Source organism: Pseudogemmobacter bohemicus, from assembly GCF_003290025.1.
In the GTDB taxonomy this organism is placed as follows: domain Bacteria; phylum Pseudomonadota; class Alphaproteobacteria; order Rhodobacterales; family Rhodobacteraceae; genus Pseudogemmobacter; species Pseudogemmobacter bohemicus.
In genome coordinates, this window is the sequence record NZ_QNHG01000004.1 from 49,687 (window position 1) to 90,991 (window position 41,305).

At 60.5% G+C, this 41,305-nt stretch carries 36 protein-coding genes, 1 tRNA gene and 1 pseudogene; 12 read left to right on the top strand and 26 right to left on the bottom strand.

Going from position 1 to position 41,305, the window contains the following annotated elements; translation table 11 throughout:
• The first annotated feature begins 40 nt into the window (after nt 1-40).
• Complete coding sequence (locus DRF71_RS19355; protein WP_112312216.1) at nt 41-439, top strand: hypothetical protein; 399 nt, start codon at nt 41-43, stop codon at nt 437-439.
• A gap of 122 nt (nt 440-561) precedes the next feature.
• On the opposite strand, the gene DRF71_RS19360 is transcribed toward DRF71_RS19355, so the two are convergent.
• Entirely contained in the window at nt 562-885 is a 324-nt protein-coding gene (locus DRF71_RS19360) for a 2Fe-2S iron-sulfur cluster-binding protein (RefSeq protein ID WP_112312691.1), read from the bottom strand.
• A gap of 472 nt (nt 886-1,357) precedes the next feature.
• Here DRF71_RS19360 and DRF71_RS19370 point away from each other — a divergent pair, with 472 nt between their 5' ends.
• Nucleotides 1,358-1,873, top strand: a complete 516-nt coding sequence (locus DRF71_RS19370) for a peptidoglycan-binding domain-containing protein (protein ID WP_232831599.1) — start codon at nt 1,358-1,360, stop codon at nt 1,871-1,873.
• A gap of 110 nt (nt 1,874-1,983) precedes the next feature.
• Here the strand turns inward: DRF71_RS19370 and DRF71_RS19375 are convergent, their stop codons facing one another.
• Entirely contained in the window at nt 1,984-3,390 is a 1,407-nt protein-coding gene (locus DRF71_RS19375) for a Do family serine endopeptidase (RefSeq protein ID WP_112312219.1), read from the bottom strand.
• Nucleotides 3,391-3,622: 232 nt separating this feature from the next.
• Between DRF71_RS19375 and DRF71_RS19380 the strand changes: the two genes are divergently transcribed.
• Complete coding sequence (locus tag DRF71_RS19380; protein ID WP_112312220.1) at nt 3,623-4,060, top strand: hypothetical protein; 438 nt, start codon at nt 3,623-3,625, stop codon at nt 4,058-4,060.
• Between the two features lie 112 nt (nt 4,061-4,172).
• Here DRF71_RS19380 and hflC read toward each other — a convergent pair whose 3' ends face one another.
• The 5 genes from hflC to DRF71_RS19405 form a co-directional block, all read right to left on the bottom strand.
• Nucleotides 4,173-5,144, bottom strand: a complete 972-nt coding sequence (gene hflC, locus DRF71_RS19385) for a protease modulator HflC (protein ID WP_408634553.1) — start codon at nt 5,142-5,144, stop codon at nt 4,173-4,175.
• Entirely contained in the window at nt 5,144-6,367 is a 1,224-nt protein-coding gene (gene hflK / locus DRF71_RS19390) for an FtsH protease activity modulator HflK (protein ID WP_112312222.1), read from the bottom strand. The genes hflC and hflK overlap by 1 nt, the downstream gene beginning before the upstream one ends.
• Nucleotides 6,368-6,483: 116 nt before the next feature.
• Complete coding sequence (locus tag DRF71_RS19395) at nt 6,484-7,920, bottom strand: FAD-dependent oxidoreductase (RefSeq protein WP_198672287.1); 1,437 nt, start codon at nt 7,918-7,920, stop codon at nt 6,484-6,486.
• Nucleotides 7,920-8,705, bottom strand: coding sequence for a ribose-5-phosphate isomerase RpiA (gene rpiA, locus DRF71_RS19400; RefSeq protein WP_112312224.1), 786 nt, complete (start codon nt 8,703-8,705; stop codon nt 7,920-7,922). Before rpiA ends, DRF71_RS19395 begins: the two co-directional genes overlap by 1 nt.
• 229 nt (nt 8,706-8,934) lie before the next feature.
• The gene (locus DRF71_RS19405) at nt 8,935-10,314 is read right to left on the bottom strand and encodes an L-serine ammonia-lyase (protein WP_112312225.1); all 1,380 of its coding nucleotides are present in this window, start codon (nt 10,312-10,314) and stop codon (nt 8,935-8,937) included.
• Between the two features lie 221 nt (nt 10,315-10,535).
• Here DRF71_RS19405 and DRF71_RS19410 point away from each other — a divergent pair, with 221 nt between their 5' ends.
• From DRF71_RS19410 to DRF71_RS19420, 3 genes are read left to right on the top strand one after another with little or no spacing between them, the layout of a single operon-like run.
• On the top strand, nt 10,536-11,828 hold the full coding sequence (locus DRF71_RS19410) for an adenylosuccinate synthase (RefSeq protein WP_112312226.1): 1,293 nt from the start codon (nt 10,536-10,538) through the stop codon (nt 11,826-11,828).
• Between the two features lie 4 nt (nt 11,829-11,832).
• Nucleotides 11,833-12,087 (top strand): DUF2842 domain-containing protein, encoded by a 255-nt coding sequence (locus tag DRF71_RS19415; protein WP_112312227.1) that lies wholly within the window; start codon nt 11,833-11,835, stop codon nt 12,085-12,087.
• Nucleotide 12,088: 1 nt separating this feature from the next.
• On the top strand, nt 12,089-12,373 hold the full coding sequence (locus tag DRF71_RS19420) for a putative quinol monooxygenase (protein WP_112312228.1): 285 nt from the start codon (nt 12,089-12,091) through the stop codon (nt 12,371-12,373).
• 66 nt (nt 12,374-12,439) lie between these two features.
• Here DRF71_RS19420 and DRF71_RS19425 read toward each other — a convergent pair whose 3' ends face one another.
• Nucleotides 12,440-14,044, bottom strand: coding sequence for an APC family permease (locus tag DRF71_RS19425; protein WP_112312229.1), 1,605 nt, complete (start codon nt 14,042-14,044; stop codon nt 12,440-12,442).
• A gap of 712 nt (nt 14,045-14,756) precedes the next feature.
• The gene (locus DRF71_RS19430; RefSeq protein ID WP_112312230.1) at nt 14,757-18,140 is read right to left on the bottom strand and encodes a coiled-coil domain-containing protein; all 3,384 of its coding nucleotides are present in this window, start codon (nt 18,138-18,140) and stop codon (nt 14,757-14,759) included.
• Between the two features lie 135 nt (nt 18,141-18,275).
• Here DRF71_RS19430 and DRF71_RS19435 point away from each other — a divergent pair, with 135 nt between their 5' ends.
• Entirely contained in the window at nt 18,276-18,968 is a 693-nt protein-coding gene (locus DRF71_RS19435) for a thiamine diphosphokinase (RefSeq protein ID WP_112312231.1), read from the top strand.
• On the opposite strand, the gene DRF71_RS19440 is transcribed toward DRF71_RS19435, so the two are convergent.
• From DRF71_RS19440 to mgtE, 3 genes are all read right to left on the bottom strand, one after another.
• The gene (locus DRF71_RS19440) at nt 18,941-19,918 is read right to left on the bottom strand and encodes a DMT family transporter (protein ID WP_232831600.1); all 978 of its coding nucleotides are present in this window, start codon (nt 19,916-19,918) and stop codon (nt 18,941-18,943) included. The genes DRF71_RS19435 and DRF71_RS19440 overlap by 28 nt on opposite strands.
• 392 nt (nt 19,919-20,310) lie before the next feature.
• Nucleotides 20,311-20,856 (bottom strand): 5-formyltetrahydrofolate cyclo-ligase, encoded by a 546-nt coding sequence (locus tag DRF71_RS19445; protein WP_408634554.1) that lies wholly within the window; start codon nt 20,854-20,856, stop codon nt 20,311-20,313.
• Complete coding sequence (gene mgtE / locus DRF71_RS19450) at nt 20,853-22,223, bottom strand: magnesium transporter (protein WP_112312233.1); 1,371 nt, start codon at nt 22,221-22,223, stop codon at nt 20,853-20,855. The genes DRF71_RS19445 and mgtE overlap by 4 nt, the downstream gene beginning before the upstream one ends.
• Before the next feature lie 167 nt (nt 22,224-22,390).
• Between mgtE and guaD the strand changes: the two genes are divergently transcribed.
• Both guaD and DRF71_RS19460 read left to right on the top strand, forming a co-directional pair.
• Nucleotides 22,391-23,668, top strand: a complete 1,278-nt coding sequence (gene guaD, locus DRF71_RS19455) for a guanine deaminase (RefSeq protein WP_112312693.1) — start codon at nt 22,391-22,393, stop codon at nt 23,666-23,668.
• Between the two features lie 697 nt (nt 23,669-24,365).
• Nucleotides 24,366-26,030: an N-6 DNA methylase gene (locus tag DRF71_RS19460; RefSeq protein ID WP_157971175.1), complete on the top strand. Its 1,665-nt coding sequence runs from the start codon at nt 24,366-24,368 to the stop codon at nt 26,028-26,030.
• Nucleotides 26,031-26,202: 172 nt separating this feature from the next.
• On the opposite strand, the gene DRF71_RS19465 is transcribed toward DRF71_RS19460, so the two are convergent.
• The 10 genes from DRF71_RS19465 to infA all read right to left on the bottom strand — a co-directional run bounded on the left by DRF71_RS19465 (nt 26,203) and on the right by infA (nt 36,965).
• Nucleotides 26,203-26,889, bottom strand: a complete 687-nt coding sequence (locus DRF71_RS19465) for a hypothetical protein (RefSeq protein WP_157971176.1) — start codon at nt 26,887-26,889, stop codon at nt 26,203-26,205.
• The gene (locus DRF71_RS19470) at nt 26,889-27,995 is read right to left on the bottom strand and encodes a hypothetical protein (protein WP_112312236.1); all 1,107 of its coding nucleotides are present in this window, start codon (nt 27,993-27,995) and stop codon (nt 26,889-26,891) included. Before DRF71_RS19470 ends, DRF71_RS19465 begins: the two co-directional genes overlap by 1 nt.
• Nucleotide 27,996: 1 nt before the next feature.
• The gene (locus tag DRF71_RS19475) at nt 27,997-30,264 is read right to left on the bottom strand and encodes a sensor histidine kinase (RefSeq protein ID WP_112312237.1); all 2,268 of its coding nucleotides are present in this window, start codon (nt 30,262-30,264) and stop codon (nt 27,997-27,999) included.
• A 797-nt stretch (nt 30,265-31,061) separates the two neighbouring features.
• Nucleotides 31,062-32,474, bottom strand: a complete 1,413-nt coding sequence (locus DRF71_RS19480; RefSeq protein WP_112312238.1) for a hypothetical protein — start codon at nt 32,472-32,474, stop codon at nt 31,062-31,064.
• 540 nt (nt 32,475-33,014) lie between these two features.
• Nucleotides 33,015-34,232, bottom strand: a complete 1,218-nt coding sequence (locus DRF71_RS19485) for an alpha/beta hydrolase (RefSeq protein WP_157971177.1) — start codon at nt 34,230-34,232, stop codon at nt 33,015-33,017.
• Between the two features lie 472 nt (nt 34,233-34,704).
• A tRNA-Phe gene (locus DRF71_RS19490) sits at nt 34,705-34,780 on the bottom strand.
• A 162-nt stretch (nt 34,781-34,942) separates the two neighbouring features.
• Entirely contained in the window at nt 34,943-35,128 is a 186-nt protein-coding gene (locus DRF71_RS19495) for a DNA gyrase inhibitor YacG (RefSeq protein WP_112312240.1), read from the bottom strand.
• Nucleotides 35,125-36,165, bottom strand: a complete 1,041-nt coding sequence (locus DRF71_RS19500; protein WP_112312241.1) for a ribonuclease E/G — start codon at nt 36,163-36,165, stop codon at nt 35,125-35,127. The genes DRF71_RS19495 and DRF71_RS19500 overlap by 4 nt, the downstream gene beginning before the upstream one ends.
• Nucleotides 36,162-36,737: a Maf family protein gene (locus tag DRF71_RS19505; protein ID WP_112312242.1), complete on the bottom strand. Its 576-nt coding sequence runs from the start codon at nt 36,735-36,737 to the stop codon at nt 36,162-36,164. The genes DRF71_RS19500 and DRF71_RS19505 overlap by 4 nt, the downstream gene beginning before the upstream one ends.
• Before the next feature lie 9 nt (nt 36,738-36,746).
• Entirely contained in the window at nt 36,747-36,965 is a 219-nt protein-coding gene (gene infA, locus DRF71_RS19510) for a translation initiation factor IF-1 (protein ID WP_045389309.1), read from the bottom strand.
• A 422-nt stretch (nt 36,966-37,387) separates the two neighbouring features.
• Here infA and DRF71_RS19515 point away from each other — a divergent pair, with 422 nt between their 5' ends.
• From DRF71_RS19515 to DRF71_RS19525, 3 genes and pseudogenes are all read left to right on the top strand, one after another.
• Nucleotides 37,388-38,368 carry a phosphoribosylaminoimidazolesuccinocarboxamide synthase gene (locus DRF71_RS19515; protein WP_112312243.1) on the top strand — a complete coding sequence of 327 codons (981 nt, stop codon included), beginning with the start codon at nt 37,388-37,390 and terminating at the stop codon, nt 38,366-38,368.
• Nucleotides 38,369-38,419: 51 nt separating this feature from the next.
• On the top strand, nt 38,420-39,355 hold the full coding sequence (locus DRF71_RS19520; protein WP_112312244.1) for a carbohydrate kinase family protein: 936 nt from the start codon (nt 38,420-38,422) through the stop codon (nt 39,353-39,355).
• Nucleotides 39,352-39,597, top strand: a pseudogene (locus tag DRF71_RS19525) (D-aminoacyl-tRNA deacylase); the annotation flags it as partial. The gene DRF71_RS19520 and the pseudogene DRF71_RS19525, both read left to right, overlap by 4 nt.
• 32 nt (nt 39,598-39,629) lie before the next feature.
• Here the strand turns inward: DRF71_RS19525 and DRF71_RS27555 are convergent.
• The 4 genes from DRF71_RS27555 to DRF71_RS19535 all read right to left on the bottom strand — a co-directional run.
• A complete protein-coding gene (locus DRF71_RS27555) occupies nt 39,630-39,965 on the bottom strand; it encodes a hypothetical protein (protein WP_157971178.1) in 336 nt (111 codons plus the stop codon).
• Between the two features lie 89 nt (nt 39,966-40,054).
• Complete coding sequence (locus tag DRF71_RS27560) at nt 40,055-40,798, bottom strand: hypothetical protein (protein WP_157971179.1); 744 nt, start codon at nt 40,796-40,798, stop codon at nt 40,055-40,057.
• The gene (locus DRF71_RS27565; protein WP_157971180.1) at nt 40,795-41,091 is read right to left on the bottom strand and encodes a hypothetical protein; all 297 of its coding nucleotides are present in this window, start codon (nt 41,089-41,091) and stop codon (nt 40,795-40,797) included. The genes DRF71_RS27560 and DRF71_RS27565 overlap by 4 nt, the downstream gene beginning before the upstream one ends.
• Nucleotides 41,092-41,096: 5 nt before the next feature.
• A partial coding sequence (locus tag DRF71_RS19535) for a hypothetical protein (RefSeq protein ID WP_198672288.1) occupies nt 41,097-41,305 on the bottom strand: 209 nt, incomplete at its 5' end.

Sequence of the window (41,305 nt, forward strand, 5' to 3'; positions counted from 1 at the left end):
GGGTTGAGACGGCAGCCCATTGCGCCAGGAATGATCCCGAATGTCCGACAGCCTGCCCCCCTATTACTTCCGCATCCGCGAGAATGGCGCCTCGGTCTGTCGGGTGGATACGGAAAACCGTCAGCGCCGGATCGAGCTGGAAGAGATCGCCAGCGTCAATGTGAAGAACGGAAATATCCGCCCGCATGGGGATCGGGAGCTGTCCGAGCCCGATCTGGAGGCGATCCGCAGCTGGCTGGGGGAAAGGCGCGCGTTGCTGGAAGCGCGCGAGACGGATGACATCCTGCGCACGGTGGATCACCTGAACCTGACCTCACAATGGGCACAATCAAAGGCCAGCGACGCGCAGCTGGAAGAGGTCACCGATGCCCTGCTGCTGGCCATGCATGACCTGCGCAGTGTGCTGGTCAGAAAGAAAGCCGAACGCCTGAGCGAATGATGCGCTCCACCCGCCAAGGGGGTGCCGGAATTCAGCGAATTCCGGTCAAATTTCTTTCAAGAAATTTTCTAAGATTTTTTGAAAAAATCTTAGCCCGCATAGTGGCAGGCGGTTGGGCCAGGTCAGATCTGCTTTTCGGGCATGTGGACGATCAGCCCATCCATTGCAGGCGTCACTTTCAGCTGGCAGGTCAGGCGCGAGCGCAGCGGATCCGGGTTCCAGGCGAAATCCAGCATATCCTCTTCCATCGGATCCTTTGCAGGCAGTTTCTCCACCCAGTCCGGATCGATATAGACATGGCAGGTCGAGCAGGCGCAGGCGCCGCCGCAATCGGCCTCGATCCCGGGAATGCCATTATCCCGCGCGCCTTCCATGACCGTCAGGCCGGATGCGACCTCGACCTCATGCCGTTTGCCGCCAAATTCGATATAGGTGATCTTCGCCATTGCCGTCCCGGTCTCCGTCCGCATCTCAGGGGCCCTGATCAAGGCCCGGCGCTGAATTCCCTGTTCCGTCCATCACATATGCCATCCGGCGCCGCTGTTCCAGAGCGGTCGCAGCAAGGCCGGAATGCGACATGCCGGGCCGGCTGCCCCCCGACCGGCCCCAGTGCCGGATTGCCACGCCGGCCGGCTTCCGCCATCTGCCTCTTGTTGCCGCCCCCGGGATGCGGTTAGCCTTTGCCCCGGGCAGATGCCCGCAGCAGAGCCGGACCAGATGCGCCCGCGCGCCCCGGATGCGCCTGAGCGCCATTGATCCGGCCAGCCGGTGACCGGAAGAACAAGAGCAAATCCGATGATCTCCTCCTTGCTGCCCTGCTTCCTTGCACCGCATAAACAGCGCAGCCGAAGACCCCCCGTAAGCCTGCCAAGCCGCCGCCTCCCCGCTCTTCCGATCCCCTCATTTCTCATCCCCACATTGCTGATACCCGCATTTCTGATCCTCGCCGCCTGTGACGACGGATCGGTGCCCACCGGCCCGACACGCGCCGATTTCTCGGCCGAGATCGTCGATCTCAAGGGAAAACCCGGCCCTCCCAAAGGCCCGGAAGGCGCCTGCTGGCAATCCGACATCCGCCCGGCCGTGATCGAGACGGTTACCGAACAGGTGCTGGTCAGCCCGGAAACCCGCGATGAGGCCGGCACTCTCCTGAGCCCGGCCCGCTTTGCCTCGGAAGCGCAGCAGCGCATCGTCTCGGATCGCAGCACTGTCTGGTTCCGCATTCCCTGCCCCGATGTTATGACACCTGAATTCATCGCGACCCTGCAAAGGGCGCTGAAAGCGCGGGGCCTGTATCTCCTGCCGCTGACCGGCGTGATGGATGCGCCGACCCGCACGGCCCTGCGCGGCTGGCAGCAGAGCCGGGGGCTCGATTCCGATCATCTCTCGCTGGCGGCCGCGCGTGAGCTGGGCCTTGTGATCGGAAATTTCTGACCCGACAGGCTTCTGCCCGTGCGGGGCAGAGCCATGGGCGCCTGGTCCCTGCGAAAAAGGCGGCAGGGTTTCCCCCGCCGCCCCCTTTATCCGAGGCCTTGCAGCCGGGATCACTGTATAAGCAGTGCCACGAAGCGCAGATCGCCGCCCCGGCTGTAGCGCAGCAGGACCGATTTGCGGCCCGCTTTTTTGGCATCCTCGATCCGGTCCTTCAGATCCTGGGCCCGGACGATCTTCTGCTGGCTGACCTCGGTGATCACATCGCCCTCGCGCAGGCCCTTGGTCCAGGCCTCGGAGGCCTGGTCGATACCGGCAACTATCAGCCCCTCGGTCGAGGCGGGGATCCCAAGCTGATCGCGCAGCGCATCGGTCACCAGATCCAGCTGCATCCCGAGGATGTCCAGCTGCGCCTGGGGTGCCTCTTCCTGATCGGCCGAGGCCGGATAGGTCTTGGGCTCTGCCTCTTCGCGCCGCCCCAGCGTGACATTCAGCGTCTCGGAGCCGCCCTCGCGCAGGACGACCACCGGCACCGCCTCACCCACCGGCGCATCGGCGACGCGGCGGGTCAGGTCGCCGGCATTCCTGACCTCCTGGCCGTTGAAGAGCTGGATCACATCGCCCGCCAGCATGCCGGCATCTTTGGCCGGGCCATCCGGAACATCGGTCACCAGCGCGCCGCTGGCAGCCGCCAGCCCCATTGCCTCGGCAATATCCGGCGTCACATCCTGGATACGCACACCCAGCCAGCCGCGCCGGGTCTCGCCGAATTGCTTCAGCTGATCGACAACCTTGGTCACCACATTCGACGACATCGAGAACCCGATCCCGATCGAGCCGCCGGTCGGCGACAGAATCGCGGTATTCACCCCGATCACCTGGCCATCCATATTGAACAAAGGCCCGCCCGAATTGCCGCGGTTGATCGCCGCATCGGTCTGCAGATAATCGTCATAGGTGCCCGAGAGCTCGCGGTTCCTGGCCGAGACGATCCCGGCCGAAACCGAGAAGCCCTGGCCCAGCGGGTTCCCCATCGCCACCACCCAGTCGCCAACCCGGGCGAGGTCGGAATTGCCGAAGCTGACAAAGGGCAGCGGCTTGTCGGTCTCGACCTTCAGGAGCGCGATATCGGTCTGCGGATCGGTGCCGACCAGCTTCGCCGGCAGCTTCTCGCCGCTGAAAAACTCGATGGTGATCTCATCGGCGCCTTTGATCACATGGTCATTGGTGACGATATAGCCGTCTTCCGAGATCACGAAACCCGAGCCGAGCGCCTCTGAGCGCTGCGGCCCCTGATCGCCCTGGCCGCCGAAATCCTTGAAGAAATCCTCAAGCGGGCTGCCCTCGGGCGCCACCGGCCCCCCATCCGAGGGGCGCGAGACCATCGACGAGGTGGTGATATTCACCACAGACGGGCTGATCTTCTCGGCAAGATCAGCGAAAGTATCGGGGGCACCGAAGGCCATGACCGGGGCCGGCGCGGTAAAGGCAAGCCCGGCGCCAAGCGCGAGGGCCAGCATGGTGCCATTGAGCAGCCCCGTCCTGAGGCCCGTCCGGAGGGATGGGCGCGCAGGCAGCGGCGAAACAGTGTGGGAGCGGGACAAATCTGGTCTCCTTTGGACATGCAGCCGGATCGCCGGGGATTGGAGTCGCCTGTGGCCGGTCCGGTTCAGTGCATAAGAAACTCTGAGCCAAAGCCGTGCGCAATGCAAACCCTGTCGCGGCCTGTCAAAGCAGCGTGAACAGATCGGATTGAACGGGACCAGGCTCGGAAAAAACCTGCGGCTCGCAGCGCAGCAAGAGTATGAAATCGCTCTGTATACAGAGCCGGTCTTCGGGTCACCCGAGAAGGAAGGAAATCCTGCGATGCCATTTGGATATACCAGGTTCATCAATAGCCAGCGTGGAAGTTGGATCGTCCGCGTCCTCGAATTGCCGCAGAACCGCGATGCAATGATCGCCAGTGCGGCCAGGGAGCGTCCTCCTGCCGAAGCAATCGACGCATTGCCAGAGATCATCGAGATGCAGCCAGATGCCAAAGAGAGAACACTGATCGGGCGTGCGATCCGGCCCATAATGGAACGTGCCGGCTGGACGGTCGGCACGCCGCGACAAAGCATGCCCTTTCCTGGTGTCACCTTCGGTTCGGGAACACTTTACCACCGCGCAACGGGAACGGGGAACGACTGAGCGTGCCGGCGCGACCACTGGCCTGACATTTCACCGAGACCGCAAAGAAAAGGGCCGGCACATGGCCAGCCCTTTCCCCCGTGTCTTTCTGCCTCGCATGCGAGGGTTTCGCTTACTCCACCGGAGCCGGAGCCGGAACCGGCTGCGGCGCGGGTTGCGGCGCCGGGGTCACCTCTTCCGGGCTGGGCAGGGTTTCCGGTGTCTCGACCGGCGTATAGGCAGAGCTGCCGGGCGAGCGCAGGTAAGAGAAGAAATCGCTGTCCGGCTCCATCACGATCGAAGAATTCGACCCCTTCAGCGCCTGCTCATAAGCCGTGAGAGAGCGGATGAAGGCAAAGAATTCCGGATCCTTGCCATAGGCCTCGGCGAGGATGGCGTTGCGTTCCGCATCGGCCTCACCCCGGATCACCGAGGCACTCCGGCGCGCAAGCGAGGTCTCTTCGACCACGGTGCGGTCTGCGGCTGCGCGCACACGTTGCGCGGCCTCGCCACCCCGGGCGATCTCGTCTGCCGCCTCACGGTCCCGCTCGGACCGCATGCGGTCGAAGGTGGCCTTGAGGTTGGCATCGGGCAGGTCGGTGCGGGTCAGCCGCACGTCGATCACCTGAACGCCCATCGACTGCGCCTCGCGCCGCGCAATGGTCAGGATCTCGTTCATCAGCGCGGAACGGTCCTGGCTGAGCACGCGGTCCTGGGTGGTGTTACCCAGCACCTCGGGGATCGCCTGCTGCAGGATGTTGTTCAAAAGCGCCTGGGCGCGTTCCTCGGCTCCGGCACCAACCGCCTGGCGGAAGGCCTGGAGATCCGAGATCCGCCAGCGTGCGAAAGCATCCACCACCAGCCGGCGATCCGACAACAGCGTCACCTCGATCGGCGCGGTTTTCAGGCCAAGGATCCGGTCTTCGTAATAGACCACTTCCTGAATGAACGGCATCTTGAAGCCGAGGCCGGCATCTTCCTTGATCTGCCTCACCTGGCCAAATTGCAGCACCAGCGCCTTCTTACGCTCATCCACGATGAAGACCGAGGACAAGGCCGTGACGACAAGGGCGATCAGGACGGGAACAATGACAATCGAGCGCATCAGTTGGTCCCTCCGCCGGCTGCCGCAGGTGCGGCGGGCGTCGCGGCAGTGCCGCGTCCCAGTTCATTGAGCGGCAGGAAGGGCAGCACGCCCTGGCCATTGGCTCCGCCACCGACCCCGTCAAGGATCACCTTGTTCATGCCCCCATAAACCCGTTCCATCGTCTCAAGATAAAGCCGGCGGCGGGTGATTTCGGGCGCCTTCACATATTCGGTATAAACCGAGAGGAAGCGCGCGGCCTCCCCTTCGGCCGAGTTGACGGCTTCGGCGCGGTAGGCTTCGGCTTCTTCGGTCAGGCGGGCTGCCTCACCGCGCGCGCCGGCGGTGACGCGGTTGGCGTAACCATCCGCCTCGTTTTCCAGCCGCGAGCGTTCGGCCTGGGCCGATTGCACGGCGCGGAAAGCATCGGCCACATCCGATGGCGGCTGGGCGCGGCGAAGGTTCACACGGATGACCTGGATGCCGGCATTATAGGTATCAAGGGTGCCCTGCACCGCCGTCCGCAGATCCGAGGAAATCGCCCCCCGGTCGCGGTTGAGAATCGGCGACAGTTCCGAGCGCGCGATGATGTCGCGCATCGCGGATTCCGACACGGCGCGGATGGTTTCCTCGGGATCTGCGAGGCTGAAGAGATAGGCCTCCGGATCGGTGATGTTCCACACCACCTGGAAGCCGATATCAACCACATTCTGGTCACGGGTCAGCATCAGCTCGCCGGCATTGCCATCGACAGCACCGATATCGGTGGTGCGCTCGCCCGTCACCTGGACTTTTTCATAGGTCACAATCGGCCAGGCGGCAAAGTTCAGACCGGGATTGCCGATGCCCGAAGCCTCACCGAGGAACAGCTCGACCGAGCGCTCTTCCGGGCGCACGGTGTAGAAGGACATGAAAGCCCAGGCCGCCACCGCCGCCAGGGCGCCGAAGACCAGACCCTGTTTCGTAAAAATCGGACCAAGGCCCGGACCCTGCGGCCCGCGCGGACCGCCGCCGCCGCCATTACCCCTCTGGCCGCGCCCGCCCATCAGGACACGCAGCTGCTCCTGCCCCTTGCGCAGAAGATCGTCCACTTCGGGGATCTGCGGGCCACCCTCACCCGGGCGGCGCCCGCCATTGGGGCCACCATTGGGCCCCCCGTTCGGATTGCGACGTCCATCATCGTCGTCGGAACCGCGGTTGCCGCGACCATCATCGCCACCTCCGCCCCAGGGACCTCCTGCCATCTATACGTCCTTTTCCTTCACAATATCACGGTCTCAATTGGGCATCCCGGCCGGAATTTCAAGCCGGAGCGATGCCGCAGCCCCACACCTTTGCGGGAAATTCAGCTTTCGCCGCGCTACCTGCGGACCGGGTTGCGCATGGTCACCAGTTCCTCGGCCATGGTCGGATGCACGGCACAGGTACGGTCGAAGTCTTCCTTGGTTGCCCCCATCTTCACCGCAATGGCGGCAAGCTGGATCATCTCGCCCGCTTCGGGCGCAACGATATGGCAGCCAAGAACCCGGCGGGTCTCAGTACAGACGATCAGCTTCATCAAAACCCGCGCATCCGATCCGGCAAAGGCCGAGCGCATCGGGCGGAAGCTGGTCGCATAGACTTCGATCGGGCCCTGGTCGCGGGCCTCTTCCTCGGTCATCCCCACCGCGCCGAGTTCCGGCTGGGTGAAGACGGCGGCGGGGATCAGCGCGTGATCAACCGGGGTCGGGCGGGCATGGAAGACGGTCTCGACAAAGGCCATACCCTCACGGATCGCCACCGGGGTCAGGTTCACCCGGTCGGTGACATCGCCAATGGCATAGACCGAAGGCACCGCCGTCTGGCTGTATTCATTCACCTCGACCTGGCCGCGCCGCCCGATGCCGATACCGATCTCTTCCAGCCCCAGCCCGTCGCTGTTCGGGCGCCGGCCGGTGGCAAAGAGCACATGATCCACCTCGCACAATTCGCCGGTGGTCGAGCGGACCGCACAAGGCCCGGAGCCCGACAATGCGCCCGACAATGCCCGCCGCGCATCCAGCTGCAATTCCGCAGCCGGCGCCGCGAAACCGTCATCCAGCGAGCCCTTCGGCCCCATCGCCGCGATATTGGTGCCGACGCGCAGACTGATCCCCGAGGCCCGCATCGCCTCGGCCACGAGGCCGCGCGCCTCATCGTCGAAGCCGCGCAGGATCTGGGCGCCGCGGTGGAATTGCGTGACCCTGACGCCAAGACCCTGAAGGATGCAGGCCATCTCACAGGCGATGAAACCGCCGCCAACGATCAAAAGCCGCTCGGGCAGCTTTGCGAAGTTGAAAATATCGTCCGAGACAAGGCCCAGTTCGGCGCCCGGCAGATCGGGCCGCTCGGGCCGCCCGCCGGTGGCGATCAGGATATGTTTCGCGGAAATCCGGCGCCCGTCGGCCAGCGCGACCTCATGCGGATCAACCAGCCTCGCGCGGCTGTCATGGATGGTGACGCCCGAGCCATCCAGCAGCCGGCGGTAAACGCCCTCCAGCCGGTCCAGCTCGGTATGAAGGCGCGCCCGGAAGGCCAGCCAGTCGAAATGGCCCTCGGGAATGTCCCAGCCATAGGCGCGGGCCTGCGAGGGCAGCTCGCGGAAGGAAGAGGCGAAAACCATCAGCTTCTTCGGCACACAGCCCCGGATGACACAGGTGCCCCCCATGCGGCTTTCCTCGGCCAGCTGCACACGGGCACCGGTCGCCGCCGCCATCCGCGCCGCCCGCACACCACCCGAGCCGCCACCGATGACGAAAAGATCGCAGTCGAAAGCCATCAGTCGAGATCCGCGAAAATATTGTCGGTAGGGGCGAAATGGATCTGATCATCGCTGACCGAGCCGGTATTGATATCGCGGACCGAGACCTTGCCATCGGGCGATCCGATCACCACGATGTCGCAAATGTCGATGAAGAGCCCGTTCTCGACCACACCGGGGATCTGGTTCAAAACCAGTGCCAGCTGGCGCGGATTGCCGATCCGGCCCAGATGCAGATCGAGAATGTGGTTCGCCTCATCGGTGACCAGAGCGCGGTCACCGGTCAGCCTGAGGCTCACATCCCGCGTCATCACATCCATGGCAACGAGGGTTTCCTCGATCAGCGCCTTGGTGGTCTGCCAGCCAAAGGGAATCACCTCGACCGGCAGCGGGAAAGCCCCCAGACGCGAGACCTCTTTCGCGGCATCGGCGATGACGATCATCTGATCCGAAGCCGTGGCGACGATCTTTTCCTGCAACAGCGCGGCGCCGCCGCCCTTGATCAGGTTCAGATCGGGGTCGAACTCATCGGCGCCATCAATGGTCAGATCCAGCCAGCGCACCTCATCGAGCGTGCGAACGGTGAGCCCAAGGCTGGTCGCCAGTTCCGCCGTGCGGCTGGAGGTTGCGACCCCGGTGACCCGCAGCCCCTCCTCGCGCACCCGCTCGGCCAGACAGCGCACCATCCAGGCCGAGGTCGAACCGGTTCCGAGCCCAAGCTTCATCCCGTCCTCGACGAATTCAACCGCACGTTTCGCGGCAACGAATTTGGCTTTGTCGATGGGGTTCAGATCGGCAGGCATGTGGGTCTCCGGGCTGTGGAAGAGGCGCGCGGCCTGGACCCGGGCTTACCCCAATCGCGGCGGAAGGGCAAAAGGCTTTTGGCCGCAACAGAGAGGGGGCCCTGCCCCCTCGGCTCCTTCAGAGCCTCACCCCCGGGATATTTAGGGACAGATGAAAGAAGCAGCCCATTTCATCTGTCTCTTAAATATCCCCGCCGGAGGCTTCCGAAGCCAGCCAGAGGCGCGACCATCAGCAATTGGGCACATTGACAGCCAGACCGCCCAGTGAGGTTTCCTTGTATTTCTCATGCATATCATGGCCGGTCTGACGCATGGTCTCGATACAGGCATCGAGGCTGACGAGGTGCTGGCCGTCCCCGCGCAGGGAGAGCGAGGCGGCGGAGACCGCTTTGATCGCGCCGAGGCCGTTCCTCTCGATACAGGGCACCTGGACGAGGCCCTTCACCGGGTCGCAGGTCATGCCGAGATGATGTTCCAGCGCGATTTCGGCTGCGTTTTCGACCTGTTCCGGTGTCCCTCCCATCACCGCGCAAAGACCCGCTGCGGCCATGGCGGCGGCAGAGCCGACCTCGGCCTGGCAGCCGCATTCCGCCCCGGAAATCGAGGCATTGTGTTTGCACAACCCCCCGATGGCGGCGGCGGTCAGCAGGAAATCTCCCACTTTCGACGGCGTCGCCCCCGGCACATGATCAAGCCAGTAGCGGATCACCGCCGGCACCACACCGGCCGCGCCATTCGTCGGCGCCGTTACCACCTGGCCACCGGCGGCGTTTTCCTCATTCACCGCCATTGCATAAAGCGACATCCAGTCATTGATCGTATGCGGTGCCACCAGGTTCAGCCCTCGCTCGGCCTGGAGCGCGTCATAGATGCCCTTCGCGCGCCTGCGCACCTTCAGCCCGCCGGGCAGGATGCCCTGACCTTCGATACCACGGTCGATGCAATTGTTCATCACCTCCCAGATCCGCGACATGCCGCGTTCCAGATCCGGAGCGGAACGGAATTTCAGCTCGTTCTGGCGTTTCATCGCCGCAACCGAGAGACCGGATTTTTTAGACATCTCCAGCATTTCAGCCGCCGACTCGAAGGGCCAGGGCACATCCGCCTTCACCTTTGAACCGCCCCCGGCAAGGTCTGCCAGCTCGCCCGCAGTCAACACGAAGCCACCGCCGATCGAGTAATAGATCTCCTCAAAAATCACGTCGCCCTCGGCATCGGTCGCCTTCAGAACCATGCCATTGGCATGGCCCGGCAAGGAAGGCCCGAAATCGAAGCTCAGATCATTGGCCGGATCGAAGACCAGCGCCGGCAGGCCCGGCGGCGTCACCGTTTTCGTCGCACGGATTTGTGCCAGCGCGGCCTCGGCCTTGTCGTGATCATAGCTTTCCGGCTCGAACCCGGCGAGGCCCAGCACCGTTGCGCGGTCGGTCGCATGCCCCACCCCGGTAAAGGCCAGCGAGCCATGCAGCACCGCCCTCACCCCCTTCACCTGAAAGGGCGAACCGCGCAGACGGTCGAGAAAGCGGGCGCCTGCGACCATCGGGCCCATCGTATGGCTCGACGAGGGGCCGATCCCCACTTTGAACATATCGAAAACCGAAAGAAACATGCGCGCGTCCTGGCCAGTTGCTGGGGGCAGAATGACCGCCCCCGCGACAAGAGGTAAGCGAGAAAACGACAGAAGCAATCCTCTGAGCGGCACTCATCTTTGCCCGCCTTTGCGTCAGGCACCGCTGTCGTGTTTCGCCCTCCGGTTTTTCCTGTTTCCCCCGCCCGACACAGCCGCTATAGCTCAGCCGCATTTTTTCTATCAAAAGGCAGGCTCGGATCATGGCCAATGTGGTTGTCGTGGGCGCCCAATGGGGCGACGAAGGTAAGGGCAAGATCGTCGACTGGCTCTCGGAGCGCGCCGATATCGTCGCCCGCTTTCAGGGCGGCCATAATGCCGGCCATACGCTGGTGATCGACGGCAATGTCTACAAGCTGTCGCTGCTCCCTTCGGGCATCGTGCGGGGCGGCAAGCTCTCGGTGATCGGCAATGGTGTCGTGCTGGACCCCTGGGCGCTTCTGTCCGAGATCGACAAGCTGGCGGGCCAGGGCGTCGAGATCAACCCGGAGAACCTGATCATCGCGGAAAACACGCCGCTGATCCTGTCGATCCATGGCGAGCTGGACCGTGCCCGCGAGGCGCAGAATTCGGTCTCAAAAATCGGCACCACCGGGCGCGGCATCGGGCCGGCCTATGAGGATAAAGTCGGGCGCCGGTCGATCCGCGTGGCGGATCTTGCCGATGAGGAAACCCTTGATACCCGTATCGAGCGCCTGCTGACCCATCACAATGCGCTGCGCAACGGCCTTGGGCTGGAGCCGGTCGATGTGGTGGCACTCAAAGCGCAACTGCAGGAAGTTGCAGGAAAAATCCTGCCCTATGCGAAACCGGTCTGGAAACATCTGACCGAGGCGCGCCGCGCGGGCAAGCGCATCCTGTTTGAAGGCGCGCAAGGCTCGCTGCTGGATGTCGATTTCGGCACCTACCCCTATGTGACCTCGTCGAACACCCTTGCCGGCATGGCTGCGACCGGCGTGGGCCTTGGACCGACCTCGATTGATTTCGTCCTTGGGATCGTCAAGGCCTATACCACCCGCGTCGGCGAAGGCCCCTTCCCGACCGAGCTTTTCGACGAGGATGGCGAGCGTCTTGGCACCCGTGGCCATGAATTCGGCACCGTCACCGGGCGTAAGCGCCGCTGCGGCTGGTTTGACGCGACGCTGGTGCGCCAGACCTGTGCGACTTCGGGCGTGTCGGGCATTGCGTTGACGAAACTCGACGTGCTGGACGGATTCAAGACACTGAAAATCTGCGTCGGCTATGATCTCGACGGCGAGCGGTACGACTATCTGCCGACGGCTGCGAAGCTCCAGGCCCGCGTCACGCCAATCTATGAAGAAATGGAAGGCTGGAGCGAATCGACGCAAGGGGCGCGCTCGTGGAATGATCTGCCGGGTGCGGCGGTGAAATATGTCCGCCGCATCGAGGAACTGATCCAGTGCCCGGTTGCGCTTCTGTCGACCAGCCCCGAGCGGGACGACACCATCCTCGTCACCGACCCTTTCGCGGACTAAGCCGATGGCGCTCAGCTACAAGAAACGCAAACGACTGGCGCTCCTGATCCTCGTGGTCGGGCTGCCGATCTATTGTGTGGTGACGCTGGCGCTGATCGGGCTGGCGAATGACACCTGGTGGTCCCGTCCCGGCGAGCGGATGCCCCTGTTCATGGAGGCGGTGATCTTCATCGGCCTCGGCCTTGCCTGGGCGCTGCCTTTGCGGAAAATCTTCCTCGGGATCGGCCAGCCCGATCCTGACGCGCCAAAGGAGCCCTGACATGCTGAAAGTCATCGCCCAGGATTTCATCCGCGCTGAATCAATTGCCGAAGCGCGCCTGCTCTACGCAGAACTGGTTCAGCTGAGCCAGGCCGAACCGCTCTGCATCAGTTATGATCTTTTCACCGATCAGAAAGATCCCGGCCATTTCATCTTTGTCGAGACCTGGCCGGATCGCGCCGCGCTTGATCTGCATTGCGAGACCGAGCATTTCCGCCGTCTGGTACCGCAGATTGATGCCCACCGGCGGCAGGAAGGGACATTCCTGCTGATGGATGCCTTCTGACCCTGGCGACGGAACATCAACAAAGGCGCGCGAGGGAAACCCCGCGCGCCTTTTCATTTCAGCCGCTTACAGCGTGAAATACATATTCGAGGCTGCCGCCACCGCCACACCGGCGGCAAGCACCAGGTAAGGCAGGATGCCGGCCTTCCTCTCAAGCATATCACGCGAGGAAACGCCCAGATCTTCCAGCATCCGGTCGGGGAATTTGCCCTTGTCGGTGACATAATGGCGGAAGGCGAAGACCGGGATGATCAAAGCCGCCGCCACGATGCCGGACATCAGCGTCCCCGCCCCCCAGACATTCGCCCCTGCCCCCAAAAGCACCATATTGACGAAGCTGAGCGCGACACCTGCCGCCATCAGGATGGTCGGGCAGCGCCAGGGCCGCGGCACATCGGCATTGTCGATGCGATGGATCCAGCCGGAATTGAGGTTGAGGAAGTTGAAGATCAGGTAGCAGCAATTCGACACGGCCAGCACGAAAAGGTAATCCGACATCATCAGAAGGATCAGGTTGAAGGCCAGATCCGTCCACATCGCGGTCACCGGCGCGCCGTGCTCGTTGACGCGGCTGAGATATTTCGGCAGCCAGCCATCGACCGATCCCTGATAGAGCGTTCTGGACGACCCCGCCATCGAGGTCATAATCGCCAGCATGGTCGCAAGGATCAGCAACACCACCATCAGTTTGGTGATGAAGGCGCCGCCTCCGACCATCTCGCCCATCACCTGGGCGACGCCGGTGCCATCGACGATCCCCGGCTCCATGATGCCGGCGGTGCCGAGATAGCCCTGGAAGGCCAGCGGCACCAGGGTGAAGATCACCACGCACAAAAGGCCGGAATAAAGGATCGCGCGCACGGTATCATGCTCCGGGCGGCGGAACTCGGAGGTGTAGCAGATCGAGGTTTCGAACGCATAGGTCGACCAGGCCGCGATGAAGAGACCTCCAAGAAACAGCGTGATCCCCTGACGGTCCCACAGCCCTTCGACCACATTCCCCGCCTCATCTGTCGCCAGCGGCGTCAGGGGAAACAGGTTATCGGCCGAGACATTGCCGGTCAGGAACGGCACGATCCCCACGACCAGCAAGGGCACGATCACCGCGACGCCGATGATGGTCTGGATCCGCGCGGTCGACAGGATGCCGCGATGCTGGATCGCAAAGACCACCAGCAGCACCGCCACACCGATGAAGAAGGTCGCGTTGATCCTGAGCGAGATCCCCTCTTTCAGGAATCCAAGATCGAGGAAGGTGATCTGCCAGGTCAGCAAAGCCGACTCCGCCGGCGCGAAGGTGGTCAGGATATAGCCCGCCGCCAGCCCCGATCCGATCGCCAGCACCGGCGTCCAGGCCAGCCAGTTGCACCAGACCGACAAAGGCGCGATCACCTTGGAATAGCGCACCCAGGCCGAGGCGCCGTAAACCGAGGCGCCGCCGCTTTTCGACGGGAAAAGCCCCGCGATCTCGGCATAGGTATGGGCCTGGATGAACCCGAACGCGACCGAGATGATCCAGATCACCCAGCTTGGTGTGCCGACGGTCGCCGCGATACCGCCGATGGAAAACAGAACCAGCGCCGGCACGCCGGCGGCAACCCAAAAGGCCGCAGGCCAGCCGATCACCCGATGGAGCGTATTCTCCTGACGCCCCGTTCCCGCATCATTCATGCTCAAATCCCCCTCCTGTTGGTCAGAGTTGATGGGCCCGCTCTGTTATTATGCGTGGCCCGTTTGGATGGTGGCGCTCAGAAGCCACCTCTTGCGCGGCCGGGGTCTTTCCCCGACCGGAAGACATGCCGCATCGCAGGACGGCAGCCGGGCTTCGCGGCTGCGAAACGTCCGGTCTGGCGGTTGTGACGGATGGCGGAAATAAAAGCGCCAGGCCCCGGGACGCGAAAGCAGGGTGTCCCGATGACAGAAGGCCCTAAAACAGAAGGCCCGAAGACTGGGGCAACAGCAGAAGGATAAGCCGAAAACAAGGACCCTGCCCTCCCCGGCGCCGCCCTCTGGGCGGCCATCTGTGCCCGTCTGCGCGGCGGAGCTGTGAAATATCCCGGGAACGATGCGGGTTTCGCCCCGATTCGGGAAGCTGAATTTTATTCTCAGGAAATTAATTCCCAGAGTATGAAACATCTGCCCGCTTTGCCGGCGAATCGCCGCACAGATCCGCAGCGGTTCCGCCGCCGATGCCCAGTCGATCTGATACCCAGTCGATCTGATACCCAGTCGATCTGATACCCAGCCGATCTGCTGCCCTGCCGATCTGCGGATCTCCCGCGCGCGACGCCATCGCTCCGCCGGGTCGGCACCGCGCAAGCAAAAGGGCCGGTCCCCTTCCGGAACCGGCCCTTTTGATCATGGGTTAATGCCCGCGCGGAGTTCAGCCGAGGATGCGGCGCGCCTCTGCCAGCACTGCCGAAGTCGGGGCTGCGGCATATTGGCCGCGACGCAGCTTGACCAGCCGGCCCTCGCGCAAGAGGGTGCCAAAGGCCCTCAAACCTTCCTCACGGGTGAAGATCTCGCCCAACTCGCCCGCGATCACCCGGCTCATCAGCCAGGGACGGGTGAAATGCTCGCGCTTTTCGACACAGACAGCCCAGGCGGCAGCGGCCTCCATCAGATCGGGCAGCGAGCGGGCGCCAACCTCTTCGGTAAAGGCTGCGAATTCGCCATTGGTGGCAAAGATATTGCCGGCCTCGGCCTCATCCTCATCCGGCTGACCGGCGATGTCATCGGCCAGATCGTCATCAGCCAGATCATCCTGAGCCAGATCGCCCTCCGACAGGTCAGCCGTGAAATCGACGACGGGCGCCGCATCGACGGGGCTGACCAGGCCAAGGATGTCCCCGGCCTCTTCAGCAGCGCTTTCCGCCTCGGCCTCGAAATGACCAAGCGGCGTTGCGACAGCGGCGGAACCATGCACCAGATGCGGGCGCGGCCCTGCCTCGCGCAGGTCACTGCGTTTCGACTGGTCGATCCGTTGTTCCGAGACCAGCACCAGCGGAGCGGGACGCGATGGGGCCGGCTGTTCCGGCCGGACCTCCGAAATGGCCCTGGCAACCGCACCCGGATCATGCGAGATGCCGGGCGCCGCAACAGTGCCGGTCGCCAGGGCCGTTTCGCCACCCCGGACCGGACGCACCGGGCGCACCGGACGAACCGGGCGCGGCGCCGGCGCATGGGTCACCGACTGCGCGAGATCATCGCGGTAGGCATCCTCACGCTTGCCGGGATCTTCCGGCGTCACACCGGCGCGGCGATCCGCAATCGCGGCGGCCACGGCGGCTTTCAGATGCTGGATCGAGGCGATCCGGCGTTTGTTTTCCGGCCCGGCCATCTCGTCATCCGCCTGTTTCATCAGGCGGGCGAGATCCTCATCCGAATGCGGGCGATCGGCTTCCGGCGCGGGGGCGGTGCCCGCCACAGGCTTCACAGCGACGGGCTGCGGCTCTGCCGGCGTCTCAACCGGCGCAGCAGCGGCGGCATTGACCGGGTTGTCGACACGGCGGATCCGGATCACCCGGGCCCGGGCGCGCTCCAGCCGCGCCGCCGCAGCGGGTTCCAGCGTGGTTGCATCGGAGGCAGGCATGGATCCGGCGAAGGCTGCGGGCTGATGCCCTGCTTCCGGCGCGCCGGGATTGACTGCGTCTGGATTGATTGCGCCTGGATTGATTGCGCCGGTTTCCGGTTTGATATCATCGGCATCCGACGCGGCCGAGGTCGGGGCCTGCGCGGATAGATCCGCGGCGGCGATACCGGTTTCGGCAGCCTCTTTGACCTCGCTCAGCGCATCCTCAACCTGCTCCTGACGCTCGGCCGAGACCGCGCGGACCCGGTTTTCCGCCGCTTCCGCCGCATCGCGCAGCCGGTCGTCCGCCTCTTTGGCGACATCCCGGATCGAGGAGCCGAGCGCATCGGCCAGGGCAGCAGCATCCGCCGCAGCCCCCGCCTCTTCCTGTTCGTCGGCCTTATCCTGTTGATCCGACACAGCCGGAGCCGAAGCGGTCACGACCCGCTCCTCCTCGGCCAGGACATCGACGAGGCCGGATTCAAAGCCGGTGTCAACCGAAAGGGCCGCAATCAGATCCGCCGCGTCCTCCCCCGATTGCGCAGAGGGTTTTGCGGCCCCGGTCACCGGGCCCAGTTCGTTCTCGATCTGCGCCAGTTCGGCGCGCAGATCCTGGTCGAGCCCGGCAATCACATCGTCAGGCGACAGGTCATCTGCCTGTGCCGAAGCCTCGGCCGCCGGCAGGACATCGTCAAGCGCGGCCTCCCAGGCGGCTTCGCTGTCGTCATAATCGGGGTCATCGGCAAAGGCATCGCCGGCGATTTCTGCGGCCCTGGTCTTTGCCCGGCTGGCGGCCTCCTGCGCATCCGCCGCGGCCTGAACCGCAGCCGCAGCCGCCGAGGCGGTCTCTTCCGGTGAGGCTTCGCGCGAAAGGCTGGCGATCAGGCTGCCGATCCCGTCATCTTCCGCCGTATCGGCAGCAGGCGCAGCCGCCTTATGGTCCTGATCCTGAGCCCCGGCAGCCGTGCCGGTCAGCTCTGCCGCCAGTTCGCGCAATTCAGCCAGGGCCGCCGCGCTGGTGCCCTCGGCACGCGGCTGTGCCGCAACCGGCGCCGCAGCGGCCTCGATATCCCCGGCGTCGAAATCCCCGGCAGGCGTCACATCATCGGCCACGAAGAGGATATCCGCCCCGGCAGCACCGGCAGCCTCAGCCCCTGCGGGCTCTGCCACCGGCTCCGCTGCAAGGGCATCCCCCCCGGCACGCACGGCCTCGGCAACCCCGGCCCCGGCAACTGCTTCAGACGCCGTTTCCGGAGCTTTCTCTGTCACATCGGCGACAGACTCATCTGCCTCTTCGGTAAAGGCCGCGCGCAGTTCCTCATCGGCAGCGACAAGCGCGCCGTCTTCCGACACATCGCCCAGCTCCGGCTCGAACTCATCATGCTGTACCCCGGCATAGCCAGCGGTCGCAACCGGATCGTTCTCTTCCTCGATATCGGCAAATGCGGCGGCAGCCGCCGCCGCCAGCGGTGCAGCCGCAGCCTCTTCGGCCCGCACACCCGGCTCGACCGAGCGGCGCAGGCGGGCGAGTTTCGCCGCCACGCCTTCGGGGATCGATTCGCGCAACGCGGGCGCTGCCGGCGCTTCGGTCTCTTCACGCCGCGCCTTCGGTCCCTGAGCGGCAACCGGAGCAGGAACGTCGTCGGTCAGCTCGTCGGCGCTCAGTGCGGGGTTCCCGGCAGTGGCACGCGCAACGGCCTCACGGGCGGCCCGACGCTCTTTTCCGGTGATGGCGGGGGCCACCGGCTCTGCCGGGGTTTCCTCGGCGACCGGAACCTCAGCGACCGGAGCCACCGGCGGCCGGTGTTTTTTTACCTTTGCAACCGGCGCCTCGCTTTCGCGGGCAGGCTCAACGGGGGCGGGCTCAACGGGAGCCTCAGCAACCGGGGCGGCCACAGCAGCGGCCGGCGCAGGCGCAGCGGCAGATTCGCCCTCTTCCTCATCGCCCGCACGCAGCACCAGGCGGTTATCAGTGATCCTCGCCTCGACCCGGCGCTGGATCTCCCGCTCGGCGATCCGGTGCAGCATCGCGGCATCGGGCTGCGGCGGCTCGGCACCGAAATAGCGATCCTCTGCCGCGAGATCCCGGAAATATTCGGCAATAGCCCGCATCGTGTTAAAGGGCTCGTCAAAGCCCTCGAGCGTGCAGCTGAAGGTCCCATAAGAGACGGTCAGGATCTTGCTGGCATCATTCATCGACGCGGACCTCATACTTTCCATGGAGGAAACATTGCCGGTGCTTTGTTCGAATCCATGGACAGACCGGGGTAATTTGAAGGATTGATTGTGTCCGCCCATCATGGGCTTTGCCTTAATTCGAACAGTATCCGCATGAAATCACCTCTTGTTCAATGCCCTGATCAATGCCCTGGACTTCACTTCTGCGATGGGATCACCCTGGTCGGCGGCGGCCCGGCGAGTGCGCGCGATCTGGCGCTGGCGCTGCGCCTGGCGCCGGTGGCAGTGGCGGCGGATGGTGGTGCGGATCGGTTGATTGCGGCGGGGATCACCCCCACTGCGGTGATCGGAGACCTCGATTCGATCTCGTCCGCAGCGCTGGCGCGGGTGCCCTCCGAAAGGCTGCACCGCATCGCAGAGCAGGATTCCACCGATTTCGACAAGGCGCTCAGGGCGCTGACGGCGCCGGTGATCCTGGGGCTGGGCTTTACCGGCGCGCGGATGGATCACGGGCTGGCGGTTCTGAACAGCCTCGTGCGCCATGCAGAGAAGCCCTGCCTTGTTCTGGGGCCGAAAGACGTGGCCTTCGCGCTGCCGGCGGGTGAGACACGGCTGCGGCTCGGCCCCGGGGACCGGGTCTCACTGTTTCCCTTTGCCCGCGTGACGGGCACGAGCCTGGGGCTGGAATGGCCGCTGGACGGCCATGTCTTTGCCCCGGACGGCTTTATCGCCACCTCGAACCGGGCTTCGGCGGCGGATGTGGTGCTGCGGGTCGATCAGCCGGGCATGGTGGCGATCCTGCCCCGCAACCGGCTGCGTCAGGCGATCCGGGCGGTCTCGCGCTGAGCGGCGCGCTGGCGGATGGCGATCCGCTCGCGATGCACGAGGTAGAGGCCCGAGGCGATGATGATGGCGATGCCGGTAAAGCTGAGCCGGTTCGGCAGGTCGTGGAACACGAGGTAGCCAAGGATCACCGCGATGACGATCTCGAAATAATGCAGCGGGCCCAGCGTGGCCGAGGGCGCATAGCCCAGAGCCATGGTCATACACATATGGCTGATGCAGGCCCAGAAGCCGACCCCGATCAGCCAGAGCCAGGTGATGCCTTCGGGCATGACAAAGGCCAGTTGCGGCAGCGGCCCGTTCCACATCACCATGAGCACCGGCAGGCAGATCACCACCCCCGCCCAGCTGGTATGGAACTGCATGGCGACCGGATGCATGAAGGATGACATGCCGCGCGTGACCAGCATGTAAAGTGCGAAACCGAAGGCGGTGCCCAAGGGCCAGAGCGCCATCAGCCCGAACACCGTCAGCGAAGGCTGGATGATCAGCAGCGAACCGGCAAAGCCGACGATACAGGCGGCGATCCGGCGCGGGCCGACCTCATCGCCGAAAATCCAGTGGCCGAGGATCAACAGGATAAAGGGCTCCAGAAAGGCCACGGCGAGGGCATCGGCGATGGGCATCACCGTCAAACCCGAGACGAAGGAAAAGGTCGAAAACGCCAGCAGAATGGCGCGCAGGAAGACAAGACCAAGCGCGCGGGCGCCAAGCACCGGCGACAGGCCCATCAGCAGGATCACCGGCGCCATCATCAGCCCCTGGACGATGAACCGTGCCGCCGTGATCCAGCCGACCGGGATCCCGGCCTGGGCCGCCAGTTTCGACGACACATCCAAAAGCGGCGCCAGGGTGCAAAAGGCCAGCATCAGGATAATGCCGGGCAGGATGCGGTCGGTGGCGCGGACGGAGTGCGATGTCACGGGCGCGGATTGGGAAAGGGCCTTGGTCATGCCCATGGCTAGCCCGCGCGGATCGCAGCTGCCATGCTGAAAACGACAGCAGGCTGCCCGATTTCGCGGCAATGATTCTGGGGGCCGGTTCAGCGGCCATCCCGGATCTGCCCGGCCATTGCACCACGCCGGCCCGGCCCGGCCCGGCCCGGGACGAGACGGGCCAGTCAGCCCAGTCACCAGCGCTACAAAGCGGACCGGCCGGATCAGACGATCAGCGGCATCGCGCTTGCAAGGCCCAGGGGCCGGCGGTGCAAACCGGGCGGACCGGATCAGACCAGGAGCGGCCCGGTTCTCGCAAGGCCTTGCTGAACAGGGTGAAAACCGGGTGGGCCGGGCTGGCCCGCAGCCTCCCGATCCGCCAGGAATTACCCGCCCGCCCGGGCGGCGGCTCAGCCGAAATGCCGGATGCCGCTTTCCGTCACCATCACATCCAGCCGCTGATCGGTGCTGTCGATCGGCACTTCGGCCATTTCCTGGGCGTCAAAGGCAAAGCCCACGGCGAGCGTCGGGCGCCTTGTGCGCAGCATCTCCAGCGTGCGGTCATAAAAGCCGCCGCCATAGCCCAGCCGGTAGCCGCGCGCGTCAAAGGCCAGCATGGGGACGATGACGACTTCCGGCTCAAGCCAGGCGCCTTCGGCCGGGATCAGCGCCTTGAAGGCACCCTCGACCAGCGCTGCGCCGGGTGTCCATTCGCGAAATTGCAGCGGCATGTCGCGGCCCGGGATCACCGGCAGCCCCACCGGCCCCTGATGTGCCGCCATGGCAGGCAAAGGGTCGATCTCGGTCCGGAAGGGCATGTAACCCGAAAGGACCTTGCCGGCATGGGCGGCAAGGAAATCCGCCAGCAGTGCAGCCGCCTGCCCCTGCCCTTTCGCGAAGGCCTCTGCCCGGGCCGCCGTTGCCGCCGCGCGCGCCGCCGCCTTGATCTCTTTCATAGCAATATCACCGTCGCGAGGCCCAGAAACGCAAAGAAACCGATCACATCGGTCATTGTCATCACGAATGTGCCCGAGGCAAGCGCCGGGTCAAAGCCCAGCCGCTCCAGCCCCAGCGGCACCAGGATTCCCGCCAGCGCGGCCACCAGCAGGTTGATGACCATCGCCATCGCCAGCACCAGCCCCAGCCAGGGCATGCCCAGCACCAGCCACCCCGCCAGCCCCATCAGACAGGCAAAGACCGCGCCATTGATCAGCCCTGCCAGCGCCTCGCGCCGGATCACCCGCATCGCATTCGAGACCGTCAGATCCCGGGTCGCCAGCGCCCTGACCGCAACCGTCAGCGCCTGCGTCCCCGCAATCCCCCCCATCGAGGCGATGATCGGCATCAGCGCCGCCAGGATCACGATCTGGCCGATGGTGCTTTCAAACTGCCCGATCACCAGCGCCGAGATATTCGCCGTGATCAGATTTATGAAAAGCCAGGGGATGCGGCTTTTCACCGTCACCAGCACCCCGTCCTGGATCGAGGCCTCATCCGACACGCCCGCGAGGCGCAGCATGTCCTCTTCATGCTCTTCATCCAGCACATTCATCGCATCGTCGATGGTGATGACACCCACGAGCCGCCCGTCTTCATCCACCACCGGGCAGGAGATCAGGTGATACTGGTTGAAGTAATAGGCGACATCGGCCTCCTCATCGGTGGCCTTCACCGTGCGGAAACTGTCCTCGGTGATATCTTTCAGCTTCGCGTCGCGCGCGGCCGAGAGGATGCGGCCCAGGGTGACATAGCCCGTCGGGCGCATCCTCGGATCGGCAAGGATCACATGGTAGAACTGATCGGGCAGCCATTCGGCGCCGCGCAGGAAATCAATCGTCTCGCCCACATCCCAGTGTTCGGGCGCGACCACCACCTCTCGCTGCATCAGGCGCCCGGCGGAATATTCCGGATAGGACATCGCCTGTTCGACCGCGACACGGTCGGCATCTTCCAGCGCATCAAGGATCTTTTCCTGCGCCGGCTCGTCGAGGTCTTCGAGAATATCGACCACGTCATCGGTGTCGAGTTCACGGACCGCCTCGGCCACCACCTCATCGGGCAGCGCTTCAATGACCTCTTCCCGGATCGACTCGTCGATCTCGGACAGCACATTGCCGTCGATGCCACCATGCCAGAGCGCCAGCAGCCCACTGCGGTCGGATGAGGAAATCTGTTCCAGAAGGTCGGCGATATCGGCGGCGTGCAGCGGATCCAGCAGCGCGTCCAGCCGCTCGGTATCCTTCGCCTCAACGGCGTCGAGCACCTGATCCAGGCGTTCGGCGGCCATTTGCTCCTCGTCGCGCTCTTCGACCGTTTCCTTCATGGACGCTCCTTCACCGCATTCTGCGGTTTTACCGGAAGCCGTTTGCGGGAAACAGGGGCAAGCGGCGGATTTCCTTTCGCAGATGAAGGCTTATTGTAACACCGCAAACAAGAAATGTGCGAAGCGGGGCGCCTGCGCACCGGCGCATGCGCGAACCGGAGGGACAAATGGCGGATCTTCTGCTGGGTCAGGTGCTCAGTTTCCGGGATGACCCGTTTGAGATGGGCGAAGCGGCGGCGCAGCATATCGAACAGGGCGCGGTGCTGGTCGAGGGTGGGCTGATCCGTGCCATCGGCGAAGCGGCCGCGCTGCGGGCGGCCCATCCGGGCGCGCGGCTCCATGATTACGGGCGCGACCTGATCTCGGCCGGGTTCATCGATGCCCATGTGCATTATCCCCAGACGGCGATCATTGCCTCCTGGGGCAAGCGGCTGATCGACTGGCTGAACCTCTATACTTTCCCAGAGGAGATGCGCTTTGCCGATCCCGCCTATGCGGAAGAGATCGCCGGGCGCTATCTCGATCTGGTGCTGGCAAGGGGGACGACGAGTATCTGTTCCTATGCGACGATTCACCCCGCCTCGGTCGATGCGATTTTCGGCGCGGCAAAAGCGCGCGGAATGCGGGTCTGGGCCGGCAAGACCTGCATGGACCGCAACGCCCCCGAGGGCCTGCGCGACACCGCGCAATCCGCCTATGATGACAGCCGCGCGCTTTTGCAGAAATGGCATGGGATCGACCGTCTCTCCTATGTGATCACGCCGCGTTTCTCGCCCACCTCGACGCCCGAACAACTGGCGGTGCTTGGCGCCCTTTGGCGTGAGAACCCGTCCTGCCTGATGCAGACGCATCTGTCGGAACAGACCGACGAGATCGCCTGGGTGAAAGAGCTGTTCCCGCAATCGCGCGACTATCTCGACACTTATGAGGCCCAGGGCCTCTTGCGAGAAGGCGCGGTCTACGGCCATGCGATCTGGCTGACCGGGCGCGAGAAGGCGCGACTGACCGAGGCCGGTGCCAGCCTCGTCCATTGCCCGACCTCGAACACCTTCATCGGATCGGGCCTGTTCGACATGGGCCTTGCGCGCAGCCTGCGGGTGGGTCTGGCCACCGATACCGGCGGCGGCTCGTCCTTCTCGATGCTGCGCACCATGGCCGCCGCCTATGAGATCGCCCAGCTGCGCGGCGAGGCCCTGCACCCGGCGCAACTCTGGTGGCTTGCCACCACCGGCTCCGCCCGCGCATTGCATGCCGAGAGGCAGATCGGCAATATCGCCCCCGGCATGGAGGCCGATCTGGTGGTGATCAACCTCGCCTCCACCCCGGCAATCGCCCAGGCCAGCACCCGCGCCGAAACCCTCTGGCAAGCCCTGTTCCCGACCATAATGATGGGCGACGACCGTGCGATCCGGGATGTCTGGCTCGGGGGAAGGCGGTATTCGTAGCGGTGTGTCGGCAGCAGTTGCCAAAAAAAGGAGAAGACGGCGCAACCGCAAGGAATAGCGTGCGCAAGGGCGTCAAGTGAAATCGGACAGCCTGCCCAGAACTGTTCCAAAATATGGGCAATCGCAGCCCGATCATAGATCCCTGCACTCCCGCCAACCGGCGCAATCCCCTCGTCTTCCAGCACAGCCGTCAGTTCATCCCAGGCAAGGCCAGCCCTGACACCGAGATTGCGAAAACTGATATAGTTCTCCAGAAAGACTTTCCTGTCCCCCGTTGAAAGCCGTGACTGGGCACCGCCCCTTGGCCCCTTGACCCTGCGATGCGGCAAATCATTCCTACGACAGAACGTTGAGAGTTCAGTCGTGCGAAGTCCCAGACCCACCGCAAAGGCCTCCATCGAAATCGCCTCATCCTCCTGGGCGAGATGGCAACGGTTGACCAGCACGGAAGCGAAACCTGTCTTCGGAACATATTTCTCGGTCCTCACCCGCAGAGAGCCCAGGAAAGTAGCGTATATGGAGCGCCCAGCAATCGCCACTCCCAGGAACCGTAAGCAGCGGAAGCAGCGGAAGCAGTCGGTTAGTGTCGCGGCATCGATCCGCCCGCAAACACACCTGCGCTCGCGTCACAAATCTGCTTTTAAAGCAAGCAGCAAATGGTTAGTGTTGCGCCGAGATCAGGGAAATGGGAATTATAGTGTCTCAACCAGACGCGCGTCGTGCAAAAAAAGACCTTGGTGCGTTCTATACTCATCAAGCGCTGTCAGACTTAATTTGCAAATGGGTGATCCAATCACCCGACGAGAGCGTGCTCGAGCCGAGTTTCGGAGGCTGCGGATTCATAAGATCAGTCAGGGACAGGCTCAGCGCAATAAGAGAAAATGCGTCTCTGAGTAAACTATACGGCTGCGACATAGATCAAAGCGCATTTGCACACCTATCTGAGATATTTGAACAACCCGTGGATCTCTGCCGATTCCATGATGGCGACTTCCTAGCACAGGACTTTCCACAATCTTGGCCAAGAGAATTCGACGTTGTGGTAGGTAACCCCCCCTATCTGGCATATCAAAAGCTAGACGTACAACGTAGAGAGGATGTCCTTTCTCAACTTAAAACTTCAGGCCTCAATCTTGACCGTCGCGCAAGCCTTTGGGCTTACTTTGTCGCCCTTAGTGTTCTTTACACGGCTAAAGGGGGGCGAAATGCATGGGTTCTGCCTAGTAGCTTTCTATACGCAAACTACTCCAAAGCGCTGCGAGTATTTCTTTCGCAAAGCTTTACTAGATGTTGCGCATTCGAACTGAAGGAACGTCAGTTCCTCCTAGAGGGTACTGAGGAGAAGTCCATTGTACTTTTGTGCGAAGATAGAAAATCTCTTGCGAATGATAGCCGCACCATCGATATCCCATTGGTCCGGTGCGATGGTGTCAAGGATGTTGACATAGCTATCAAGAGCTGGAGCCTTCGCCTGCCAAGAAGATCTGCACATTGCGGATCTTCAGTTTTTGATAGCCTCTCCGTAGGGCAACAAAGGATCTTCCAGCGCATTGAATCAAATCATAATGCGCGGTCGCTTGGCGACTATCTGTCCGTCAGAATCGGTCTTGTTACAGGTAATAATCGCTTCTTTCTCTTGAATGAAGAAGGCAGGCTAAAAGCAGCTCTGCGCAAAGACGAACTGTGTGAAGTTCTCCCGAGATTTCAATTCGCCTCGGGAGTAAGTTTCTCCACCGACGACCACGACGCGCTTATTTCTGGTGGAGGTAAGGGCTACTTGGTAAGTGTTTCCGATAGTACTGCGAGTTCATCGGAGATGAAGAATTATCTGGAGATGTACCCCGACGAAGATATCGCCGCATGCTCAACGTTTAAGAAAAGAGCAATCTGGAGCAATGTCGAGGACGGCTCACCTCCAGATGCGTTCCTTCCGGTCATGCAGCACCATGGGCCGCGTTTAGTGCTCAATCTCAGTGGCGTCAATTGCACGAATTCGGTATACAGAGCATATTTTAAAGATAACCAGACTTTAGCAGAACGGAAGCTTCTGTCACTTTCACTTCTCTCAACATTTTCTCAGGTTTCTTCGGAAATGTGCGGGCGGTCGTATGGATCCGGCGCCTTGAAGCACGAGCCTCGGGAGGCAGAGAGGATCAAGGTATTGATGCCGCGAATTGGCCAGAGAGCAGTAAATTTGGCATTCTCGCAGGTAGACCGAATTTTAAGAGGCGGTAACTTGGTGGAGGCGCGACAGTATGTCGACAGAATACTTCTGAAAGCACTCGGGGGAGTTGACGTCGGTTCGACGGCAGCAATATTGGATTCGAGTCTACAAAAAATGAAAGCCCACCGCCACAGATAGTCGAAAGCCCACCAGTTAATTAGAAGCTGTATCCGTGAGGCCCCTAGGATAGTTATATGGTAAAGCTTTCCAGAGCTTTCCTCTGGCCACAACGAGGATGACAGTGGCGGATCGCTCACTCATTTCAGCGAATGATTGATTACTATAGGTCCCCTGACATGCGAAGCAATATCTAAATCCAGTGGTCATTCCAGCAGCTTCGAAGAAACGTTAAGTCCCTTCCCTTTGCAGGGTCACTGAAATACTGCTGCATTCGCAACATTAGAGGATTGAAGCAAAGGCCTTCACTAGTTTTTACATGTTTCAGAATTGTGCGATCTTCGCGCAATATTTCTTTCCATCTGTCTTCAAAAAAGTTTGCCGCCACGATCTCAAGCAAGAGTACCGTATCAAGGGGGAAGGCCGCCCATCGAGGAACCTTAAATGAAGCATCTAGGCTTCTATCCTCATGGTGGTGCCCACCATACTGCATGTGCAACCTTGGACCAGGCTGACCAATGTTTCCCACGTCGAAGTGCCATCTCGGGCATTCCCTATCCCGATCCTTGTACTCTAAGACAAGAACCGTCACCCAATCTTGGTAGGGAAACTCTTCCTGCGTCCTCACACAAATCTTCTCCACCATAATCAGTGGATGAAAACTACTTCCATCACGCCGATCTTTGCACTCATTGAACTTTATGGGCTCGCCTTTAGATATACTATACTGCCATGCTGGGCTTGTTTTCGCTTGCCTTAGCTGGGCAACGGCAGGTGCAACAGCGTTGCAACTCTCCCCATCTAGAATCCCTGCCTCAACATACTTCCATACCGATGACTCAATCGCTGAGGCCATGTCACGACCGTGAATTATCGGCATTATCGCGCAATCCTTCCGGCAACGACATCCGCAGCGATTTCCAAATCACTTTGATCTATAGCGAGGTGCGGACTTCTGTCCAATTCTCCTCGAACATAGCAGTCAAAGCATACTCTCTTTTTTTCGGCATAAGGCAGAAGATATTTATCATACAGAGAGAGTGAGTTTCTCCTCTCTGAAGGAGATCCGCATACGGTGCACGCAAATGCAAATAGCTCATCAGAGCTATTACTCCATTTCGAGACAGCGGGCTTTAGATCCAAGCCAAGGGCCTTTGAAATTACTTTAGCTCGGTCTGCGCCTTTTATGGACGTCAAAGGCGATCCGATTTCTCGATCCGCCCATGCTTCGAGCCTATGTCTCCACAAACGCGTCCATCCATCGCTGAACACCCCAGAGTAACCCATCCCCAAAGCGACTAGCTTCTCCACCGCAGCTGAAACTTGATTAGGCTCGTTCTCAATCCCTAATCTAGCTGAGATGTCGCGAGGCGAAAGCAGCGGTCCAGGTCGTTCGATGAGTTGCCTCAAGACTAATCGCGCAACAACATGTGTCACTGAGTCCGCGTTTAGAACATCGATTGCAAACCCGTGCAGTGGCATTGTTTCAAATTCATCCACGCTCAAAGCAAGTAAGGAGGCCGCACCACCCTGCCCGAGCAGACAAGCAGCTATATCCTTGTAACCTTTCGCTAAACCTCGCATCTGTCGGTGGCATTCGGCACGATAACCGCGATCACTCAAGCGTCCCTTCATATACTTCTGGTCAAAAAGATCGTGAGATGTCTTATCTATACTGAAGATCCGCTTGATATTCTCTTCGGTGGAGACCAGAATAATAGGAAAATCCAATTCTGGGCGTTCCAAGAGTGACTCTCTCAAAATTTGCGCGAGTGCACCTGCTTTATAGTTGTTCTCCTCAAGATTCTCGTCGTCTAGCCTAAAGTCGAGCGCGACAATACAAGGAGCCTTCTCCAGCAGGGCGTCACGTAACTTCATAGGCTCAACTGGTTCAAACTGATCGTCGATCATCATTCCATGCTGGCTGAGGAGCCGCGAAATCCTTGTCCTGTCTTCAGCATTATCATCTATAAAGAATCCAAGCATTCTAACTCAACTTCTTAAAGGTTACTTCTATTCTTGTGCAATATCCGCTTGAAGCATGACTGCACACTCTCGCCTCGCCCCCATACGCAGATGCGATATCGCTGACAATTTTCAATCCAAGGCCAGTCCCAATGCCTGAGATACTATCGCCATCAGCCTCGGTGGTGGTGAAGAAGGCATCGAATATTCTTGCTCCAACCTTCGGATCGATCCCAGCTCCATTATCCTCGAACGACAACACGATAAAGCCACTAATTTCACGAGCTTGCACCTTAATTCTAGGAATAATCCCGCGACACTTTTCCATAGCCTTGACTGAATTGGTAAGAAAATTGAAGAGAATTGAATCGATCTCAGAGGCATGCATTTGGGGAGTTCTGAGGTCGAGCGGGACAACATCCACATCAAACTCAATGTGCCGTTTTTGAAGATAGGATTGAAATTGCGCGAAGAATCTTCTCACCGCCGCATCAATATGGACCTCAGTTAGCTGTCTCGAGCGCGTTTTAGAGACGAGACTTTCGACATAACTTCCTAAGTCAAACATTCGATCAGTAGCAGACTTGAGTGATAGGATATCCTTCTCGATTTGGCCCCGCTCCAATTCATCGCTCAGAAGCTCAGCATCAAGTTCCGCAATAGCCAAGCTATTATCTACGGCGTTGGTCGCACTTTTAATCTCATGGCCGAACAAACTAATCGATATCCCAAGCGATGCCAGAATCCTGAGCATATTCTCGTACTCTATAGAAGTCTCGAGCTTCTCGTCCACTTGGTTCTCGAAATCCTTTTGTCTTTTGTAGAGGTCTTCAAGGAAGGTTTCGGGCACGGCGGACTCTTTTATGTCACCGCTGGATTCGTCCTGACCCTCTACCGAACGCTTCCCACCGCGTTCGCTTTCCAGCATCTCAAGGATGACCTCGGATGGTCTTCTAGTATATCTCGGTTCGAAACCTTGCTGCGACGCAGTTTCCTTCCGCTTACGGGAAGATGCTATTCTCAATGCGGCCCATTCCACACACCTTCGACTGAACACTCTCAGATCTTCGAAGGCTTCATTTTCTACGAAGCCCTCACGCGAACTTGTTTCTTCCAGAAGTGGATTGTCTTCTCCAACTTCCACATGTCCGAAAAAGTTAAAATTATTCGCCGGAACAAGGAGATTCCTACGTGCGGAATCGTATGAAAGCGTTAGCCAGTCGTCATAAGGCTCACCATAAGGCAATACGCGGAAGCCGTTGCGGTAGACACGTATGCCACCGTACTTATGCCCCATCTCGTGGGCCATTTTGACTGAGATCCCTGACATATACTGCGAGAGATAGATAAAGTATGAGGTCTCGAGTTCTACAGGGCCGACAAGAAGATACTTGTTTTCCGAATGATGCGTTTCATCTATTCCAAGCTTCTCTGACACCACTCGAAAAGTCGCATTTCCATTCTGATCGATCGTTCCATAAATTTTAGCAATCGCGCTAGTAAGAAAGCTCTCTTCTATATTGAGGTTAATTCTGTGCTGCCTGCTGGAAACGCCGTTGATGAGAACATTGAAGTCACCCGACACCCGTTCATTTGCCTTATGCTGAAACGGAGGCTGCAAGAAGAGGACCGACTTCCAAACACGGGAAATCGCCGTTTCTGTCCATCTATCTCGCAAATCATAAATCTTGAGCGTGGTGCCGGACTGATTCAGATCCTTATCGAAAACCTCCACCTCATGCCAGACTTGGCTTAAATTCACACCTGCCCGAAAGTCCTCATCCCAATGAAAAAGGACACGATGGCCTTGCACTTTACCCGATTGTGATGTTTCGAGTGTCAGTGACTTCCCTAGGCGCTGAACAGCGAACCTTCCAATGCCTTTCTTTCCCGCTCGTCGTCTCCCATAGATTTTTGACAGCGGGTTATCACCTTTGTCGTTTGTAGAGAGGCGCATCCACGACTTCCGGATCGTTTCGATATCCATTCCGAGCCCGTCATCGGAAATGATTAGCTGCCCTCCGGGCTGGTCGAAATCCAAAAACTGGATACTGACTTCTTTCGCGTCGGCATCGTATGCGTTCTTCACCAGTTCCGAGAGTGCGGTTTCCTGCTTTCCGACGAGCTCAAGTCCTAGGCGGTTAATGTGCTGGGCATCGACGGTAAATCGCACAGATCCCTCTGTAGCGTCCAGAAGAGCGTCCGCCAATTCGCCGATCCGCTTAGGGTCAGGCATATCCTTGTTTAGTTCAGCGGACAGCGCCCGTTGGATCTCATTGGATTGTGTCAAGGCAAATCCCCATTTTGACCCAAAATATGCGGATCCCACTTAGTTTTCAATGGCCAACTCAGCGAACACGTGAGGCCTTTCTTGCTACGTACGAGGCTCGTTAAACGGTTGACTGGCTCAGTCGACGTGTGAACTGTTGTCGCTCTACAGCGCCGTAAATTTCTTATGCTGCGCTGTCCCATCCAGAGTGTTCAGAACACCTGTAATGCTATGTTGAGACCTTTCAGAGAGGGAATGGAGACAGCCGATGATCGTCTCTAATTGGACCTAGCCCTCCGCTAGCGGATACTGCCCGCCATGTAGCCTTAGGCGGAATACAATGACCTTGCCTGCTGCAGTATCCTTGGACAACGTGTTAAGTTATCGTGGCGTGAACTGCATCATGTGCCGAACGTCCGCTTCCAGTTACGCCGCCACACCGCATCGTCGGGGCTCGACCTGCTGGTAAGGGCCGTGCATCGCCTGCCGGGAGCGGCGGGACCGTTGATGGCGCCGAACCGGCCAGTTACTGTGCCGCAACATGTTGCTCGGAGCTCAATCAGCGACACGCGCGCGCGGTGCAGCATGAAACGCTGGGCCTGCGGGAAGAGCCTCCCTCATAGGGAGGGCCCTTTGGGTCAGATTTGCATGAGTTCCGCGATCACGACGACGTCTTCCAATTCAGCGTCAAGACGTTGAGCCGAACGCTCCGTCTTGGCATGATCTTACGACAAGTGACTGGCGTGCAGGCTGCCTGCAAATCATTTCTAGGCACAGGAAATAATCCCGAGACGGAACCATTTAGATAGGGCTCGCCACTAACGTTTTTTCCAGAACTGGATCGCCGGACCTTCAAAATCCGCGAGCGCTTGAGCGACATTCACGCCGCCTAGGATTTCGGTACTTGATGCCAGGGGATGGAAGCGCGGGGCTGTTGTTGTCCAGTTGCCTTCCGCGTCGCAATGGTGATGCGCGGCCCCAGGTATGAGGTGTTCCGCAAGCGGCATGACGGCGCGCGGGTTATGATAGACGTTGAGGCCTTCTACCCAGCTCTCATGGTACCCTTTGGCGTTCACAATCGCCTTGAAGAGCAGCGGGTTCGTCGCTTCGGGGTCGGGGTCTACGACAGTGCCAGTGCGCGTCATCAAAACGTCGCCCGCGTCGAACCCGGCCAGAATCCCCATTCGATTGAATTTTGAGATCGTGCCCGCTGTGGTGGAGATAACGGCGCTGACATGTTCCGAGTCCGGAATGTCAAAGAAGCCAGATGGCACCACCTTCTCCCCCCAACGGTGCTCAATGATCTTTACGGGCTTTGCTACGACTTTTCCTTGCTCGTCGCGCGCCTCCTCAAAGGAGAACCCGTAGAGATATCGCGCGAGTGCGGATCGGGTATGGATCATGGAGCCGGGCGATGAAAAATCCGCGATTGCAAACACCAGCGGTACACCAGCGATCTGCTCCTTCTCCCAGTATTTCTTCCCTAGCTTGCTGAACAATGGGCTGCCGAACTTGATCGGCATATACTCCCGCAGATACGCTTCCATCTGTTCCTCGGTCTCAACGGGCGGTGGCGGAACGATATCAGCGCCTCGCCGGGTCGGTCCAACCGTCACCGCTTCGATGGCGATGGAGCCGAACAAGCTTTTGCCGATGAAGTCGGGCACAGCGTGCGTCGATTCCAAGGAAAACCCGAGTTCTATGAGCGTCGCAAAAAGGTAAAGTTCCCAAATCCGCTGGTCGAAAGCGGTGGACTGGAACTGTTCTACGAAGTTTCCATCGAGATCTTCGTGCCACCGCATCATGGGTTCGATTATACCTCGGGCAGGAAAGAACCCAATTTCGGAAGCGACCTGCTGAAAGTCTGGGTGCAAAACTTCTGTTGGGTGTACCGGAGTGAAGAAATCGACCGGCTCACCCTTTTCATCTCCTTGGCGATGAAACTCGTCCGGCTCATCGTGCAAATTGGTCATCAGTTCCGCCAATGCGTCGTGCGCGAGTTCCGGGCTCTCGAGGAAATCGGTCATAGAAGTCCACCGGAAGCGCAGTTTCGCGTCGCGGCCAAAGGCCATTCCTGCGAAGTCACGGTCTGTCCGGTCCCTGACGAGCAGGCCGAGAATGCTCCCATCCTCTGCCTCGTAGTAAGCCAGTTCCTCACCAGTCAGCGCCGCCCTCGGGTGCCGGGCATAGCCGGCAATTGCGTTGAAGCGGATTTCAGAAATTTCTCTCAAAGCAAATCCTTTAGCGCTGCCATTGATACTCCCGCAACGTGTCAGATCGAATGGGGGGTTGCCAATGTCGGCTTTGGACCGGCCTTCTGGTCGCAGTAGAGGGCTTCGCCTCAACTGAGTAGGTCCGTTCCCGCGCCATCGGAGAGCTGCCCGAGGTAACGTGGGCAGCGGCATTGCGCCTGCAACGAACAGCTGGAAGGTCGGCATCGCAGACGCTCCGAATCTCGAATTGCTGCGCCCCGTTTCCAACGGTCGGTTCGGGGAATGCTGCCGCGCAGCATCGGCGAGGCTCGACCGGCAGCTATGGGCCGCGTCATGCTCCAGCCTAGCCTGTCGTAGGAGCAGGTCAGGATGAAGGCACCTAGCCTGCGGGTCGCTGTGCCGCAGCATGTTTCTCGGACCTTGCAGCGACTGTTCGGCATCAGCGAGAGCGTGCGCGCCTGCCCAGCCCAAAGCGCTCATGGACCAACGGATACTCCCGTCGAGCGATATCGCTCCAGAAGACTTGCCGACAACACCCGACATCGGCCTAGCAGACTTTCATTCATATCTGACTGTGTCATCCCACCGAATCTCTTCCCTGTATTGTTCATGGGCTCTGCGTATCTGACTTCCTTTGGCCATCTCTAAAAACGGCAGCCACTCACCAAGGACAACGTCCTCCTTGAATACATTATTGTGGCTTAATAGTGCGCTTTGGATCTGTTGAAAGCGCTGATGCTCCATTGAAAACCCGGTGCAGCCGGCATCGCCGAACAGCGGGTCTTTTGCGAGCATCGGCACCCCACCATTGGGCAGAAACTTCACCCACTCGTCATTAGTAGAAATTGTATTTAGAATGCGTCCGACCACCGCATTGTCCAATAGAGGTTTCCAATTATAGTTCTTATTGAGGATCGATCCGCAAAGGATCACGGCGTCGAATTTCTCCGTAATATCGTTTGCCTCCGTCAGATATCGCCCAATTACGTAGGTGCCGAACGAATGCGCGATGACTGAAATGGGCCCAGTGTACTGACGCCGAACCTCGATCAGCCAATCCCGGAAGCCTTCGACGACACCGGCCTTCTCCGCCTCAGATCTTAGGATTGAGACTTCGCGGTAACCATAGATGTATGGCGCGATAGCCCAACCTGACGCGCTCGCCGACAGGCAAAGGTGTGGAAGCCAGCCTTCGGCATGCGTACGAATTCCGTGGATGGGTATGATAACGCCCTTGGGCCTCTGCTGTTGGGACCAGCGTCGCCCCAGATAAGAGACTTTCACTATCTCGAGGTCAGGTGACGATTCCTTAGGACGGTAAAATGTTTGAACAGTTGAGTGCAGCTTTATCTGGACAAGCCCATGTGGCACTTGGGAACGCGTGGTGGCCAGCAGTTCAAGATAGGCAGCCACGATAGTGTCCTGATCCTCCGCCAAAAGTTGTACATCGAGCGTGACGCCGTTGACATCGTAGCGCTCGTTGGACTTGGGAATCTGATCGGAACGCGCAAATAGGATTACGATGTCGATGTCGGATGGAAACTCTTTGCTGGATATGAATGAACCTCCTACGACTATTGATCTTGCCCCAGCATCTTCCGCCCATTCCACAATGTCTGAAAAGGGCTTGTAAAAGTCGCTGCGTGCCGCCTCTTCGTAGCGTCCGATCTTTCGTTTGCTGTCGCTGCAAAATGTCTGCAAAAATTCGTCTAGCGATATCACATGTGTACCGGGCACCAGCAGACCCTCATCAAACGTCAATCCCTTATTTGACAACAGTTCCCTCCTTAAATCCTCAAATTGCTTTATGTCATCGAATCATGAAGAGACAACAGCTGGGAGTTAGATAAACCTACCGTGTAAGTACTCGACGTGGATTGTGCTGCGCTTTCGCGTTTGATCAAGACTCGATGAGCTTCACGGGTACGACCTAGAACGGACTCCTTCGAGGCAGTCCACTTGAGACGATCATACTCGCCCGAGCTTTGCTACGGCAAGTGTCGAACGGCGGCTTTGCGGAACACGGCGTGGCAGCATCCCGTCCGGCTCACCGGCAGCTATGGGCCGTTTCTGTCTCTGCGGGCGAGCGATCTGTGATCAGAAACACCTTCGTGGACGTTTATGAGCGCCCCAATGGAAATCACAGGGGTGTGCCAAATGATACCCAAACGATACCCCAAGCAGTATGCCGGAGATACTGGCGCAGCCTAAAACTGCATAAAAATCTTTTGTTATCATGTAGATATAGTGGTGCCCGGAGACGGATTTGAACCGCCGACACGCGGATTTTCAATCCGCTGCTCTACCAACTGAGCTATCCGGGCAACCTTTGGTGGCGGGGTGATACCTAAGGCATCCGACGCTGTCCAGAGGGAAAACGAATTAGTTTTCCGAAGCGCGAAATCCCTGGTGCAGAACGAAGTTTTGCCTGTCTTCGCTCGCGCAGCCGGCACGACGCGATCAGCCAGACACCGCCCGCGAATGCGTCAGTTCGGGCGGTCGGGGTGATCTTCGGGGCCGCTATCCGCCTCATCGGGCAGCGAATCCTCCTCAGAGCCACCGATGCGGTAGCCATCCCCCAGCCAGCGCGCCAGATCGACATCGGCGCAGCGTTTGGAACAGAACGGACGCCAGGCGGCTTCGGGCTTGCGGCCGCAGATCGGGCAGCTCATGGCCAGAGCGCGCTCAGCGCGAGGCGGTCGCGGCGGCGGGTCAGCTCGAAAAGGCCCAGTCCGCTCCAACCCGCAAGCGTGGTTTCGCCGCCGGATTTGAAGGCGGCGCGGATCACCTGGTCAAGGATATTGCGGTCGCGTTTCGGCATCGGCGCGAAGTCGATCACCACCTGGCCGCCAAGCCCGCGCAGCCGCAGCTGGCGCGGCAGTTCACGCGCGGCGGCGATATTGATCTTCAGCGCGGCGGCGGGCGAGGTATCGGGGCCGGTATTCACATCCACTGCCACCAGGGCGCGGGTCGGCTCGATCCAGAGATGGCCGCCCCCCTGCAGATCAACGCGCGCCCCGGTCAGCTGGTCCAGCTGATCGGCCACGCCGAGATCCGCGAAACTGCCCTGCTCCTCGATCACCTCATCGGGGGCGGGATCGCCCCAGTCGCGCCAGGCCAGTTCATGCGCGCCGGGCGCATCGACCAGAAGCTCCGGCCCGCCGGTCAGATCGGCCAGCACCGCCTCGGTCAGACCGCGCAGGCCGGCAATGTCTTCGGCAATCTCGTCAGGCGCCGCACCGTCACAGACCGAGCGCAGGATCAGGCCCAGATCGGGCGCCGCCCCCGCCATCGCCCCGGCCGCCAGCGCCTCAAGCGCGGCGCGCCGATCCTCGTCGCGGATGCGGCGCGAGACATTCAGCCCCGGCGCGCCGGGGGTCAGAATCGCATGGCGGGATTTGAACAGCACGCGGGTGGAGACCGGCAACGCCTTGCCGGGTTCAGCCGGGCCGGTGACCTGGACGATCAGCCGCTGGCCGGGCGCAATCCCCGAGACCTGGCGCAGAAAGCCGCTTCCCCCATCGGGGAGCTTGACGAACAAACCGCCCTGCCCCTTGACCGGACGGTCGGCAATGGCGCGGCAGATCGCGCCGGGCGCCAGCGCGACATTGCCGGCGTCGATCGCGATCTCTTCCAGCAGGCCATCGACCATAAGCGCCGCAGCCTCGCGGCCCTCGATCATATCAAGAAGGACGACACGGCCTTTCATTCGCGACTCCAGACCGGGTAACCGGCGCTTTGCAGAAGGGCGGCGGTCTCAGTGACGGGCAAGCCGACGATGCCGCTGAAACTGCCGGAAATCCAAGGGAAAAACGCACCGGCGCGGCCATGGATGCCATAAGCGCCGGCCTTGCCCTCCCATTCGCCGCTATCGAGATAGGCGTTCAGCTCGGCATCCGAGAGACGCTTCATCTTCACCGCGCTGACCACTTCGCGCGCCCAGACCCGCGCACCCCGGCGCACGGCGACGGCGGTGATCACCTCATGGCGGCGCCCGCCCAGCAGCGTGAGAAAGGCCGCAGCCTCTGCCGCATCCGCCGGTTTTCCAAGAATACGCCGCCCAAGCGCCACCGTCGTATCGGCCGAGATCACGATATCATCGGGATCCGCCGTGATGGCGAGGTTCTTTTCGCGCGCGACGCGGGCACAATAGGGGCGCGGCAATTCGCCCTTTCGCGGATCCTCATCAATATCGGGCGAGAGGATCAGGTCGGGGATGATCCCGATCTGCGCCAGAAGATCCTTCCGGCGGGGCGAGGACGAACCGAGGATCAGTCGCAAGGCGGATGCTTACTTAAAGCGGTAGTTGATGCGGCCTTTCGACAGGTCATAGGGGGTCATTTCCACCTGCACCTTGTCGCCTGCCAGAACACGGATGCGGTTTTTGCGCATCTTGCCTGCCATCGTTGCGATCAGTTCATGGCCATTATCGAGTTCGACCTTGAATGTCGCATTGGGCAAGAGTTCCTTCACGACACCGGGGAATTCGAGAATGTCTTCCTTGGCCATGTTCACTCCGAATGGGAAAGGGCCCGCGGGAAACGCAGGCCTTCTGGGCTGGGCATATGCGCCTTACCGCCCGGTTTTACAAGCCCGGTTTTACAAACCCGGTTCCGCAAGGGGCATCGGAGGGCTTCTGCGGGGCCTGACCTGGCTCTGCACTGCATTCCCGCAGGTGGCGCGATGCGGGCAGCCGCCCCCGGTCCTGCCCCGGCCCTGCTCTGGCCCTGCTCTGACCGTCCAGGGCCGGGTTGCCGGGACAGAATGCGCAGCCCTGTCCCTCGATGCGGCGCCCCCATCGGGCCAAGCGGCGGCATCGGGCGCGGCGGCAGGCGCCCCCAAAAGGTTTCGCGAAAGGCCACGCCCCGGAACGTTGACTCGCGCGCGGGCTGCGCTCATAGCACCTGCGTCACCAGAGGAAGGCAGGCGCCATGTCGATTGATCTCTCCCGCGTGCTGAACGAGGCCCGCATCCCCGAGCTGCCCTCGCCCTATTTCGGCAAGGTGCGCGACTGCTATGATCTGCCGGCCACGGCGGAATTTCCGGACGGTCGGCGGATCCTGATCTCGTCGGACCGGATCTCGGCCTTTGACCGCATTCTTGCCGCGATCCCGTGGAAGGGCCAGGTCCTGACCCAGGTGGCGCGCTGGTGGTTCGACCGCACTGCGGATATCTGCCCCAATCATGTCACCGCCTATCCCGACCCCAATGTGGTGATCGGCCGTCGCGTCACCATCCTGCCGGTCGAGGTCGTGGTGCGTGGCTATCTGGCCGGCACCACCTCCACCTCGGTGCTGACGCAATACAAGGCCGGCCTGCGCGAGATGTATGGCCACCGCCTGCCCGACGGGCTGAGGGATAACGAAGCCCTGCCCCATGCCATCATCACCCCCACCTCGAAAGCCTTTGACGGCGGCCATGACGAGCCGCTGACGGCATCCGATATCGTCTCACAGGGGTTGCTGACCAAAGCCCAATGGGAGGAAGTGTCGGACAAGGCGCTGAAACTCTTTGCTTTCGGCCAGAAACTCGCGGCAGAGCGCGGGCTGATCCTGGTCGATACCAAATATGAATTCGGGCTGGACGATCAGGGCCGCATCCTGCTGGCCGACGAGATCCATACCCCGGATTCCAGCCGTTACTGGATCGCGGATGGCTATGCCGCGGCGCTGGAGACCGGCAGCCGGCCGCCCTCTTTCGACAAGGATGTGATCCGGGCCTGGGTGGCGGCGCGCTGCGACCCCTATAAGGATCCGGTGCCGGACATCCCGGAAGAGATGATCGCAAAGACCTCCGCCGTCTATATCGCGGCCTATGAGCGCATCACCGGCGAGACCTTCCGCCCCGACAGCTCGGGCGAGACGCCGCTGGAGCGGGTAAGGGCAAATCTGGCACCCTATTTCACCGCCTGACAGCGGGATACTGTTTGCGCTAACAAAGGGCGGAAAAATCGGGAGGCTGCGATGATTCTCTGCTGTGGTGAGGCGCTGATCGACATGCTGCCGAGGGTCTCGACGGCGGGCGAGCCCTGTTTCGCGCCCTATGCCGGCGGCGCGGTGTTCAACACCGCCATCGCGCTCGGACGGCTGGGCACGCCGGTCGGGTTCTTCTCGGGCGTCTCGACCGATATGCTGGGCGAGATCCTTGCCGATACGCTGGCGGCGTCAAATGTCGATACCGGCCTGCTGGCGCGGTCTGCGCGGCCGACCACGGTGGCTTTTGTCAAGCTGACCAATGGCCAGGCAAGCTATGCCTTTTACGATGAGGCCACGGCTGGCCGGATGCTGGCGCCCGGTGATCTGCCGGTGCTGCCCGATACGGTAGAGGCGCTGTTTTTCGGCGGCATCTCGCTGGTCAATGACCCGGCAGCCTCAAGCTATGAGGCGCTGCTTGCCCGCGAATCCGGGCGGCGGCTGATTATGATCGACCCGAATATCCGCCCGGGCTTCATCGCCGGTAACGAGGACGCCTACCGCGCCCGCATCACCCGGATGATCGCACAAAGCGATATCGTGAAGCTCTCGGATGAGGATCTGCACTGGCTGGAGGGCCGGGGTGACACCGCCGCGCTGGCCGCCGGCCTGCTGGCAAAGGGGCCGGCGCTGGTGCTGATCACTGAAGGCGCGGAGGGCGCCCGCGCCTTTGCGCATGGGACCAGCCGCCACCGCCCGGCGGGGCGGGTCGATGTGGTCGATACGGTCGGCGCCGGCGATACGTTCAATGCGGGCTTCCTTGCCGGTCTCGCCCGCCAGGGCGCGCTGAGCCGGGCCGGCCTTGCGGCGCTGAGCGGCAGCGAGATTGACGCCTGCCTTGACCTTGGCATCCGCGCCGCCGGCGTCACCGTCTCGCGCGCGGGTGCCAACCCGCCCTGGGTGCATGAGCTGGAACCCGCATCGTGAGGGCCGTCCTGCAACGCATCACCCGGGCCGAGGTCGCGGTCGGGGGCGAGGTGGTCGGGCGCTCGGGCCCTGGTCTGATGATCCTCGTCTGCGCGATGCAAGGGGATGATGAGGCAGTGGTCGCGAAGACCGCCGCCAAGATCGCGAAGATGCGGATCTTCCGCGATGACCAGGACAAGATGAACCTCTCGGTCAGGGATATCGGCGGCACGGCGCTGGTCATCAGCCAGTTCAAACTTGCTACCACATTAAATTAACCACTAACACATTGATTTTACTTACCACCCGGCCCCTGCCCCATCAGCCGCAACAGCAGTTCTTTCGGGTTCATCCGGACAAGCGCCATCGTCAGCCCGTCCAGCGTGAGCGCCAGCAGGAAGATCATGCCTATCAGCAGGTCTGGGGGCAGGCCGAACCACAGCAGAGCCGCAGGCCCAAGCAGCACGGCCCCAACCACAGACACAAAAAGCGTGATCAATAAATCAGTGGCAAGGCACAAACGCTCTTTCCTGATCCGACTGACTTTCCGATTTCTTACTGCCAGTAGCCCCCCGGCAACCGCGACAACCCAATGGCTTAACTCAATACCAAAAAACAAATAATCAGCCATAGGCGAAACTCCTGATAAAAAAGACGCCCAATGCGGAAGGGGATACGCACTGGACGCCTAACTCTAAATAGCGTTTCAGAGAGTTTTGTTTATGGAAATAGAGTTTGATCCACCAGCCCAATGAAGCCTCTTGCATACGGATTGCGCAGATGCACGGGTAATACATCGGTCGTGGCGGCAGACCACAGAAGCCGCCTGGTATAACTTTGTGCTGAGTTAATCCTAACCCCCGTGGGATGAAGAAGTTTAGTCGATGCATCCGGAACCTGCCTCAATGCAGCACTGCCATCAAAAAAGAAAAATGGAGTATACCCGCTCGGATTGTTGATGACATTTGTTCCATTGATGTTTCCCGTTACTCTCAACACTTTTGAATCAGAATGGAATGCAATATTTCCCGCCGCATCATAAGCAACCAATCCATGCCCAGATTCAGCATTATCGTTTGGCTTGATCGGTCTCGCCACCGCCATCGTTATTGTTGGCTGATCAGAACGGAACTGAGCCGCGTGTTGATAGTGAACATCCCGCGCGAAAATACTTCCACCATAAGCGCATGTCACGCCGATGAACATATCAGGTTCCAGAACGAAACCCGGCGGATAACCAACGGAATAAAGATAATGAAACGTGCCATCAGCCCGCCAAATTTCTACATTTGGTTCTCCATATGCCTGCCCTGTTTGAGTCATATCCCAGAAATCGAAGGCTCGCCAAGCTGTAACCCGGTCATACCAACTAACACTAAAAATGTTGGTGATTGCCAATACTCTATCTTCTGATGACGCTGCAATCACCCCATCAGAATTAAAAATTTGAAATCCGTAACTCATGCTGAAACACCCCGGAAGAAATAGACATAGAAATTTGAGGAATGAACCCTTCCGCCAAATGCAGCATCCCGAATCCAGACAAAGGATTTTGTTGTGTTATTCCAGGCAACCGCCTGTTCAAAAACACTATCACCAATCACAAGATGCCAGAACCCAACATCCGAATTGAATTCTGGAATAGTTGCCGATCCCGTTTCAGTCTGGCAATGCAATATTTTTACAATACCATAGGTGTTGAGCGTGTCAGAACTCATCTGGCCAGTTGAAGTCATAACCTGAACGCCGTAAGACATCTTGATCAGCCTCCCGTTTCGAAATTGATTTCAATTTCTTCCGGCTGATATTCAGCATCAGGCGAAACCGGATCATCAATAACAGGCTCAACAATCCGGGTTTCATCTTCAACCACTTGTTCAACGTAATGAGGCAGAATCGAAATCCGATTGGCAATAAGGATGTTATCTCTGCAATCTGAGCAAAAGCAGATCGGCATTTGCTTTTGAACCT

Bases quoted from the DNA above. Each gene is read 5' to 3' on its own strand.
- DRF71_RS19355 (WP_112312216.1), top strand. From the start codon at position 41: ATGTCCGACAGCCTGCCCCCCTATTACTTCCGCATCCGCGAGAATGGC.
- DRF71_RS19360 (WP_112312691.1), bottom strand. From the start codon at position 885: ATGGCGAAGATCACCTATATCGAATTTGGCGGCAAACGGCATGAGGTC.
- DRF71_RS19375 (WP_112312219.1), bottom strand. From the start codon at position 3,390: ATGCTGGCCCTCGCGCTTGGCGCCGGGCTTGCCTTTACCGCGCCGGCC.
- hflC (WP_408634553.1), bottom strand. From the start codon at position 5,144: ATGCGCTCGATTGTCATTGTTCCCGTCCTGATCGCCCTTGTCGTCACG.
- hflK (WP_112312222.1), bottom strand. From the start codon at position 6,367: ATGGCAGGAGGTCCCTGGGGCGGAGGTGGCGATGATGGTCGCGGCAAC.
- DRF71_RS19395 (WP_198672287.1), bottom strand. From the start codon at position 7,920: ATGGCTTTCGACTGCGATCTTTTCGTCATCGGTGGCGGCTCGGGTGGT.
- rpiA (WP_112312224.1), bottom strand. From the start codon at position 8,705: ATGCCTGCCGATCTGAACCCCATCGACAAAGCCAAATTCGTTGCCGCG.
- DRF71_RS19405 (WP_112312225.1), bottom strand. From the start codon at position 10,314: ATGTTTCTTTCGGTTTTCGATATGTTCAAAGTGGGGATCGGCCCCTCG.
- DRF71_RS19410 (WP_112312226.1), top strand. From the start codon at position 10,536: ATGGCCAATGTGGTTGTCGTGGGCGCCCAATGGGGCGACGAAGGTAAG.
- DRF71_RS19415 (WP_112312227.1), top strand. From the start codon at position 11,833: ATGGCGCTCAGCTACAAGAAACGCAAACGACTGGCGCTCCTGATCCTC.
- DRF71_RS19420 (WP_112312228.1), top strand. From the start codon at position 12,089: ATGCTGAAAGTCATCGCCCAGGATTTCATCCGCGCTGAATCAATTGCC.
- DRF71_RS19425 (WP_112312229.1), bottom strand. From the start codon at position 14,044: ATGAATGATGCGGGAACGGGGCGTCAGGAGAATACGCTCCATCGGGTG.
- DRF71_RS19430 (WP_112312230.1), bottom strand. From the start codon at position 18,140: ATGAATGATGCCAGCAAGATCCTGACCGTCTCTTATGGGACCTTCAGC.
- DRF71_RS19435 (WP_112312231.1), top strand. From the start codon at position 18,276: ATGAAATCACCTCTTGTTCAATGCCCTGATCAATGCCCTGGACTTCAC.
- DRF71_RS19440 (WP_232831600.1), bottom strand. From the start codon at position 19,918: ATGACCAAGGCCCTTTCCCAATCCGCGCCCGTGACATCGCACTCCGTC.
- DRF71_RS19445 (WP_408634554.1), bottom strand. From the start codon at position 20,856: ATGAAAGAGATCAAGGCGGCGGCGCGCGCGGCGGCAACGGCGGCCCGG.
- mgtE (WP_112312233.1), bottom strand. From the start codon at position 22,223: ATGAAGGAAACGGTCGAAGAGCGCGACGAGGAGCAAATGGCCGCCGAA.
- guaD (WP_112312693.1), top strand. From the start codon at position 22,391: ATGGCGGATCTTCTGCTGGGTCAGGTGCTCAGTTTCCGGGATGACCCG.
- DRF71_RS19465 (WP_157971176.1), bottom strand. From the start codon at position 26,889: ATGCCGATAATTCACGGTCGTGACATGGCCTCAGCGATTGAGTCATCG.
- DRF71_RS19470 (WP_112312236.1), bottom strand. From the start codon at position 27,995: ATGCTTGGATTCTTTATAGATGATAATGCTGAAGACAGGACAAGGATT.
- DRF71_RS19495 (WP_112312240.1), bottom strand. From the start codon at position 35,128: ATGAGCTGCCCGATCTGCGGCCGCAAGCCCGAAGCCGCCTGGCGTCCG.
- DRF71_RS19500 (WP_112312241.1), bottom strand. From the start codon at position 36,165: ATGAAAGGCCGTGTCGTCCTTCTTGATATGATCGAGGGCCGCGAGGCT.
- infA (WP_045389309.1), bottom strand. From the start codon at position 36,965: ATGGCCAAGGAAGACATTCTCGAATTCCCCGGTGTCGTGAAGGAACTC.
- DRF71_RS19515 (WP_112312243.1), top strand. From the start codon at position 37,388: ATGTCGATTGATCTCTCCCGCGTGCTGAACGAGGCCCGCATCCCCGAG.
- DRF71_RS19520 (WP_112312244.1), top strand. From the start codon at position 38,420: ATGATTCTCTGCTGTGGTGAGGCGCTGATCGACATGCTGCCGAGGGTC.
- DRF71_RS27555 (WP_157971178.1), bottom strand. From the start codon at position 39,965: ATGGCTGATTATTTGTTTTTTGGTATTGAGTTAAGCCATTGGGTTGTC.
- DRF71_RS27560 (WP_157971179.1), bottom strand. From the start codon at position 40,798: ATGAGTTACGGATTTCAAATTTTTAATTCTGATGGGGTGATTGCAGCG.
- DRF71_RS27565 (WP_157971180.1), bottom strand. From the start codon at position 41,091: ATGTCTTACGGCGTTCAGGTTATGACTTCAACTGGCCAGATGAGTTCT.